Here is a 57,671-nt window from a genome sequence, read left to right on the forward strand (position 1 = left end):
CTCGCTCGATGGAGCCATGCAGCGCGAATACGAGGCCGGCGGAGAAATCCACCAGGCGCTTGGCGTCGGTCTCACCCATGTCGGTAACGTTCATAATCACCGGGATACCGTCACGGAAGTTCTCTCCAATAATCTTCGCATCATTGTAAGAGCGCGGGTGGACGGTTGTAATCTGACGCAATTCGGAATCCTCATCCCGTACTGAAGGGGCACGCTTGATCGGGGTAACCGGTGCCCGATACTCGGTGTCCGGTTCATTGACTTCTGGACGCGGAACAGCGGCCTTGGCCGGAGCTGGCGCCGGGGTGCGGGGAGTTTCCGCAGGTTTGCTGTATTCGGGTTCTTCCACCACTCGAACCTGGCTCTTGGCCTCAGGCTTCTCGACCGGAGTCTCGTCCTGCTCGACGGCGTCGGCCAGACCGAGATAGACCATTGCTTTACGCAGTCCGTCAGCTGCCATGATTCTTCTCCTCGTTATCCCTTGCATGCCACCGCAAGTTGCATGATTCCGCTACTTCGACGCTACAGCACCGTGCGCCGTTTGCCATCGTTCATCCGCTGACTTTCGCGGGCGTGTCGCCCGGGAATTCGCTGACTTTATCTTCGCCACACAACTCCGGCCAGCCGTCCGCACGCCGAGTCTCGACGGTAGGAATAGAAACGTTCATCTTCAAGCGTGCATGGCTGGTGCGATCGTACGCTCACATCCAAGGATTCAAGGTACCGCCGAGCCGTTCCAGGTAAATCCAGGCCGGCGCTGCCCCAACGGGTCTGACTTGAGATTCCTGGCATGAGCGATTCGGACTCGAGCTGCATGTGCTCGGGCACTTCATAGCAGGAGCCGCAGATAGCCGGTCCGATCACAGCCTCGATTTCTTCGGCACCCCATTGATGCAAGCGTTCAACGGTGACACCAAGAATTCCGTCCAACAGACCGCGGCGTCCAGCGTGCACCGCCGCAGTTGCCAACTGCCCTTCGGCATGTCGAGCCACGAAGAGCACCGGCAGGCAATCTGCCACCATGACGGCCAGCGGTGTGGCAGCACCGAAGGAGAGGAGACCGTCACAGGTTGGGGCCGCCGGGTCGCTCCAACTAGTGCGCTGCCCCGGCTCCACCTGAACAACATCGGCGGAGTGGACCTGATTCATGAAGGCCAAGGAAAAACGAGAGACCCCGATCCGTTCCTCCAACATGGTCCGATTGGCCTCGACAAGCGAGGGATCGTCATTCACGTGCAGTGCGAGGTTACCCTCTGCCTGCGTGGTGAATGCCAGTTGGATGGACGGATCGAGGTCCGACGTGAAACGTAGCACGGGATATAACGCCCTTAGTTACTTCAAGAACTCCGGGACGTCCAGGTCGTCGCTCGAACCCTTGAGGTCAGAGTCAACCACGTCGGGCAGGTCCTGGAAGGAGGAGTTCTGCTCGGCGGCAACCGGCTTCGACTCCACCGGAGCGCTGGAGACCGGCGTAGCGGTCGGTTCCGGCTTGCTCTCAGCAACCGGCGCCTGCTCGGTTTCGGCCGGGCGTGCGGCGACCGGGCGCGCAGCTGGCTGAACGGCTGGCTTGCTGGTCACATCCGGCTCGTCGAAGCCGGCGGCGATGACGGTCACGCGAGCCTCATCACCCAGTGCATCGTCGATCACGGCGCCGAAGATGATGTTGGCTTCGGGGTGGGCGACTTCCTGCACCAGACGTGCCGCTTCGTTGATTTCGAACAGGCCCAAGTCCGAGCCACCCTGAATCGAGAGCAGCACACCGTGGGCGCCGTCGATCGAGGCCTCCAGCAGCGGAGAAGCTATTGCCAATTCGGCGGCCTTGACGGCGCGATCTTCACCCCGTGCCGAACCGATACCCATGAGGGCGGAGCCAGCACCCTGCATCACAGACTTGACGTCGGCGAAGTCGAGGTTGATCAGACCCGAGGTGGTGATCAGGTCGGTGATGCCCTGCACACCGGAAAGCAGGACCTGGTCGGCCTGACGGAAGGCATCCAGTACCGAGACGTTGCGGTCCGAGATGGAGAGCAGACGGTCGTTCGGGATCACGATCAGCGTGTCGACTTCGTCGCGCAGGGCTTCAATGCCCGACTCGGCGGAGTTCGCACGGCGGCGACCTTCGAAGGTAAATGGACGAGTGACCACACCAATGGTCAGCGCGCCGAGCGAGCGTGCCACGCGGGCGACAACTGGCGCACCACCGGTACCGGTGCCACCACCTTCACCGGCGGTGACGAAGACCATGTCGGCGCCGCGCAGGACGTCTTCAATCTCCTCCACGTGGTCTTCGGCTGCCTGGCGTCCCACATCGGGGTTGGCGCCGGCGCCGAGGCCGCGAGTAAGTTCGCGTCCCACGTCGAGCTTCACGTCTGCGTCGCTCATCAGCAGCGCCTGGGCATCCGTATTAATGGCGATGAATTCAACGCCCTTGAGGCCGACTTCGATCATGCGGTTTACGGCGTTGACACCGCCACCGCCGATGCCTACGACTTTAATGACCGCGAGGTAATTCTGTGGAGCTGCCACGTCCCGCTTCCCTTGTTAGTTGTGCTACGTATTCACGACTTGCGTTTCGAACCTTCACCCTGAGCCATAAGGTGTTAGTTCCTCATGCTTCCGCTAGTTGAACGCTATGAGCCATGGTGTCTTTCTGCAACGACCGCCTTGGCGTGTCGTCTATCCCCTACTATCTTTCCAGATGTTCGATGCGCCTTGGTTCACCACACACCACGAGTTGAGAAACTTTCGTTCAAGCTAGTACGTGACTGGGCTTTCAGGGTTGGAAATATCAATTGACTTCGGCGCGTCGTTGTTTTCCTTCAGGTCCTTCAGGAAGATCGCCGCAACCTTATTCTTCAAAGCGGCATCACTTCCATCACCCCAGACGAGGACGCGCTTCTTCGGTAGTTGGAGCTCGACGAAACCTGCCTTGGTCACGGTCGCGGCACTCGACTGGGCAAGCACCTTCTCATCTACCGTAGCCAATACCTCGGTCAGCAGAGCGAAAGACTCCGGGCTCTTGGCCTCGTCGCTCAATTTCACCGTGGGTAGTTTGGTCTTGTCTTTCTTCCCGAGTTTCTTGAGTTTATCGCCCTCGGAGGAGACCAGATACCGGGTCTTGCCCTCCACCAGGATGGCTACGGGTACCTGTTCGACGACCTCAACCACGAGCGTGTCGGGCATCTGGGCGCGCACCACAAGTTCCTTAATCGCCGGCTGGTCACCGATCAGGTCGCTGACCCTGCCTTCGGAGATGCGCGGTAGCGGCACGCCTTGGAGGGTTTGGAGCTTCTCGGTGAGTTGCTTTTCGCTCACCAGCTTCGTGCCCGTCACAGAAATATTTCGCGCCGCCAGCAATGGCGAAAAGCTCAACACGAGCACTGCTGCAACACTCAGCGCCACGATCGCGCCGATAATGATGAACAGTAGCTTGCGGCGCCGCGCCTGGTCGGTGACCGGTAGCGGTAGAACTTTCGAATTTTCTGACATCAGCGCACCGCTCCCCTAGCGTGCTTCGAGGGCTCGAACGATTTGGTCTCCAAGCGCCGTGACGTCCCCGGCACCCACGGTCATGATGAGATCTCCGGCGACCGCATCGGCGACCACGGCCTGAACCGCCTGTTCGGGTGTCAGCACGCGTGCCGGTACCTGAACTCGCTCGGCCACCAGTTCGCTGGTAATGCCGGCGATCGGTTCTTCACGCGCCGGATAGATCTCGAGCAGATTGACGGAGTCCGCCAGCGATAACGCCTCGGCAAACTCCGCATAGAACTCGGCGGTGCGGGAGAACAGGTGCGGCTGGAACACCACGTGTAGCCGTCCATCTTCGGCCACGGCACGACCGGCGCGCAGTGCGGCGGTGACCTCCGTGGGATGGTGTGCGTAGTCGTCATACACGCGCACGCCTGCCGCTTCGCCCTTGAATTCAAAGCGTCGAGCCGCCCCGGAGAAGCTCGCTAGTGCGCGCAACGCCTCGTCGGCTTCCAGACCGGCGTCCAGTCCCACGGCTAATGCGGCGGCCGCATTGAGCAGATTGTGCTGCCCTGGCACGTTCAGAACCAGCTCGTGGCTCTGTCCGCTGCCCCATTCGATCGTCGCGGCGAACCGGCCATCGGCCAGCGGGCGCGCATCGCTCAGTCGGCGATCGGCGTTCGGGGCAAAACCATAGGTCTGCACCCGCAGTCCCGGTCGCCGTACTCGCATGGTGTTCGCCAGCGCATGAGCACCGGGGTCATCGGCGCAGCAGATCAGCAATCCACCATCGGGCAGCAGTCCGGCGAACTCTTCGAAGGCGCGGTGCACGGCGTCGGCGCTGCCGTAGTGATCCAGATGGTCGGCCTCGACGTTGGTCACCACCACCACGTCGGGACGGTAGTTCAAGAAGGAGGCGTCGGACTCGTCGGCTTCGGCCACGAAGATCTTGCCGTCACCCAGTTCGGCATTAGTGCCCAAGGACGGGATATTCGCCCCCACCGCGTAGCTCGGCGCCAAGCCAGCGGCCTTCAACATGTGGGCCGTCAACGAGGTCGTCGTCGTTTTACCGTGGGTACCGGCGATAGTCACCACGCACTGGTGTCCACGCATGGTGGCGGCCAAACCTTCGGAGCGGTGCAAAATGCGCAGTCCCTTATCGAGGGCCAGATCGTATTCGGCATTGCCCGGTTTGATGATGGAGGAGGCAATCACCGTGTCGGCGTCCTGCAGGTTTGCCGGATCGTAGCCCACATGGATGCGCGCGCCGCGGTTACGCAAGTCGTGCATCACCGGCAGGTCCTTCGCGTCGCTGCCGGAAACCGGCACTCCGGCATCCAATAGCAATCGCGCAACGGCGGAGACTCCGACCCCGCCCACACCCATGAGGTGGACCCGGCCCAATTCCGTCAGGTGTGCTGGTGCACCCATAGTTCTAGCCTTCCTTGAGCGCGGCGCGGCGCCCGGCAACTTCGTCAATGATCAGCCGCGCCATTTGCTCGGCGGCGTCACGGTGTCCTTGGCTGGCCGCGGCGACGGCCATTTGCTTCAGTGTAGAGGCATCGTTGAGCAACGGTATGACCGTCTGCGCAATGTAGCCGGCAGTGAACTTCGCATCGTCGACCAGCAGTGCTCCGCCGGCGGCCACAAGGTCGCGCGCGTTGAGTCGCTGCTCGCCGTTGCCGATCGGCAGCGGCACCAAAATCGAGGGACGCCCGGCGACCGCCAATTCGCACACGGTGCCCGCACCGGAGCGACAGATCATCAAGTCGGCCGCGGCATAGCCGTAGTCCATGCGGTCTAGGTACTCCAGTTGGGTGTACCCGGGTGCGGAAAGGAGTTCACCGCGTTCGTCACGCACGGCCTTGTCTCGCCCGGTCACGTGCACCACCTGAATTCCGGCCTCGAGCAGTGCCGGCAGGGCCCGAGCAACGGCCGTATTCACACTGGCCGCCCCCGAGGAGCCGCCGCTAATGACGAGCACCGGTGCGCCGCTTCGTGGCACGTTGAAGAAGTCGCGGGCCTCATCGCGCAATGCGTCGGCATCCATCTGAGCCACATTCGAGCGCATGGGCATGCCCACAACCTGTTCGCCGGGTAGCCCGGTGTTGGAGAAGGTCGTTCGTACCACCGCGGCGTTTTTGGCGCCCACCTTGTTCGCCATGCCGGCAATCGAGTTGGCTTCATGCACGATGATCGGAACCCCCAGGCTTCGGGCGGCCAGATAGGCCGGGGTGCACACATACCCCCCGACGCCCAGCAGGGCCTCCGCCCGGGTTTCGCGCAGAACCGCCTTCGCCCGTCGCACGGCTTTGACGAAGCGCACGGGGAACTTGAGCAGGTCCGCGTTGAGGCTTCGCGGCAAGGGTGCCTTGGGAATCAGTTCCAAGCGGTACCCGGCCTCCGGGACCAACCGGGTTTCCAGCCCCTCTGGCGAACCGAGTGCGGTGATTTGCGCCTCGGGGTTTTCCGCCTTCACGGCGTCCGCAATGGCCAACATGGGAGAAATATGTCCGGCGGTTCCGCCACCGGCAACCACCAGTCGGATCGGTTCGCTCATGCTTCGTCTATTCCTTGCTTTTTCGTCTGCGCTGAGCTGGCCGTCACGGCCTGAGCCAGCAGTTCTCGTTTTTGATCGCGCGCGCTGGAGAGCGCAAAACCCATGGCCATCATCACGGCGAGCATCGCCGAGCCACCCGAGGAGATAAAGGGCAGCGGCACACCAATCACCGGTAGCAGACCACTGACGGTGCCGAGGTTCACGAAGGTTTGCCCAATGATCCAAGAGATCAGGCAACCCATTAGAACCCGCGTGTAAAGATCCGTTGCGCGCATGGCGATGCGGTACATCGCCAGGGCGATCAATGCGAAGAGCACCAGCACCGCCAGCACACCCAAAAACCCGAACTCTTCACCCAGAATGGAGAAGATGAAGTCGTTTTGCGCCTCGGGCACATAGGACCATTTCATACGCGACTGGCCAGGCCCTACCCCGAACCAGCCGCCGGAGGCGAAGGCGTGCAGACCCATAGACGACTGAAGACAGGCATCACCATTCGAACCGCAGTCAATACCAAGCCACGCCTTGATACGGGTCCGGCGGTTGCCAGACATCAGCACCGCTCCGGCGAAGCCGATGAAACCGATGGCAACGGAGATCAACAACCACTTGAAGCGCATGCCCGCAAGAAACAACGCCGTGGCCAACACCATCACGAGGATCAGCACGGTACCCACGTCGTGGCCAAGCAGCACGAGCACCACAATCGCGCCACCGACCGGTGCCAGCACGGGTACCAGCAGATGCTTCACGTCCCCGAGCAGATTCTGCTTCTTTTCAAACATGAAGGCGGCGAAAACTGCTAGGGATAATTTCGCGAATTCGCTGGGCTGCAGACGAACGCTACCTATGGAGATCCAGTTCTTATTACCCAGCACCTCGTGACCCAGCGGCGTGAAGGCCACCAGGAAAAGCAGGAGGATGGCCAGTAAGGCAGCAGCCCACGCAAACTTTTTCAGTGTCTGTGGGGAGATGAACTGCATGATGAGCATCAGCACGATGCCCACCCCGGCGAAGATCGCCTGCGACAGTGCGACGGTAAAGCCGTCCTGTCCCTTGGCGATGGCTTCCACCGAGGCTGAGGACTGCACCATCAGCACACCGAAACAGGCGAGAAGAATCGAGCACACCAAAATCAGCGTGTAATCCAACGCCACCGTTCGGGCACTGCCCGCTTCGATGGTATCGATCAGACGGCCCGGCCATGAGCGGCGGTGGGTAGTCTCACCCTTGGGCTTAGGCCGACGTGCCACCGGTGCCTCCCGTCCTCGTTCGTTGTGCTTAGTTGCCGTTTCCAGCGCTTTCATCCATCAGATCACTGACCGCGCTGATGAAGGCGTTGCCACGCTGTGCATAGGAGCTGAATTGATCCATGGAGGCGGCTGCGGGTGCCATGAGTACCGTGTCGCCGGCTTCGGCGATACCCGCCGCGGCGCGCACCGCACGCGTCATCACCTGTGGCCCGCTGACCGTTGAACCCGAGTCGCTTACCTGGGCGGTGACATCGTGCACCGGAACATCGGCGGCGTGCCGGGCCAAGGCCTCACGCAGCGAGTCGTTGTCGGTGCCGATGAGCAAGACGCTGCGCAGTCGGTGGGCGTGCTCGGCCACCAGCTCGTCATAGTCCACGCCCTTGGACAGGCCACCGGCGATCCAGACCACCTTGCTGAACGCGGCCAAAGAGGCGTTCGCTGCATGCGGGTTGGTGGCCTTCGAGTCGTTGACCCAGAGGATATCGTCGCGTCGGGCCACGGCCTGGATTCGGTGATCGCCTGCGTCGAAACCGCGCAACCCGTCGGCCACCGCTTCCGCAGAGACCCCGTAGGCGCGGGTCAAGGCCGCGGCGGCCGCAGCATTCGCCGCGGTATGCCGTGGAACGATCTCGCCGATTTCCTTCAGTGCCACGAGCTCCAGCGCCTGGCTGCGTCGCTCGGCGATGAACGCGCGGTCCACCAGCAGGTTCTCGACCACCCCGACCATGGACACGGCCGGCGAGTCGGTGGTGAACCCAATGGCGCGGCACCCCTCGACCACGTCGGCGTTTTCAACCATGGTGATGGTCTCGGGGGCCTGGGCGTTGAAGATCGCAGCCTTCTGCGTGCGCTCGTAGATCTTGGCCTTATCGGCGCGGTACCCCGCGAAGTCACCGTGCCAGTCCACGTGGTCCTCGGCCAAGTTCAACACCACGGAGGCCAAGGGGGAAATGCTGTGCGTGTAGTGCAGCTGGAAGCTCGAGAGCTCCACGGCGAACACCTCATAGTCCACCGGGTCGCGGACCGCATCGAGAATTGGGGTTCCGACGTTGCCAACGGCAATGGCCTTCAGACCGGCCGCCTGCAGGATCGACTCGGTCATTCCCACCGTGGTGGTTTTTCCGTTGGTGCCGGTGATGGCCAGCCACTGCGGTGCGGTACGCCCTTCACGGTGCTGCACTCGCCAGGCCAATTCGACATCGGACCACAGCTCAATGCCGGCCGCTTGCGCCTCGACGAGCACCGGTTGACGCGGGTTCCACCCCGGGGACACCAGCAAGAGTTCGGGCTGTTGGCCATCGACCAGGGGCAGACGTTCGACGTGCTGCTCGCCCAGTAGCACCTCGTGGGCACCGACGATCTTCAGGGTGCTGGCACGCTGCTGGTTCAATTCGTCGTCCCGGCCGTCAATGACGGTGACGACCGCACCCAGCTCGATGAGGGTATCGGCGGCCGAGAATCCGCTGAGGCCCAGACCGGCCACGACGACGCGTAGCCCAGCCCAGTCAGAGTCCCAGCTCGTTAGCTCCGACAACTTTTCACTCACAGTGCGACAACCCATTCAGAATAGAAAATACCGAGACCGGCGGCGACAAAGAGGCCGGCCAATATCCAGAAGCGAACCACGACGTTCTCTTCGCTCCACCCGGCGAGTTCGAAGTGGTGCTGCAACGGCGCCATACGGAAGACGCGCTTGCCGCCGGAGAGTTTGAAGTAACCAACCTGGATGATCACCGAGGCCGAAATGATGACGAACAGACCCGCGATCACCACGAGCAGCAGTTCGGTGCGCGACAGAATCGCCATGGCTGCCACGGCACCGCCGATGGCCAGTGACCCGGTGTCGCCCATGAAAATCTTGGCGGGCTTAGCGTTCCACCAGAGGAAGGCCACGAGGGCGCCGGAGATCGTGGCGCTGAGCAGGGCCAGATCCTGCGGGTCACGCACGGTGTAGCACACCTCGAGAGCGTTGGCCGTGCCGCAGGCTTGGTTCTGCTGCCAAATGCCGATTAGCGTGTACGCGCCAAAGACCATAATTGAGGCGCCGGCGGCCAACCCGTCCAGCCCGTCGGTGAGGTTCACACCGTTGGTGGCCGCGGTGACAATGAAATTCGACCAGATCACAAAGAGCAGCAACCCGATCAGCGGTCCGGCGAAGGCCAGATCAATGTTGGTATCGCGGAGCACCGAGATGGCCGTGGAGGCCGGGGTCAACCCGTCCTGATTGGGAAATTGCAGGGCCAGGACACCGAAGCTGATGCCCACCACGGCCTGCAGCACGATCTTCTGCCAGGCCCGCAAACCCAGGGAACGCTTCATGGCGATCTTGATGAAGTCATCGAGGAAGCCGACCAGACCCATGCCGGCGAAGAGCAGCAAGACCAATAGACCACTGGCGGTAATGCCGGTGCTGGTGCGCCCCATGAGGGTCAGGATCCCGTGCGTGGCGAAGTAGCTAACGATCACCGAAAGCACGATGACCACACCGCCCATGGTGGGCGTTCCGGACTTCACGGAGTGTGAATTCGGGCCGTCATCGCGTACCACCTGACCGTACTGCTTCTTGGTCAGCAGCCGAATATAAAACGGCATCGTCAGCATGGTCAGCACGAGGGCGATCCCCGCCCCCAGTATCAATGCGATCATGTCTAACCTTCCCTCACAGCTGCCGCGACCTCGTCGCCTAGAAATCGAAGTCCCGCCCCGTTGGAGGACTTGAACAAAACTATGTCGCCGGCGCGTAGCTGCTCGTCGAGCAGCGTCCGCGCTTCCTCGAGCGTCTCCACATAATGCGCTTCGTCGCCCCAGCTGCCCTCGAGCACGGCCGAGTTATATGCGGCCTTCGCTCCGGAACCGATGATAACGAGCTTAGCGATATTCAGCCGTACCGCCATACGCCCGAGTAGATCGTGTTCGTGCACGGAGTCTTCGCCGAGTTCGCGCATCTCCCCGAGCACCGCCCAGGTCCGTCGGGCCGGTTGCGTGCCGTCCCCACGGCCCAGTTCGGCCAGCGTGACCAGGGCCGCGCGCATCGAATCCGGGTTGGCGTTATACGCATCGTTAATGATGCTCACGCCATCGGAACGCTCAATGCGTTCCATGCGCCAGCGGCTACCGGCGCCCCGCCCATGCAGGGCCGCGGCGATCCGGGCCGGCTCGACCCCGACGGCTTGGGCGGCCGAGGCGGCGGCCAGAATGTTGCTTACGTGGTGCCGACCCAGTAGGCCGCTGGTAATCCTGTGCGTGCTGCCGTCGGCAAAAACCAGTGTCAGTTCCGGTTGGCCGGCGCTGTTGACCTGAACCTCGCGGGCCCAGACGGCTCCGGGCTGCGCCTCCGGATCGGCCGGTTCCTGCCCGAAGTACCGTACCTGGGCCGTGGCGCGCGAGGCCATCCGGGCCACGCGTGGATCATCGGCATTCAGCAGGGCGGTGCCCGTAGCCTCGAGGGACTCCACCAGCTCCCCCTTGGCGCGCTCGATATTGTCGACGCCCCCGAATTCGCCGGCGTGAGCCGTACCCACGCAGAGCACCACGCCGATCTGCGGATGGACCATATCGCATAGGTAGTTCAGGTGCCCGATACCGGTGGCGCCCATTTCAATCACCAGGTACTTGGTGTCCGCGGTGGCCTGGAAGACCGTCAGCGGCACTCCGACCTCGCCGTTATAGGAGCCGATCGGCGAGACGGTCGGCGCCTCGGCGCTGAGGATGCCCGCGAGCAAGTCCTTGGTCGTGGTTTTGCCAGCCGAACCAGTAATGCCAATGACCGTCGCGTCATTGGTGGCCTTGAGGTGCCGCACGATATGCGCGGCGATCTGACCCATGGCTTCCACCGCGTCGGGGACGATGATCGCCGGGTGAACGGCCCGCGAGTCGTCGTAGGTTTCGCGCTCCGCAAGGGCTAGCACGGCTCCGGCGTTCAACGCCTGATCGATGAAGGCGTGCCCGTCGGAGAACTCACCGGGCTTGGCCACAAAAAGGCCGCCGGGTACTACTTCGCGCGAATCGGTGGTGACGGCGGAAACAGCGATGTCACCGTCGGCGGAACGGGTGGCCCGGCCTCCGGTGATCGCGATCAGCTCGTTTAAAGACAGTTCAATCATGGCACTTAGGACTTTACACTCGACGGGCACGGAACCCGGGGTTAGGCATGGGTCGCGACGGTCACAAAACCGCGGCGTGTCAATGCCGCGGACAGCTCGGTGCGATCATCAAGTTCCAGATCGACGCCGGCGACTTCCTGACTAACTTCATGTCCGCGCCCGGCAATCAAAATCGCGTCGGACACACCGGCCAATTCCACGGCCTTATCGATGGCCGCCGCGCGAGGTGCGACGTTGAGCAGCTGGACGGCACGACCGGAGACGGCAATGGCCTGCCGGGCACCGGCGGCCACTTGCTCACGAATCGGCGCGGGGTCTTCCCCGTGCGGATCGTCGTCGGTGACAATCACAATGTCGGCATGCTCGGCCGCCACCCGCCCCATATCGGGTCGTTTGGTCTTATCGCGCTCACCGGTCGCCCCAAAGACCACGATTCGACGCCCACCGGGGCCCGGCCGCATGGACTCCAGGGCCTTCACCAAGGCATCGGAGTTGTGCGCAAAGTCCACGACGGCCACCGGTTCATGACCGATGACCTGCATCCGTCCCGGCACGGCCACGGAGAGCGGGTCGTGGGCGTCCAAGGCTGCCTGCAGGTCCTCGAGCGCGACGCCCGAGGCATGCACCATCAGCACCGCGAGGGCCGCGTTGGCCACATTAAACATAGCAGGCAATGCCGTGTGGGCGCGCAGTTCGGCGCCCTGCCGGTTGCGCAGCACGAAGCGGTGCCCGAGCTTCTCGACGGTGACATCCTGCACGCGCCACTGGGCCGTCGGGTGGTGCGCATCCAGGCTCAACGACAACGTCGGAATTTCGGCGTTCTCGGCAAGACGTTGCCCATACTCATCGTCCACCATCACCACGGCGCGCTGGGCGCGCTGGGCGGTAAACAGGGCCGCCTTCGTGGCGAAGTACTCCTCCATCGAGCCGTGGAGATCCAAATGATCCTGCGTCAGGTTCGTGTAGCCGGCCACGGCGAAGCGCAGCCCGTCGACACGACCATAGGACAGCGAGTGGCTCGAAACCTCCATGGCGATATGCCCGACGCCCTGTTGCTCCATATTGGCGACGATCGCATGCAGTTGCGTAGCCTCAGGAGTAGTCAGCACCGACGGGATGATCTGCCCGCGCGCCGAGATTTCGATGGTCCCCACGATGCCACAGGGCCGCGAGAGCGCCTCCAGCAAGGACTGGATCATGAAGGTGGTGGTGGTTTTGCCGTTCGTTCCGGTGACGCCGAAAAGCTCTGGCGCCCCATCCGTGGTGCCGTAGATCATCCGGGCCGCGGGGCCGGCCAGCGCCCGTACATTCTCGGTGATGGCCACCGGTACCTCGACGGCGGGCCCGAGGATGTCATAGCCTGCCTGGTCGGTAAGGATCGCGACGGCACCGTGCTCCAGAGCGGTAGCGGCGAACTCTGCGCCGTGTCGGTTCGCCCCGGCGATGGCCAGAAACAGATCGCCGGGCAGAACCAGTTGCGGATTCATGCTCACACCGCTTAGTTGCACCGATGCGTTCTGGTTCTCGGAGCGTGAGCCGACCTCCAGTCTGCTGCAAAGCTCGGCAAAGGTAATACCGGGCGTCGCCGCCGGTCGCATGAGCTGTTCGAGCTCGCGGGGCGAGCGCAGGTCCTTTTCTACCAAGGCTTCTTCTGATCCTTACCGACGAAGACCTTGTAGGCCTCCGACTTCGTTGAGCTCGGCGGCACATCGAATGTGTTCAATGTGTGCTCCATAACTTCGGTGAACGTGTCGGCCACCGAGAATTCTTTCCAGCTACCCTGTGGGCGGTACATCGTGGCCACCACAACAAACTGCGGGTCTTCCAATGGGGCGACGCCAGCAAAGGAGTAGGTGTAACCGTCGTATCCACCGCTGGGACCGGCCGCCTGTCCGGTACCGGTTTTGCCGCCGACGCGGTAACCCGGAATCCTCATTTTACCGCCAGTGCCGGAGTCCACGACGGACTCCATGAGCTTGAGCATCTCGTCGGCGGTCTTCTTCTTAACCACCCGGCGCTGCTCTGGCTTCTCACGTTCGATGGCGTTGCCATCGGCATCCACATAGTGATCGATCAGGCTCGGGGCGATCCGCACCCCACCATTGGCCAGCGCTTGGAAGATCGAAGCGGTATGCAGCACGGTCTGCGAATAGCCCTGACCGAACATGGTGGTGTACTGCTGACGACGGTCCCAGGTATCCGGCGCGGCAAGCTGCCCCGCGCTAGCACCGTTCAGACCCATTTGGATCGATTCGCCCAACCCGAATGCACGCATGTAGTCGTAGCGCTGCTGTTTGCTGAGCTTATTACCCACCATCACGGTGCCGGTGTTGTAGGAACGGGCGAAGATGCCGGCCACGGTCATATCGTAGGTCGAGTGCGGCAAGGAGTCGTGGATCGTTTCCTTGGTGAAGGTTTTTTGGTGCGGTACACGCATCTCGTCCAGCGGTGACACTACGCCGGCATCGATGGCCGCGGCAAAAATCGGCGCCTTACCGGTCGAGCCTGGTTCAAAGGCTCGCGTAATCGAGGTCGAGCGGCGGAACTCGGGCTTGGTAGCCCCCGGGTCATTCGGGTCCAGCTGCGCGGAGTCACCGATGGCCAAGACCTTGCCGGTCTTGACCTCCATAACCACCACCGAAACCCACTCGGCACTAAACTGCTTCTGTTTCTTCTCCGCTTCGCGCTGGGCGATGTAGTTGATGTCGGAGTCAATCGTCAGCTGAACATCCTGCCCGTTGACCGCAGGAGTCTCCTCAATATCGGTAATTGGGATGCGCACACCATCGGCGCCGACCTCATACTTGCGGCGACCGTCGGTACCGCGCAGGTGCTCTTCCTGGCTGAGTTCCAGACCTTCGGCGCCGACCAGCGAGGTCTGATCCTCCGAATTGCGCACAAAACCGAGCAATGGTCCGGCAATGACGCCCTGCGGGTATTGGCGTTCGCTACGCAGAAGGGCATTCAACCGGGGAATGCCGACCTCCATGACCTCATTTTTGACCTCCGGGGTCACACCCTTGGCCAGAATGACATACCCCTTAGGTTTGGCATCGCCCTGCGGACGCACCAGCTTCTTCAGGTCTTCTGGATCCTGGTTCAACAGTTCGGCGAGTTCTTTGATCGCCTGATCCCAGCTAACCTTCTCGCGCCCATTCGAACCGTCGCGCTTCTTACGGGTGACCGCATCTTCCTGTGCGCGCTGGTCAATGACCAGATCGTAGCGGTCAACGCTCACCGCCAGGGTGGTGCCATTTCGATCCAGAATAGACCCACGGGTGGGGGTTATGACCTCTTCACGTTGGCGCACCTGCTGTGCTTTTTCAGCGACAGTCGCGGCATTAATGCCTTGAATCCAGAAGAGACGGCCGGCAATAGCCAAAAGTGCCGCCAGCGAGAGGATGAGGACAACCCTCATACGTTTCTTGGCGGTGGTCGATGCGGTAGAAATCACTGGTGCCCATTCCCGTCAGCATTGGTCTGATGAAGCTCGATCAAGCGCTGTCACTGAATGATACGCGCCAATTCTAGGAGGTCGGTGTGCTCAAGCTCGGGGCCGGAATCGTGCCGCCGTTGAGCTCGCCCTCGGTAAATACCGGACGGCCATCTTTCTGCGCTCGCTCGGTAGCGGCCTTTGAGGCCTTAGCCTTCTCTTCGCTCCCCTTGGCGGCGGCCTTCGCGTCGGCTTCGGCTTTGGCCTCGGCCTCCTTCTTAGCGGCCAGTTCCTTTTCCTTGGCTTCGGCCTTGGCCTTCAGCGCCTCACCGGGGAGCGGAAGATTGACGTACTTGGTACCGTCTTCGGGCTTCGTCGCAGCCTTGGCCTCCTGTGAGATCTTGTTCTCATCAAGATTCACTAGGCCCGGCGCACCAGGAGCCACCAGCCCCAGGTCCTTAGCCTCTTTGGCAAGCGCCTGTGGCGCGGACAGCGACTGTGCTTCTTTCAGCAGCGCCTGGTTCTCTTGCGAGAGGGCCCGCTCCTGACCGCGGAGCGAGACAATTTCGTACTGTCGCTGCGCCACCGTTGTGTTGAGCAGCACCAGAGTCACCACCACGGCAACGGCCAAGGCCACCAGTATGGAGAACATGACGATCAACGAGCGCCGGTTATTCTGGTCGAGTTTCGGCACCAAAGACAGCGTGACGCGTCTTTTGGTCTCAGCGAACTGCAAGTCGGCAGCCGGAACGGGTTCGGGGCGCGCGGCACGAGCAGTGCTGCCCTCCACAACCGGTGCGGTGCCCGGGAAGGCAGACTTCTGAATACGGCGTGGTGCTCGTTGAGTCATGCTAGCTCCTCTTCAGTACGCGTTCCACCGCTCGCAAGCGGGCCGATGCTGCACGTGAATTCTCAGCGATTTCTGCATCGCTGGGCTTTTCGGTTCCCTTGGTCAAGACCTTGAATTCGGCCTTATGTTCTTCGAGCTCCACCGGGAAACCCGGAGGCGCCGATGAGGTCGATCCCTGCACGAAGTGACGTTTGGTGATCTTGTCCTCCAGCGAGTGATAGCTCATGACCACCACACGCCCGCCGACATTTAGCGCCCCCATGGCCGCCGGAATCGCTTCTTCCAGCACATCGAGCTCTTCATTGACGGCGATTCGAAGTGCTTGAAAGGTGCGTTTAGCCGGGTGCCCGGAGTTACGGGCTGCGGCGGCCGGAACGACGGCGCGAATGACCTCTACCAGTTGCGCGGTGGTAACGATCCGTTCGCTGGCGCGCGCTTCGACTATCGCTCGTGCGATCCGACCTGCGAATTTTTCTTCGCCCCACTGTCGGATGATGCGCTGTAGCTCGGCCTGATCGAGGTCATTGACTAGGTCTTCCGCGGTGGGCCCAACCGAGGTGTCCATCCGCATATCCAGCGGGGCATCGTAGGAGTAGGCAAAGCCACGCTCCCGTTCGTCGAGTTGCAGGCTCGAAACGCCTAGGTCGAAGAGCACGCCGTCAACACCGGCGAATCCAAGGTCCTCCACCACGTCTGCGATCTCGTTATAGACGGCGTGCACCAGATCGGTGCGATCGGCAAATTTAGCCAGACGAGCCCCGGCGAGCGCATGGGCCTGCTCGTCTCGGTCCAGTCCAATGAGATGCAGGTCGGGGAAACGGGTCAGCAGAGCCTCGGAATGACCGCCCATACCCAAGGTGCAGTCAACGACCACGGCCTGACGCCCCTGAGCCTGTGCGTTGTGAATTCCAGGCGCAAGCAGATTCACGCAACGATCCAGAAGTACCGGAACATGCCGTTCCGCCGCTGGTCGCTCATTCTGCGATGCTGCCACTAGTATCCCTTTCTCCAGCCCCGCCGCTGATGTCAGGTCCCCCTCCAACCCCCGGCAACGATTCGTTCTGGCTCCGGGGAAGTGAAGCCAGAGCTTATCGCTCCGCGAGATGGCTGGAGATCTCACACCAGCGTCATGATTCTCAAATTCGTAGATTGTCAGTCTTCGTCGTCGGTTTCGGAGAAGGCATCTTCCTGCTCTTGCAGGTAGGTTTGCCAGGAATCCGTGTCCCAGATTTCTACGCGGTTGCCAGCGCCGATCACGGTGACCTCGCGCTCCAACCCTGCATAGCTACGCAGAATCTGAGGAATCGTGACGCGCCCCTGCTTATCCGGCAGCTCATCCGATGCGCCCGAGAGAAACACTCGGGCATAATCACGAGCCTTACGCGAGGTCAACGAAGCCTGAGCCATCTGCTCATGTTGCTTCTCGAACTCGGCCTGACTGAAGACATAGATGCAGCGCTCTTGTCCTCGAGTGAGCACCAAACCGCGTGAGAGTTCGTCACGATATTTCGCAGGGAGGATCAGTCGCCCCTTCTCGTCCAAGCGCGGCGTGTACGTCCCGAGGAACATTCACGCCACCTCCTGAAAATGGTCCGAAACGACCCCAACCCCTCTACTACGCTCCACTTTACTCCACGACCCTCCACTGTCAACGCACATCTCCCCTTTCCACTAGGCCTTGGAATAAAAAATCCGCGTCCTATCGCGGGAGATCGACGCGTATAGCGAGTGTGCAGAGTAGCGGAGCATGTGAGCTTCGCGAGGCTCATCCGGGCGTATTTCCGCGAGTTAACGTGCGCTTTGGGAGGAACTTGAACCTTCGGTGGCGCAAAGTGGAGGGCCGTGGAAACCGGGCAGATGAACGCCGGGTGGGAAAAATCGCGAAAACCTAGGAATCTCCAGAGAATCACTTTCCGCCCCTAATTCAATGCAGAGCATTTCGCCCCTGCAGCGCGAGGCGATCGTCCGTAAATGCCGAGGGTTGGCGCTTCGAGGGAGTGAAGTGGAGGATCAGGAGATGGTTCGCTGTAGCTGCACGTCTGGGCCCTACCTCTTAGAGGCAGTGATGCGGGGGCTGCACCTTCGGGCACGAAAAAGGGCGTAGCCGCCATAGCTACGCCCTTTTTAGAAAACCGTTGATGAGTGTTAGTCGTCTTGATCTCGCTTGCGCTGATCCCAGCGCTCCTCAAGTCCCGACATGAAGGAGGACCCCTGCTTACGTCCCTGCCCCTTGGCGCCGGGAGCCCCAGTTCCGCCCAGCTTGCCCGAAGCAGACTTACGCATGGCCAGCAATACGCCACCGAACATGAGTGCAAAACCCAGCACACCCAACGGGATCCACTGCTGTGAAATACCGAAAATCAGTACCGCGACACCGGCAATTGCCAGCAGAATACCCAGTGCGATGTTGCGCGTCGAGAACCGGCCGTTCACGGGAGCCTTCATACTTGAGGCAAAACGGCGATCTTCATGCAGCTGTTTTTCAAGCTGCTCCAACAGACGTTGCTCATGTTCTGATAGTGGCATCGTCCTCTCCTTCCACACGCAATTGATGCTTCTCACCCATCAATTCGTATAACGCACCATGCGCCGCTTTTGTTCCCCATTCTTAAGGGACCGTGCCTACATATCTAGGATAGTCTCATTTTGGCTTCTCGTGGCCCTCGCGCCGTAATTCTGAAGTTTCCATCAGACTCTGCTCGGCACGTGAACGTTCGGCAGGCGCCCCGAGCAAACTCGCTGGCTTGACCACCGATCCGGGAAACCGCTCGTTAATACGATCAATCGCGAGTTCCGACTCACGCTCCCGCTCACCGCTCTCGTCCAGGGTGAATTGCAATCCCTCGCTCGGGCTACCCAGCTTCTCCACGCGCAAGCCAATAAGGCGGACCGGTTGTGCCAATGGCAAGAGCTTTTGCAATAGCGGTTTAGCTTCCCGGGCCAAAGCAGCCGTCGAATCGGTAGCCGCCGGCAAGGTACGTGAGCGGTTGGCGACGCTAAAGTCGGCATACTTGAGCTTGAGCCCGAGCCCGGCTGCGGTATGCCCTTGCCTTCGCAAACGGCGCCCCAGCCGATAGGCCAGGTCCACCAGTTCGCGCTCGACCGCTTGCGGATCACGAAGATCCGTGGCCAATGTATGCTCCACGGAGATGCTCTTCTCCTGGTGCTCCGGTTGTACCGGCCGATTGTCAATTCCCAGCGCCAGCTGATGGAGCGACCGCCCGGATTCGCCGAATCGTGCCACAAGACGCGAAACCGGCTGCGCGGCGAGGTCCGCAATACTGGCAATTCCCATGGTGAGCAGTTGCTCACGGGTCTTCGCTCCGACTCCCCACATATGCGCGATAGGTAGTTCGTGGAGAAACTCCAACGTCCGTTCGGGAGGAACGACAATGAGACCGTTGGGTTTGGCCCGAGTGGACGCCAGCTTGGCTACGAACTTATTTCTGGCAATGCCAACACTGGAAGGCAGCCCGAGGTTGTGTGCAATGTACTGGCGAATCTTGTGAGCAATATTCACCGGCCCACCAAGCAGGCGCATGGAACCGGTAACGTCGAGGAAGGCCTCGTCGATACTGACCTGTTCTAGTAGCGGTGTGATCGTGGCGAAATACTCCATCACGGCCCTCGAAGCCGCCTCGTAGCGTTCCCGATGTGGCGGGATAATGACAGCGTGTGGCGCCAGAGCCATGGCCTTACTCATGGGCATGGCCGAGCGTACGCCCAGTGCGCGGCAATCATAGGACGCCGACAACACGACGCTACGCCCTTGCGGGCTACCGACGATCACCGGGCGGGAGGCCAGCTCTGGGTCGTAAAGCCGTTCCACCGACACGAAAAACGCATCCATATCCACATGCAAGATTGCGCGCTCGGGGCCGGTTTCCATGCCAATAGTCTAATTCCCGACCCCGACAGTGAGCACCGAGCCCCCTAGCTGTCTCGACACCGGCCACCACCGTGCAAGGTAAGCTGAAGATGTCCGATATTGCCTTGTGTAGAAAAGATGTCGAATGTCGCTCCCCGATTCATCCACCGCTCTCGAAAAAGAAGCAGGGCGCTTAAGCATCGCCTATGCATCCTCGGTGGCCGAGTCACTGACCGAGTTCTTGGATCTCAAGGAACAGGAAGTCGCGCAAATCACGAACTCCGCCACTGAGATTGTTCGCGCGATTAAGGACCTCTCGGCCGGCGGAAAACGTCTTCGCCCACTCTTTGCCTACTGGGGATTCCGTGGTGCTGGAGGTCCCGAACAGTCGCAGGACATCGTCAAGGTCGGCGTTGCCCTAGAACTCTTCCAGGCAGCGGCCCTGATCCACGATGACCTCATTGACAATTCGGACACGCGACGCGGACAGCCAAGCGTGCATAAGCGCTTCGAGGCACAGCATGCCCTCTTGGGCCTCAGCGGGGACGCCGTCCGTTACGGAGCGGCAAGCGCTATTCTCACCGGGGATCTGTGCCTTTCGCTCAGCGAAGAAGTTTTCTCTTCCATCGACCGAGACGGCCATGCGGCGCGACGCATCTTCAATTCCATGCGCACGCAGGTTATGGCCGGTCAGTACCTGGATGTACTCGAGGAGTTCGCCGGGTCGGTCTACAACCCCGCCGAAGCGGTCAAGCGCGCCCGAACTATCGTGCGCTACAAGTCTGCGAAGTATTCCACTGAAAATCCCCTGTTGCTCGGCGGAGCCTTGGGAGGTGCCGACGAGCACCTGCTAACCGCCTATGGCAATTTCGCATTACCGCTCGGCGAAGCTTTTCAGCTTCGAGACGACGTGCTCGGAGTCTTTGGAGACCCCTCGATTACTGGGAAGCCAGCAGGCGATGACCTGCGCGAAGGAAAGCGAACCGAGATCATCGCCCACGCCCTTTCGTTGGCCAGCGATGACGAGGTGGAATTTATTCAGACGCGCCTCGGTGCCCGTGACCTATCGGAGCACGAAGTGTCGCGGCTCAGCGGCATTTTGCGCGACAGCGGCGCCCTGGCGGCTACCGAGGAAAGCATCGACGCGCTCACCGCACAGGCCCTGCAGGCCTTGGATGAGCTCGGGATCGACCGTTTAGCTCACACCGGTCTGCGCTGGCTCAGTGACGCGGTCACCAAACGAGCTAAGTAACGTCAAAAGCCTCAGGGTCAGAACCTTCCGGTTCTGACCCTGAGGCTTTAACACTGTTGGTCGCTCAGGGGTTACCAGCCCAGAGCCTGCGCACGGCGACGAATCTCCGTTTTACGCCCCGTGCGAAGGCAGTGCATGGGTGTTCCGGGCAGACTGTCGTCTTCGGTAAACAACCACTGCACGGCTTCTTCATCGGAGAATCCAGAGTCCCGCAGCACCGAAAGAGTGCCCTTTAGACTTTCGACGATTGCCCCGTCCTGGACGAACTGTGCAGGCACGCTCTTGATGCCGCGTTCGCCCACGCGCAACACGACGATGGCGCGCTCGTCAACGAGTCGATGGACACGACGAATATCAATATCCAGTAGCTCCGCCAGATCCGGCAAGGTCAGCCATTCACCGACCAATTTTTCGATATCACTCACTCCACTAGGTTCCCACATGGGTCGTGGACAAAAAAACTTTCGCCAATCCAGTCACACTGGTTTCCTTGCGACTCATTAGTAGTGTAAATTCACAAGTATCACTTTGATAACAATTGCATCACGAACTAATTGCCAGTGGCTGGTCGTTTGTTATGCGCGGATCGTTGCCCACAACTTTTGATATGAGGAACCCCCAAATGTCCCCAGAGTCGAAACATGTTGCTATGCATGCCTTAGGTGTCGTGGCTACCGCATCCATTCCGGCAGCCGTCATTGGTAGCCTCGCGGCCGCGCCCGCCATGGCACTACCCGTGGAGACCTCTAAGACCCAGGCATTCGCGCCCAAGTCGGTAAATCCGCAAACCGTCAAAAAGGCCGAGCAGCACATCAAGGCCCATCTACTCTCTTCGAGCGTGACAACGCTCGGGTTGCCGGCACATCGCTCCGTCAGCGAAATCACGGTTCCCGAGGGCGCCTCGCTCTGGAGCATCGCCCGGGAGTACGACACCACCGTTGATAAGCTGCGTAAGCTCAACGACATCAAGGGCGATCACATTGTCGCTGGTCAGAAGCTCAAGATTTCGGGCGACTCGTCGGGCTCGTCAAGCCCCAAGAAGACCTCGTCGTCGAACACCAAGGCCACGTACTACACGGTCAAGTCCGGCGATACCCTCAGCGGCATTGCTTACAAGCACAAGCTGTCTCTCGATAGCCTGCTGAAGAAGAACGACCTTTCGCGTTCCTCCAAGATCTTCCCTGGCGACAAGCTGCTCGTGGGTGGCCAGAAGAGCGCCCCACAACAGCACAAGAGCGGCTCGGCCCCCAAGTCCAGTGGCGGCTCCAGCTACACCGTGACCTCAGGCGATACCTTGGGCGGCATCGCCTACAAGCACAAGCTATCGCTGGCGGAGCTGCTCAAGCTCAACCCGAAGCTCAGCAAGAACTCGGTGATCCACCCGGGCGACAAGATTCGCGTGGGCGCAGGATCCAGCTCGGAGACCAAGTCAACCGGCAAGAGCACCCCCACGAAGAGTGGCAACGGAACGTACACCATTCAGTCCGGTGACACCCTCTCGGGCATTGCTCACAAGTTCGGCATGAGCACCAAGGACTTGGCCGCCAAGAACAACATGCGAGTCAGCGACACCATTTACGTCGGGAAGACTCTGGTCGTCTCAGGTCAAAAAACTGGTGGCTCGAACAACTCCAAGCCACAGGCCCCGTCGAAGACCAAGACCTCGACCTACACCGTCAAGGCTGGCGATACCTTGGGCCAGATTGCCAACTCCCACGGGATGCGGCTTGCACAGCTGCTGGATCTGAATCCGCACGTAAGTGTCGACGCTCCGTTGAAGATCGGCACCAAGCTGAAGCTGTCCGGTTCCTCCGTCGCACCGAGCGGTGAGGTCAAGAAGGAGACGCGCAAGATCGGCAACTCCTTCAACGGACGCACCTACCCCGAGACCACCGTCGACAACGCCAACGAGAACAAGAACAAGCTCGACGCCATGGATGTGCCCAGCCGAGGCCAGATGGAAGCGATGGTGCGTTCAACCGCCCAGTCCATGGGTGTTGACCCTGCGCTGGCGTTGGCCCACGCCTACCAGGAATCCGGCTTTAACATGCGGGCGGTGTCCCCAGCCAACGCACTGGGCGTCATGCAGGTCATCCCCTCCACCGGCGAATGGATTTCCGGACGCATCGGGCGCCAGTTGAACCTGCTCAACCCGCAGGACAACGTGGCCGCCGGCGTGGCCACCATCGCGTACAACCTGGACAACACCGACAACTTGGATCACGCCATTGCTGCCTACTACCAGGGGCTCGGCGGTGTGCGTAAGTACGGCATGTACGAGGACACGAAGCACTACGTCGCCAGCGTCAAGGCACATATGAAGCGCTTCCGCTAAAAGCACGACGGCGCCAAAACGTAGGGGGTAGATCCACATTTGAGTGGATCCACCCTCTACGTCGTTAACTCCTTAGCGACGCTCGATATCCAGCGGCAAGTTGATCTCAACTTGAGTCCCGCCATCGGGCGCAGGCAGCCACTGGATGTCTCCGGAGAGCTCACCGGAGACGAGAGTCTGCACAATTTGTAGCCCTAAGCCCTGGCGCCGCGGTTCGGGGGGCAATCCATGCCCGTCATCGCTGATGACGACCTTCAACCAGTTGCGGGCGTCGGCGCCACGGTAGCGTGCAGCATGCAGGATCACGGTGCCATCACGCCCCGCAAGACCGTGCTCCACCGCATTGGTCACCAACTCGTTAATCACCAGCGACAGCGGAGTCGCAAGGTCCGCCGGAAGCATCCCGAACTCCCCCTCACGGCGCGTGGTGACACGCTGTTCCGGGGAGGCGATCTCGACGATGAGCCGGAACTGGCGATCCATCAGATCGTCGAACTTGACGCTCTCGTTCAGGCCCTTGGACAAGAAGTCATGCACGGATGCAATCGTGGAGACTCGGCGCATGGCCTGTTCGAGCCCCTGTTTACCTTCGGGAGAATCCATACGCCGCGACTGCATGCGCAGCAGGGCCGCCACCGTTTGTAGGTTGTTCTTCACTCGGTGGTGGATCTCGCGAATGGTGGCGTCCTTGGAGACGAGCTCCTTCTCCCGCCGACGCAACTCGGTGACATCGCGGCACAGCACGAGCGCCGCGAAACGGCGCTTGGCGTCGCGCAAGGGAATGGCCCGAAGCGACAGCGTGACCCCGTGAAATTCCACTTCGGTACGCCAGGGCATCTTGCCCTGAAGCACCAGCGGCAACGTCTCATCGACTACGCGTCGATTGCGCACCAAAGCCATGGTCAGTTCTGCCAGCGGTTGGCCTTGCAATACTTCCGCGGCACCCAGTCGGCGGAAGGCGGAGACCGCATTGGGACTGGCGTATTCGACGACCCCTTCGGTGTTCAGCCGGATAAAGCCATCGCCGACACGCGGCGCGCCGCGCCGTGACCCGGTGGGGCTAGCAAAATCGGGCCACAAACCGCGCGTGCCCATCACCAGCAGATCTTCGGCGCTTTGCCGATACACCAGCTCCAAATTAGACGGGGTGCGGCTTGGCGACTGATCGTAGTGCGTGGTGATCACCGCGATGGGGCGTCCCTCGCGGGCCATCGGTACTGCCTGCACGCTGGGCTGGCCCAGAATAATCTCGGTGCTGGGGATGGCTGTGGAGCGCTGAATCTCTAGCGTCTGCCAGGCTTCGTCCACCATGATCCGCAAATCTTTACGGATGCGCTCCCCCACGAAGTCCGTGTGGAATGACGTGTGCGAGGTGGAGGGACGCACATGAGCCAGCGCAACATAGGATCCATCGCCGGTGGGGAACCAGAGCACCAGGTCTGCGAACGCGAGGTCCGCGACCAGCTGCCAGTCCCCCACCAACAGGTGGAGCCAGTCCTCATCACCGGGCTTCAAGTCGGCATGTTGGCGCAATTGCTCGGTGATGAGGGCCATAGATACTTACCTTCGAACGACGGAACGCAGCAGGCGTAGAGCCACTGACAGCGACGCCATATCGTCGCGGGCCAGCGAGTTCACCTCGGCGAACATGCTCTCCGCACGTTCAAGGTTAGTCGCGTTCGCTTCCTCCCACTGTGCAACACGCTCGTCAATATCGGCCACGTCGGCACCGATCTCCAACACGTTGGCCGTGATGTCGATGATGGTCGTGTATAGATCGTCGCGCATCGCGCCACGAGCCAGGGCTTGCCAGCGGTCAGCACGTGGCAGCGAGGTGATGCGGTTCAGCAGGTTGTCGACGTCGAATCGTGCGAACAGTGCGTAGTAGGTCTCGGCGACCAAACGCGCCTCGAGTTCCGAACGTGTCACGTAACCGGCGATGTCCAACAAGGCGTAGGACTCGAACTGGGTAGCCCAGGTTTCGGCCAGCTGCTCGCTGACACCCTTCTCGAGGGCCTCGGCCCGCCACTGCTGGAAACGCTCCTGGTCGACGCCGCGCAACAGGGTCGGCAGTTGACCACGCAGGCTCGCCACCGTTGGCCCGAAGCGGTTGACGGCTTCCTCGACCAGCAGCTGCTCGTCGACGTGGTTAATGAACCAGCGCGTTGCACGGTCCAGCAGACGGCGCAGGTCGTGATGCTGCTGACCCCAGTGATCCAGGTCGGTGCCGGCCGGCTGTTCGTTAATCATGGCGAACTGCTTGTCGAATCCGTAGATCTCGCGCAGGGCGCAGAACACCTTGGCAATCTGAACTTCGCTGGCGCCGGTCTCTTCCATTGCACGGAAAATGTAGGTGATGCCGCCGATGTTCACGACTTCGTTGGCGACGACGGTGGCAATGATCTCCCGGCGCAACGGATGCGACTGGATATCGTCGCCAAAACGCTCGACCAGTTCCTGCGGGAAGTAGCGGCGCAAGGTGGCGGCGAAGTACGGGTCGTCGGCCATATCCGAATCGGCGAGGGCCCCTGCCAACTGGATCTTGGCGTAGGCGGCCAGCACCGACAGTTCCGGTGCCGTCATCGGCTCACCGTTGGTGCGACGTTCTTCCAACTGCTCCGCGGTAGGCAGGAATTCCAACTCGCGGTTCAGATCAGCATGCTCCTCAAGCCACTGCATCAAGCGCTCATAGGCCGGGGCCCACGTGAGTGCCGCGTGCTTCTCGTTGACGAGCAATACGTTCTGATCGGCGTTGGTGCGCAACACCAAATCGCCAACGGTGTCGGTCATCTTCAAGAGGAATTCGGCGCGATGCTCGGGGGCGATGGCACCGGCCTTGACCTGACGGTCCACGAAGATCTTGATGTTCACTTCGCGGTCCGAGGTGTCCACACCGGCGGAGTTATCGATCGCGTCGGTGTTGAGCAACACGCCGTGGCGGGCGGCCTCGATACGGCCAAGCTGGGTCATACCCAAGTTGCCGCCTTCGCCGATGACCTTGGCCCGGACCTGCTTGCCATCCACACGGATGGCGTCGTTGGCGCGGTCGCCGACTTGCGAGTGGGTCTCGACGCTGGACTTGATGTAGGTACCGATACCGCCGTTGTAGAGCAGGTCAACATCGGCCGCGAGAATTGCCTTGAGCAACTCATTCGGGCTGAGTTTCACGACATTGGCGTCCAGGCCCAGAGCTTCGCGCACCTCGGCGCTAATCGGCACGGACTTCAGGCTGCGCGAGTAGACACCGCCACCGGCCGAGATGAGTTCCTTGTTGTAGTCAGCCCAGGAAGAGCGCGGCAGATCATACAACCGCTGACGTTCGGCAAAGGAAACCTCGGGATCCGGATTCGGATCCAAGAAGATATCGCGGTGGTCGAATGCCGCGACCAGCTTCACGGTCTTGGTGCGCAGCAGGCCATTGCCGAAGACGTCGCCGGACATGTCACCGATACCCACGGCGGTGAATTCTTCACGCTGGGTGTCGAGGCCAAGTTCGAAGAAGTGACGCTTCACGGACTCCCAGGCGCCGCGGGCGGTAATACCCATGGCCTTGTGGTCGTAACCTACCGAGCCGCCCGAGGCGAATGCGTCGCCCAACCAGTGATGCTTCTCCTCCGAAATGGAGTTGGCGATATCGGAGAAGCTCGCCGTACCCTTATCGGCTGCGACCACCAAGTAGGAGTCGTCGCCGTCACGGCGCACCACATCCACCGGCGGAACGGTGCGTTCGCCGGACTCATCGGTGATGACATTGTCGGTCAGATCCAGCAGGGTGCGGATGAAGACGCGGTATGCGCCCTTGCCTTCTTCCATCCAAGCACCACGGTCAACGGCCGGGTTGGGCAGCTGCTTGGCAAAGAATCCGCCCTTGGCGCCGGTAGGAACAATCACCGAGTTCTTGACCATCTGAGCCTTGACCAGACCCAGAACTTCGGTGCGGAAATCCTCTCGACGGTCCGACCAGCGCAAGCCACCACGGGCGACCGCGCCGAAACGGAAGTGCACGCCTTCGACGCGTGGCGAGTACACCCACAGTTCATGCATGGGGCGTGGGAACGGCGCGAAGTCAATCTCGCGCGGAGCCAGCTTGAAGCCCAGGGCCTGCTTGGCGGCGTAGTAGTTGGTTCGCTTCGTTGCTTCGATAACCTTCACGATGCGACGCAGCAAGGTATCGGCGTCGAGGGTCGGCACGGACTCGAGGGCCTCACGAATCTGCTCGTGCGCGAGATCGCGTGCGGTCGCGGACTCCTCCGGGCTCAGGGCCGGGTCGAAGGTCGCGTGGAAGAGGTTCACAATGCCGTGGGTGACCGCGGCGTTGGCGACCAGCGTGTCGGCGATGAACACCGTGGAGTTCGGCACGCCAAGCTGAAGCAGGTAGTGGGTGTAGGCGCGCAACATGGCAACTTCCTGCCATGACAAGCCTTCACGCAGGACCAGTGCGTTGAGCTTATCCGACTCGGCGTCCTGGTTGACGACCGCGGTGTAGGCGGCAGCAACCTTTTCCTGCACCGAGGCGAAGTCCATGCGCTCATCGAGCTTCAGGCCCATGTCGTAGATGTAACGCTGTCCGACGCCGGCCGGATTCAGTTCGTAGGGGCGCTCGTCGACAACGTCGAGCCCCAGATCCTGCAATACCGGCAGGATGCGTGAAAGCAGCAGCGGCTCGTCGACAAAGATCTTCATGCGCACCGAGACGAGCGAGTCTTCATCGGCGGACGGCGTGTAGAAGGAGACGACCGGGCCCTTGCGTTCAGGCTGTTCGAGCTCGCTGAGCAGGTCGATATCTTCCAGCGCGTCCTGGATATCGAACTGCACCTTGTAGGAGGCGGGGAAAGCCTCAGACCACGTGCTGGAAACTCGACGTGCCGTCGTGGTTTCCATGCTTTCGCGTGCGGTGTCGGTGATCGCTTCGCCCCAAGAGCGAACGGCCTTGGCGATCTTGTCTTCGAGGCTCAGCCGGTCAACCACCGGGGCCTGACCGTGCTTTTGCAGGCGCAGGCGGTAGAACAGGCGTACCAGTGAGCCGGTGCCCAGCTGAAGCTCGTACTCCTTGAACTCAGGATTGAAGCTCTCTTCAAGGACCTCTTCGACACGGTAGCGGATCTCCGTGGAGAAACGATCACGCGGAATGAAGATCATTGCGGTGACGAATCGGCCATAGTCCTCGGTACGCAGGAAGACCGAGGTGCGACGACGCTCCTGCAGACGCAAGATACCCAGCGCGATGTTGGTCAGATCCTCTACGGAAATCTGGAACAGCTCGTCACGCGGGTAGGACTCGAGAATGGTGACAATGTCTTTACCCGAGTGGGAATCCGAGGCGAAACCTGTATTGCGCAGTACCGCTTCAACCTTTTCGCGCACGACCGGGATGCTCTTGACACTGGAGGTGTACACCGTCGAAGAGAACAGGCCGATGAAGCGACGCTCGCCGTTGACTTCGCCATTGGCGTCGAAGCTCTTGATACCTACGTAGTCCAGGTACACGCCACGGTGCACGGTCGAACGCGTATTGGCCTTGGTCAGCACCAGTGCGCGCTTTTCTCGAGCGGTGGCTCGGCCGCGCTTGGTCAGGTGCAGCACACCGGGGTCTCCGGATTCGCGCATCAATCCCAGCCCGCTGTCCTCGCGGGCGCGCAGGACGTCCTCGCCGTGCTCGGTGACCAGATCGTATTCGCGGTAGCCGAGGAACGTGAATCGTCCGTCGGTCATCCAGTTCAGCAGCTCAACGGCTTGGTCAAGATCCGGGATTTCTTTGCTACCAACGGTCTGCTCGAGGGTCGCGGCAACCTCGTGGGCGCGATCGAGCATGGCCGGCCAGTCTTCGACCGAGACGCGTACGTCTGCAAGAACCTTCTGCAGTCCCTCAACGATGGTCTTGGCCATCTCATCGCTGATCTCCGTGGCCAGTTCCACCGAAATCCAGGACTCCACCTTGGTGTTCGAGTTGGGATTCAGTAGTCCGCTGAGATCAGAGTGCGCGGCGGTGTCGCCGCTAGCGATCAGTTGGGTACCGGTGCTTTTCAGGGACTTGATATCGCCCTGTTCCAAATCACGTGAGACCACGAAAGTTGGGTGTACCACGAGCTGGATTGGCGCTTCGAGACGCACCAGTTCGCTGGTAACCGAATCAACCAGGAAGGGCATATCGTCGGTGACAATATGCACCACCGACAACCCGTCGTTCCGGGTAACCGCGACATTCGCGGTTTCTGGCTCACGGCTAAATCCAACCTCTAGGTGAGCCGCCACCCGAGATTCGAGTTCGTCGGGCGAATAGGCCGCAACGTCCTCTCGCGCGATTTGGCCATAGTACTCGCTCACCAGTTGTGGGGTGAGAGTCGCATCCATGAATGATTCAGACATGCTGGATTCCGACGAGTTCAACTGAACGCCTCCAAGAATGAAGTTCAACGTATCCGCATCTTTGCGGATGTCCGGTAGCACAACCCTATCGCGTTTGACCGTCGATAGTTCACTTACGTGCGCCGAGCAACAATCGACCTCGGCCATGCCTGGATTTTCCCCCAGAATGGCCAAGAATCGCTCGAATTTCGCGGCGCAACGAACACCGTGGAGAGATCTCCAACAGCGGGCTCCCAGCCAACACTGCCGCATCGCAAACGGTAGCGTCATTGGGCAAATAGCCAATCACCGGGTGCATCGGACCAAAGCGCTGCCAAGCCTCCGCAAGCCTTCGTTGCGGACTCGCACCCACCCCGGCGGCACTGACCTTATTGAACAAGATCTTCACCGGTGCCCCGGGGACTTGCTCGTCGAGTTCATCGAGTGCGCGGATGGCCCGAGGCACGCCAATACTGTCGGCCGCGACAACCATAACGACCTCGTCGGCGATACGCATGAGCTCCAGCGAGACGCCATTTCGTTGCGGAGCGTGCGTGTCGAAACTCAATTGCTCATCGGTCTCAATACAGGATGAGAGATCGACCACGACACGGTCGAATCGTTGCCGCAACAAGGTCACCGCCTTGCGCAAGGCGCTTGGGCGAACCTCGGGCCAGCGACTTGCCCGGGGAATGCCGGTTGCGACGCTCAAATTGGCATCACCCACACGAACATTGAGGCACTGCGCTTCCATGCGCAGAGCGTCGGCGCCCACACCGTCTACGGCTCGGCACAGTTGCACCACGGCAGCGGATTCCTCCATGAGCCCCAGCAGAGACGCAATTGAAGCAGCATAGGTATCGGCGTCAATGAGCACAACCGACTCCCCCGCGTTGGCCGCCTCCGCCGCATAGTTCAACGAAACGGTGCTGCGCCCGGGTGCGCCGGGCGCTCCCCAGAAGCAAACTACGCGACCGTTCTGTCCGGTCTGCCCTGCTCCCACATCTGGCACATCAGGGAAGTCCAACTTCTCCAGGGCATCGGTAATTCCCGCTTCCAACACTTCGGCGGCGGCATCGGGTGAAAATCGGACGATGTCCTCGGCGAGCGCACGCTCGTCATCGTCCTCGACGAGGACTGCCAAGATGACACGCTGGGCGACGACCAAATCGATTTGCTCAGGCGATGGCATCAGGCTTGTCTGGGCTACGAGAAGGACACTGGCACCGCCCGCCGCGCACAGGGCAACGGCTTCGCTCATCTCTTCGCAGACGCGTGTGACAACCAGCTCTCCGCGGTGACCCTCGATGCGCCGGATTAGCAGCTCGTCCCCACCAAGCACGACTACCGGGATACTCATGAACGTTCCCCTAGCGGGTTATAAACCACGATAATTCGTGATTCGTTAGCCAGCGCCTGCAGTAGCGCGTCGAGATAATCCGGTTCCACGAGTAGCTCGAGATTCGTGCCGCCCTGTCCAACGAGCCCGCCGTCGCGGGCAGTCCGTCGGGACACCTCGATCATTTCAGCTAGGCGGGTGGGTGAGTTAAACCCTTGACCACGCTCGGCCTTCTCCGCGATCCACACATCAACGAAGCTTCCCGCGGTAATGGCCGGACTCAGGTCGAGGGGCTGGTCTACATTGATCGGACGCCGCGAGCCCAGTTCGCTGCGTGCCACCGCATTGCGTGGGATCAGTTGCCCTGCGGCGATAAATCCATTGGACCGTACGCCTTCGAGCAGTTTCGGATCGGCGGGCAAGTAGTTCTGCGTCAGCTCTCCTAGGCGGACTTCTTCCGTTCGAAGATTGTCGGTGCTGAGCTCCTCGCCCAAGGTGATATTTCGCGTACTGACGTAGACGCCGGTAGTGCTGTTGAGCTCCTCGATCAAAACCACGGTGCCGGCGGTTGACGCCACGACAAGGACGATGCCGAGGGCCAAGCGGGGGTCTTTCCAGGTGGGCCGTTTATGCCGCACCGCGGTACGTGACGAAAGTCCATCACCGGGTTGCTCGCTGCCCATGGTGGCCTCCTGAAGCGTGAACGTCAGTTTCAGTTATAGTTCGTGAGCCTACGACACCAAGCGTGAGCTGTGAAGATCCACTTTCGGGTTGTTGATTAATCCCAGTCTGTGGCCACGACCCAACCGAGATTCGCCGTCGGCAGCAAATACTGATGGTCGGGACGATCCGAACGGGGAAATTCTCCGAGCGGGTGCGCATGAAGTTCCACAAAGTCTGCGCCAACTTGTATCAGGCGCCCGCTTCCAAGGTGTGTGCCATCGCAGGCGTGCAGTTGCACGTGCGAGCGGTCGCGAAGTGCGGCCCGCAAGACGGCGTTGAGCGAAACTCGCGAGGCCTCACCCCGGCGAAGCATCCGCGAGCTGGTGCGGATAAAGCGCAACGCCGCAAAGGTTACGACGTAGAGCTTTCCCACGCAGTCGAGACTCAAGTAGCCATCACCGACCGTAAGGAGTCGGCCGCGGCAATCCCCGACCGTTGGCAACTCGAGGACTACTTGCTGCCCTACCGCCCAGAGAAGCCGCTCGGTCAACGTCTGACGTGCCTTCTCCACACGTAGCCCCTCGGCGACCTCTTGGCGGGCATCCTCGGCTAGTTGAGCTTCGAACTGAGTCTCGAGGTCTTCGAACAATTTCTCCCAACGCATGTGCTCACTGTACGAGTTCAACAAATAATCCCCAAGAGGTTCACACCAACGAACTTAAGTGACACAATGATGCTCAACTTTCATCAACTAGCATCAAATGGAAGTAGATGAGTAGTAATGACAGTCAAGCTAGCAAAAGCGGCGCTCGGTGTCGGCATCGCTTTCATAGCCGCGCTCACCCTGCGGCAGTGCCTACGTCACCGAGACCTGCTCCTGGTGGACCTGTCCCCGCTCGCCAATGATGCACAACGCCTGGCGATTGCGGCCATGCTCATGCTGGCAGGGCTGTATGGGGCCGCGATTCTTACTGTGCGTCTGGCCCTGCTGGCGGCGCGTCGCGGACACGCTCTCGGACTACGGCTTTGCTACAGCATCGCGCCTCGCACCGTGCGCACCCTACTCGGTTCGGCCCTTACTGGATCACTCTTGCTCACCGCCCTACCCGCTAGCCAACCCGGCGCGTGGGGGCTGTCCCCGCAGAGCGAAGTGACCCTAGTTTCGGGAGAGACCACAACCAGTCGTGGAATCGACAGACTCGCGGCGCCGAACGAAACGCTTGAGGCTCCGAGTCCGCAATGGCTTCCTCACCGAGTGTCGGTGCCCATTAGCCGGCTGATTTCGGAGGCTCCACAAGCGAAGAAGCGGTCAGCGGAACCCCCAGAAACGGTCGTTGTTGCCGGCGACTCGCTGTGGAGCATTGCCGCTAAGCACCTTGGCGCGCAGGCCACGGTCGCAGATATTGCCGCGTACTGGCCACAGATTTATCGCACCAATCGAGACCGCATTGGCACCGACCCCGATGTACTGCGCATCGGCACCACGCTCCAACTCCCCACCCCAACTACGATCAAGGAGTCAGGCCATGACCATCACTAGCGAAGCGCCTACCGTGCCAGCGGCATCCTCGACACTGATAGCCGATGAACATTCTGCGCCCGTCGCCGGCGAATCGCCGACACATCTGGTCCGCTCACTCAACCACATTTTTCGACGTCCCGATACGCTCGAATCCGACCACATCCGCGTGGTCAAACTGGTCCACGCCATTTCACGTGCCGTCTTCGAAATCCTCGCTGGCTATCGATCTCTGCAACAGTTGGCCTTCGCCGTGGAACCCACCTGCGTGGAAAAACTACGCCACCAACGAATTCTGCAATGTGCAGATCATGCGGGCGCGGCGGACTTTTGCCACTGCGCAATACGCTCGGTACACCTCTCGCGCAACTCGGCCGACGCTTTTGAATGCACGAGCATTCTGGCCTTTAAAGACCGCGTCCGTGCCGTAGCGCTCCGGGTGGAGCGCTGGCACGGACGCTGGCAAGTAACTAGCCTTGAAGTTCTCTAGCGCTTCTTGCTCTTCTTCTTACCCTTGGTCTTTGCAGGCTTTTCCGAGGCAGCCTGCTGGCGGGTGACACTTGCCTGTCCGTCTTCGTCGGGACCGGTAAACTGCAGGTTCTGCGGCTTCGCCGGAGCCTGCACCGGGGCGCTCTGTGCCTCCGCATCCGGAATCTCCAGATTGAACAGGGTGCCAATGCTCTCCTCGCGGATGGACTCCATCATCGCCTGGAACATGTTGTAACCCTCGCGCTGGTACTCCACCAGCGGATCACGCTGCGCCATGGCTCGAAGGCCGATACCTTCCTTGAGGTAGTCCATTTCGTACAGGTGTTCCTGCCACTTACGACCAATGGTTGAGAGCACCACACGACGCTCTAGATCGCGCATGGTTCCAGCGCCAACGGCTGCCTCGCGGGCGCGGTATTGGTGTTGTGCGTCGGAATGAATTTCGCGTTCAAGGAACTCGGCGGTCAAGTGTGCCTTACCACCGGCTTCCTCGATGACCTCGTCAATGGACAAGGAGATCGGGTAGAGCTGCTTGAAATTCGTCCACAGCTGCTTCAGATCCCACTCATCCGGGTTACCGATCGCGGTAGCCTCGACCACCATGGCCTTGACCACGTCTTCAAGGAAGTGCTCGACCTTCTCGTGGATGTCATCGCCCTCAAGAATGGAACGACGATCATCGTAAATAGCCTGACGCTGACGGTTCATCACGTCGTCGTACTTGAGCACATTCTTACGCTGTTCGGCGTTGACGCCTTCAACCTGTGCCTGCGCCGACTCGATGGCCTTTGAAACCATCTTCGATTCCAGGGCCACGTCGTCGGGCATCGTCGGGTTGTTCATGATGCGTTCGGCCAGTGCCGAGTTGAAACGGCGCATCAGGTCATCGGTCATCGAAAGGTAGAAGCGCGATTCACCCGGGTCACCCTGACGGCCGGCACGACCACGGAGCTGGTTATCGATACGCCGCGACTCGTGACGCTCGGTACCCAGTACATACAGGCCGCCAAGCTCGGCGACTTCCTTGGCTTCGGCTGCGACGGTGTTCTTCGCATTAGCAAAGACCTCGTCCCACTGCTTTTCGTACTCTTCTGTGTTGTTCTCGGGATCCAGGCCGCGGCGTTCCATTTCGGCGACGGCCAAGAACTCGGCGTTACCACCGAGCATAATATCGGTACCACGACCGGCCATATTGGTAGCCACGGTGACCGCACCCTTACGACCGGCCATCGCGACCACGGCGGCCTCTCGAGCGTGCTGCTTTGCGTTGAGCACCTCATGTCGGATGCCCTTTTTCGCGAGCAGTCGGGAGAGGTATTCGCTCTTCTCCACGCTGGTGGTACCCACCAGAATTGGCTGTCCGGTCTTGTGGCGCTCGGCAATATCCTCAACGACCGCGTCAAACTTCGCAATTTCGTTCTTGTAGATCAAGTCCGACTGATCTTGGCGGATCGCCGGCTTATTCGTAGGAATCTCGACAACGCCAAGCTGGTAGGTCCCCATGAACTCGGCGGCCTCGGTCTGCGCGGTACCGGTCATGCCCGAGATCTTGTCGTACATGCGGAAGTAGTTCTGCAGGGTAATGGTGGCCAGCGTCTGGTTTTCGGCCTTAATCTCGACGCCTTCCTTGGCTTCGATGGCCTGGTGCATACCCTCCGAGTAGCGACGTCCCTGCAACGCACGGCCGGTGTGCTCATCGACGATCATGACCTCGCCGTTCACAACGACGTAGTCCTTATCCTTCTTGAACAGTTCCTTGGCCTTGATGGCGTTGTTCAAGAAACCAATCAGCGGGGTGTTGTTGGACTCGTAGAGGTTATCGATCCCGAGGTGGTCCTCGACCTTTTCGATACCTTCCTCGAGGACACCGACGGTGCGCTTCTTCTCGTCGACCTCGTAGTCTTCATCTCGCTTCAGCCGATTCACGATCTTGGAGAATTCGGTGTACCAGCGGTTCACATCCCCCGAGGCCTGTCCGGAGATGATCAGAGGCGTACGTGCTTCATCGATCAGGATCGAGTCGACCTCATCGACGATGACAAAGTTGTGCCCGCGCTGAACCAACTCATCTCGGCTCCACGCCATGTTGTCGCGCAGGTAGTCGAAGCCAAATTCGTTGTTCGTACCGTAGGTGATGTCCGCGGCGTACTGCTTGCGACGCGCGGCCGGGTCCATGTTGGCCAAGATACAACCGGTGGTCAGACCCAGAAAGCGGAACACACGACCCATAAGGTCCGACTGGTACTCGGCCAAGAAGTCGTTAACGGTCACCACGTGAACGCCCTTGCCGGTGAGCGCGTTTAGATAAGCCGGCGCGGTGGCGACCAGAGTTTTACCTTCACCAGTTCGCATTTCGGCGATGTTGCCCATGTGGAGTGCCGCTCCACCCATGAGCTGGACGTCGAAGTGACGCATGCCCAGCACACGATCGGCCGCCTCACGGACAGTGGCGAATGCCTCGGGCAAGAGCGAATCTAGCGACTCACCATTGGCCAGGCGTTCCTTGAACTTCTGGGTTTCATTCTTCAGCTCGGCATCGGAGAGCTGCCGGAATTCCTCGTCCAGCGTATTGATGGTGTCGGCATAGGCCCGCAGCTTCTTGAGGGTCTTTTTGTCGCCGGTCCGAAGAATTCGTTCAAGCAGTGATGCCACGTGGTTGCTCCCATTATCTAAAGCGCAGGAAATCTGGCCAAATACAGTCTACGTGAGGATTACTCGCCCTTCGGCGATTTAGTTCGTGCGTCAGCCATTCGCGGAATAATATCGACTGACCATCAGCTGTTTCACAGCCGATGTTCGACGCGGTCCAAGCTCAGCCAACGCGCCATCTCGTTCAATTCATCAAGCAACAGACTCCGATGCGTGCCGTCATCCTCCCCTTCCGGATGATAGGACTGCACCCGAAGACAACCTGCCGCTCGGTCGGCTTTTAGGTCGACGCGACCAATGAATCGATCGCCGCGCAGGATCGGAAAAACATAATATCCGTATCGACGTTGCGCCTGTGGCACGTAAATTTCGACGCGGTAATCAAAGCCGAAGAATTTCGCTAACCTGCGTCGATTGATAATCATCGGGTCGAAGGGCGAGAGTAGCCGGAGCTGATCATCGATTTTTCTGGGGATACGCGTTTCCGGCAACAGATACACCGCCTCCGCAATATCCGCCACGCTCGCTAGCACAACGGATCCCTCATCCACCATGCTGCGAAGCACCTGGCGCACAGGTTGCACCGGAAGCCGAAAATAGTCGGCGACGCAGTGCGCTGTCCCGAGCCCTTGGGCTTGCAGCGACGCGATCACGAGCCGACGTAACGCAATCTCCGACTCCTCGGCTTCCAGTGGCCGTCCGATCACGTGCTCGGCTAAGGCGAAGCGACGTTCAAAGTGCTGGTTTCGCCCGAGCGACAAGATCTTTCCCCGCGCGAACAGCGACTCGGTAATAACCTTGGTCTCGTTCCAGTTCCATCCCCAGTGTTCGCGGTCCGTCGTGGCCGGAACCTCCAAGGCCTTACTGATCTCCCGTGCCGTAACGCCCGGTCTCTGCTTCAAATAAGAGAGGATCGCGTCGCTGAGCTGGTGCTGCGAATCGGTGAAGTGTTCCGAACGGTCCACCCAACGTCGGCGCTGCCAAGGGATCAAACTCGGCACAAGCTCGGCGCAAAGGTAGCTGGCCTCATGCCCCCAGTATTCGGTGACCGTCGAGCGAGGCGAAGAAACCAGACGATCCAGTAGCGCAGTGTCGTAATGGCCAAGACGCGCAAAGTACGCAAGGTAGTGTGCCCGCTGCACGACGTTTATTGAGTCGATCTGCACCTGCGCTAAAGACGCGTGTAGCCGACTCAGTGCACGTTGAGTTACCGGTTTCCCGGGTTTGCCACGGGCCAATGATTGAGCGGCCAACGCCACCCGACGAGCCTGCATAAGGCTCAGGTGGCGTTGGCCGCTCACGGTCGTACTGCTAATGACTAACCTTCCGTTGATGCGACGGTGTCTCGGTAACCGCGCGTCTCAATTGGCAGTTCATCTCCGTCACCCAGCGATGGGTCCAGGGTGATGACGCCGTAGTTGTAAGTTTGGCGATGGTAAACCACCGAGTGCGCACCCGTGGCTTCATCGATGAACAGGTAGAAGGGATGTCCCACCAGTTCCATGCGGTCCACGGCGTCGTCGATGCTCATCACCTCGGCAGGGAAGACCTTGCGACGAATGACCACCGGCGAATACTCCGGTTCCTGCGCATTTTCAGCGGCTTCGGCTTCGGCCTGTGCCTTCAGGGTCTGTTCGGCAAGGGTTTCGCCGGTAGCGGCTGGCGGCAGCAAGCTCGTGGCTTCGTGTACGGCAATCGGCGCGTGGTTGCCGCGGTGGACCTTGCGCTTGTCGCGTGCCTTACGCAGGCGTTCGAGGAGCTTTGCGAACGCCGTGTCGAAGGCTGCAAACTTATCGGCCCCGCGTGCTTCGGCGCGTATCGCCGGCCCGCGTCCAACAACGGTCAATTCAACGGCCAGAGCGTCGCTCTGGTTGCGTGCGTGGCTTTCCTTGACGACCTTCACGTCGATGCGCTGGATCTTAGTGGCCAGTTGTTCGACTTTGGCGATCTTCTCGTCCACGTACTCGCGGAATCGATCCGAAACGGTGATGTTTCGTCCGCTGTAGTTCAGCTCCATGGTGTCCTCCAAAATAGAGTCGGGTGACACAACAATCTGAAGTTTCTGCTGTCTTCAGGTTGAAGATGGGCCTTCGCTGCATCTGTGATGCAACCCATACTTCACCATATGCCAGTTCTGTAAAGATGCAACTGAAAACGCCGTAGATTTCTTATCGCGTATAGCGAACTGTACTAGTGCACCTCGTGATCCGGGGCCGGCGTCAACGCCAAGACAACCGCACCTACCACGCGGTAGCCAGCGACTTGGCAAGCGGAGACCGCCTGCTTCATGGTGTGGCCGGTGGTCAGTACGTCATCGACGAGGATCACCGCCGGTGCGGGGCATGCCGGAGGTTCGGCACGAAACTTCCCGTAGCCCTGTCTACGTCCTTGAGCCGTGCGTCCCTTCTGGGCTCCGCCGAATTGCCCATGGACGGTATAACGCAAGATTGGTCGCACCCGAGTATGCGCAGGCATCCATCCCTGCTGGACAACGAAACGCAAAATATCGTGCACCGGGCAAAAACCGCGGCGTGAACGTGCCCTGACCGAAGTGGGCATCGGCACCACGAGCAGATCACCGCCAGGCCCATATCTCGTGGACATCATCTCGAGGGCTACCCCCATGGCGGGACCGAACGCAGAGCGCAAAAAGTAACGTTGGCGATTCTTGTAGGCCAGGATCGCCCGGGCCAGCGCATGGGTGTAGACACCGCAACCCAGTACCGGAATGTCCTCGGGTAGATCGGGCAGGGTGAGGCTACTGTACACAGGCTCCCCGGTGCGCAGCCCTGAAAATTCTTCACGAAGTTCTTGGGCGCACTGGGCGCATAGTCGGTCCCCCGCTCGACTGCACAGCGCGCAACTGGCCGGAACCCAGAGGTCGGCAACTTCCTGTCCGGCCCGTACCAGGGTGCGGGTGAGCCGGGCATGCCACAAGTTGTCGAGAAACACTAGCCAACGATGCGCCATGCCATCAGCATGACGCGACTCGACGGCACCCTGCGCGGCATCCTGCTTACTGTGAATAGCAAGCTGCACACCGACTAGCCCGGGTAGGAAATATCTTTCGCGTAGTCATCGAGCTCATGCCAAGAATTGCCCACGCGTGTCAGCAATTTATCGGCGGTCTCCGCATACACCGGACGACGATCGCCTGGACCCGCGGAAATCCCCTTCATTCCCAGCAGATACGAGAAGAGTTCCGAACCGTTCTGAAGTGTGATTTCCTCGGCCTGAACCGACTGATCGCCACTCACTTCGGCCACGATAATCGACGTGTCCGAAGACCACACCGCGGTGTTCACTGGCACCTGAGCGAAGACCTCCATGGGGTTCTCGCTCAGCCCTCGCGGAACACCGTCGGCGTCGCGAATGACGCCTGCGATATACACATGGGTGCTACGCCCCTTGGACAGAACAATCAAAGCACGTGCGCCATCGCGGGAGATTCGTAACGACTCAATCTTCGAGTCATCTAGCCACGGCACGCTCAGCGGGCGGTACTCCCCCATGGTTTCGATATCCTCGGGAACCACCACCAGTGGCTGCTTTTCCGTGTTATCTGCGGTCCACGTCCACCCGAACGCGTCCATACTCGGACGGACTAGGGACCCACCCGTGGCAGCCAGTCGCAGCTCTCCGACATCACTGACAGACCACAGCTGGGTGCGTTTGCCGTTGAGGAAGGTATAACGGTTACCCACCGGTGACATGGCCGGGTCGCGCGGCGCGTAGGGCGAAAGATCTGGCATTCCGCCCACGGGTATCACCGAACGCCCCTTGACGAAGGCTAGGCTCTGATCGGCCACTGCAATTTGCGTGTCGGGAACACTCGGGTTGATTTGGGCGGCCTCGAAATTTGGTGCAGGGTCCCCCAGATTAACCTCGGTATCGTTCTCCTTCATCGTGACCTGGTTGACCGCGGCCACCGAGTCCAAGGTGACTTCGAGCTGCTGCTGCATCAGCTGACGTGAGAGGTCGGTAGCCTCGGCGAAGGTCTCTTTGTTCAAGTCCACGGTGGCGACCCCGTCGCTGACCGGCACGGCCGAGCGCACCAACTGGCTGGCCTGTGAGAACGCAGAAGTTACCGCGTTTTCCAAATACGGTGCTGGTCCATCGAGCATGGCCTCGACCATTGAGGTTGCCGTTCCAGTGCCGGCAGCAAACCAACGAACGTCGGGTACGAGGTACTTGTAACTGCTGTCGTAAAAGTAGATCGAGCGCGGCGAAAAAATACGGGGGAACGTGGAGGCCTCGAGCATAATCCCATCGGGGGCCCGGGAAATACGCCACTGACCTTCGACCTTGGTCAGTTCCACATCGACGGCGCGCGTCGAATGCGGCGGATAAAGGGTTCGCACTCCCTTGGCGTCGACTTCGCCGGTCACCTCGAGCTGGATCGTGTAGGAGTCGGTCACGGCGCCGGCGAGTACCTCGCTCGCCTCATAGATCAAGACCCGCGAATTGCCCTTCCACTTATCCGAGAGTTCTTTGGTCATGAACTCGCGGGCAATCCGGTAGTCTTCCTTGATCGAGGCTCCGGCCTCGATGAATCCCTCGACAATCTGCCGCGGTTCGGCATTCTCCACCGGCCCCACCCCGTCGAAGCGATAGGGCTCTTGCAATTCGGAATCGGTGTTCGACTCAATCTGTCGGATCGCCGAGGATTTCGGGATACTGGCACATCCGCTGAGCATAAGGACGACCATGAGCAGTCCCACGGTCAATCGAACTAAGAACGGCCGTTGCTTCATGCCTGTCCCTCCCCACGGTGTCGGCTCGCTTCGGGGTCGGTCACATCATCGGGCAGATCATCGTCTTCCAATACCAGCGGCGTGTACCCAATCCGGGGCACCTCTCCGGTAAGCGGGAAGGTGTCGGACAGGACCCTTTCAACGCGTTCGGGCACCGCGGGTTCCAGCGGCAACGGTGAGTTCTCGATGGTCTGCTCCCCGGTGAGCGGCAGGGTCAGACGGAACACCGATCCGACGCCGAGCTTCCCCCAAGCTTCCAGTCGACCGTTGTGCAACCTAGTATCTTCCATGGCGATCGAAAGGCCCAGTCCGGAGCCACCGGTGGTCCGTGCCCGAGCAGGATCGGCACGCCAGAAACGGTCAAAGACGTGCGCCGCGGCTTCCTCGCTCATGCCGATACCGTAATCTCGCACGCTAATGGCTACGGCGTCCGCATTTTGCGCGACCGTAATATCAATCGGCTTTCCTTCGCCGTGTTCGACGGCGTTGAGCACGAGGTTTCGAATAATGCGCTCCACGCGGCGAGGGTCGAACTCTGCAACGCAACCATCCGGTGGCGCGTTTAGCCGAAGGAGGGAACCGTACTCGTCGGCGACAGGCGTGGCCGTATCCATCACCTTGCGGGCGATCACGACCAAGTCGGTGGATTCACGATCCAGCACCGCTACTCCGGCATCAAAGCGCGAAACTTCCAGCAGATCGTTGAGCAAGTGTTCAAAGCGTTCAATCTGGTCATACATCAGCTCCGCGGAACGCGCCGTCAACGGGTCGAAGTTCTCGCGGGATTCAAAAATCATCTCGGAAGCCATCCGCACCGTGGTCAACGGGGTCCGCAATTCGTGGGAGACGTCCGAAACGAAACGTTGTTGCATGGCCGAGAGGTTATTGAGCTGAATGATCTGGTCCTGTAGCGACTGGGCCATGTGGTTAAAAGCCGTCCCGAGACGGGCCACTTCATCCTTGCCGGCAACCTTCATACGGCGGTCCAGGTCACCGGCCGCGATGCGCTCGGAAACATAGGCCGCATCGGCGACCGGACGCACCACCGTGCGCGAAACCGACCAAGAAATAAATCCGACGACGAGCAGGAGCACCAGGCCGGTGAACACCATGGCCCGGTTAATAAACGACAGGGTGTCTTGGACGCTACTGAGGTCGTAAACAAGGTAGAGACCGTAGTCCCGGCCCGGCGGAATTAGCACCTTCGTGCCCACAATGATGCCCGGAGTTCGCTCCGCGGCAACACCCAATTCGACCGAACGCCAAAAAATGCCTTGCTGGGCTTGGACGGCTTCGGCGAGGTCTGCGGGCACAACCCGCGAGGTGAGCTGGCCGGAAGCGGTCGGACCGACATAAAGATTCTCGGCTCCCGGCATGGGGACCAGCACGAAGTCGCGCACCACCGTGGCACCGTCGCCTTCCAGGGTTGCCAAGGTGGAGTTGACCAACGACTGCGTGGCAACACGATCCGTGGTTGCCGCTGATTCGAAAATCGAACGCGCCTGAGTGAGGCCGCGCTCCGATTCCTTGGAAATCTGGCTAAAACGCTCGTTGAACAGCGCGGAAGCGATCTGGTTGGACAGAAACGCACCGGCGGCCAGCAGCGCCAAGGTGGTAAAGAGCAGCGTGGAGACCACCGTGCGGTACATCAAGTACCGGTGCCAGCGGTCCTTGGCCATCGCCCACAGGCGCTTGAACCGCAAACGAATGCGACGAATGCGGCTCACGGCCGGTGGAGTTGGGCCACCCGAGCCCACCGCCACGAGCTCGCTGCCAGCGCTACCAGGTCCAGTCAAATTAGGAACCGGCCTTGTACCCTACACCGCGGATAGTCTGAATAACCTGAGGCTTTTCCGGGTCCATTTCGATTTTGGAACGAAGCCGCTGCACGTGCACGTTCACGAGGCGGGTATCGGCGGCGTGACGGTAGCCCCAGACCGCTTCGAGTAGCTGTTCACGGCTGAAGACCTGCCAAGGCTTGCGAGCCATGGTCACCAACAACTCGAATTCCAGTGGCGTCAGGCCGATTTGCTCATCGCCCCGGGTCACTCGGTGACCGGCTACATCGATAGTGATATCGCCTAGGTGCAGGGTTTCGGCGGCGTGCGTCTCGCCCGGACGCAGACGTGCGCGCACGCGGGCGACCAGTTCGGCTGGCTTGAATGGCTTGGGCACATAATCATCGGCCCCCGATTCAAGACCGCGCACCACATCTGCGGTATCCGACTTCGCGGTGAGCATCACAATTGGCACATCCGATTCGGCGCGGATCTGCTTGCACACCTCGATGCCATCAATCCCCGGAAGCATCAGGTCTAGTAGCACAAGGTCAGGGTTGTGCTCGCGAAAGGCTTCAATGGCGCCCGTGCCTTCATAACAGAACTCAGGAGCGAATCCGTCGTTTTGCAGCACGATGCCGATCATTTCCGACAGCGCTTCATCATCATCGACGACGAGAATTCGTGCTTTCACTCTTCCCCCTGAATACCAATGCACATTGGTGATCGTGCCGTTTTACACCCCACGAGCGGCGATGTCTTTATCTCCTAAGATACATCACGTCACCAACGGTTTTCGATGATCCTTAAGAGGTATTCGGCGCGGCGCTCAGGCATCGACTCGTGTTTGCTCCAGCGCGACAGCCCACTCATTGAGCCGTTCAAGACAGCGCTGCGCGTCGGTCGCCGAGCTCCCTGCAAAGTCACCGATCGGCATTAGTGTCAGAGCGCCCAGGTCCCGGTCGGATAGCCCCAACTGATGCCATGGCCGCAGTAGCTGCTTGACGCCTTCGACCACCCCTGGGTGACGGCCGGTGGGGGCCAGAGCTTGCAGAAAAATCCCGCTGCCCTTTTCGACGAGGGCCGCGACCTTTTCCCATTGCGAGTAATTCATGGTCCGCGAATTCATCACGAACCCATGGGCTCCGGCCTGTTCGAGCAATTCAATGCGCTCGGTCAACTGCGGATCTTCGGCGCGAAGGTTAGCAATCACCCGCACGTCATAACGCTCGGTAATCACCTCGAGGAACTGCGTGTAGCCTTCACGGACCTCGGAACGCGGTATGGACCGAATCGTTCGATAGCCACTGGCGGTAGGCACGCGACCGTCGAGCACCTGATCGAGTACGGGCTCATCGAGTTGCACCGTGAATTTGGTGATTCCGGTGGCCCGCGCCAGACGACCTAAATGCTCTTGAACGCCGTGAGCATACGCTTGGCGGATATCGCGCCGCGCCCCATGGTCGCTAATGGTCTTTTCTCCATTGCCCAAGCTGAGTTCGGCACACAAGGACCAAGTGCCTAGCATGCTGACTTTGAGTTCATCGGTGACTTTAGTTTCAGCGCCCAGGATGTCTGCGAGCAGGTTCTCGTCGCTGCGTAAGGTCGCACGGGCACGCCGGGCATCAATTCCGTCGGACACGCCGACGCGCCACCCATGTGGTTGGAGATCGAAGCCCATATCGGCGAGCATGCTCGCACTTCGGCCAATAGGCTGTGACCAGACACCACGGTCGGGCAGCTGCACCAGCACCCCGAGATTGGGAGCACCAAGTTCACCGCGCACCAGCGGGTAAACCTGTTCCGCGTCCTTAGTTGGATACTGGCAGAAGGAGGTGACGCGCACCTGAGAGGGTGTTGCTTCGCTGTTAGTCATTCTGATGAGTGTCGGAAATGTGTCGATGATGCCGGATAACCTCGGAAATAATGAAGTTCAGCACTTTCTCTGCGAACTCCGGATCAAGGTTGGCACTCTGCGCCAGCTCGCGCAAACGTTCAATTTGGGCCTTTTCGCGATTCGGATCGCTCGGCGGCAACTTGTGGTGCGCCTTCAGATGGCCCACGCGTTGCGTCGCTTTGAACCTTTCGGCAAGCAGATACACCAACTGCGCATCGAAGTTATCGATACTGCCACGGATGGCATACAACTCATCCAATACGCCCTGATCCACCTGGCCTTCGAGAGAGCTGGCGTGCGGGTCGAAGGTCGGAGAATCATCGGTGAAGTTCGGCTCGCTCATAATCGGTAGTCTACGGCCTCTCTCGGCCACAAACGAAGCGGGTGACGCTCCATGAGCGCCACCCGCTTGCGATTATTCAGTCCTGCTGGTTCAGCGACTGAATCAGCGCCCGACGCTGGGCCTGCTCGGCCGGATCCGGCACCGGCAAGGACGCGATCAGGCGGCGGGTGTAGGCGTGGCGCGGATTGCTCAGCACCTGCGAGCCGAGCCCCTCCTCGAGTAGCGAGCCGCGGTAGAGCACACCCACCCAGGTAGACAGCAAGTCCACGACGGCCAGGTCGTGCGAAATGAACAGCGCCGCAAAGCCCAGTTCATCCTGTAGGTCCTTGAAGAGTTCAAGGACCTTGGCCTGCACCGAAACATCCAGCGCGCTGGTTGGTTCGTCGGCGATCAGCAATTTCGGATCCAGCGCCAAGGCACGCCCCAGCGAGGCGCGCTGGCGTTGCCCGCCCGATAATTCATGGGGGTAGCGTTGCGCGAAACCGGCCGGAAGCTGAACCGCCTCGAGAAGCGAAGCAACCTTGGCGCGCATTTCCCGCTCATTCAACGAGGTATGCACACGTAGCGGCTCGGCCACACATTCACCGACGGTCAGGTGCGGGTTGAAGCTCGCGGCCGGATCCTGGAAAACGAATCCGATCTGACGACGCAGCGGCTTGAAGCTTCGTTCCTTGAATTGGGCCATCTCATAGCCCAGCACATTAAGCGACCCGCCGGTCATGTGGTTCAGCCCGGCAATGGTGCGCCCAATGGTGGTCTTGCCGGAACCGGACTCCCCCACCAGGCCGTACACCTCGCCCGCATGGATCTTTAGGCTCACCCCGTCCACCGCGGTGAATCCGGGAGCCCCCAGCCGGCCCGGGAAGTGAATGCGCAGGTCGCGGGCCTCGACCACAACTTCGCCCTGCGCATGCGGACGCTCGCTGAGGCCTTCCGAGGCGCTATTGCGTCCCAAATGTGGGACCGCCGCTAAGAGCGAGCGGGTGTAGTCGTCGCGCGGCTGCCCAAACAATTGCTCGGCCGGGGCCTGTTCGACGATTCTTCCCTGGTTCATGACAATCACACGGTCGGCGATATCGGCCACCACACCCATATTGTGTGTGATGATCACGATCGCGGTGCCCAATTCCTCACGCAGCGTGCGCAACAACTGCAGGATCTCGGCCTGCACGGTCACATCCAGTGCCGTGGTCGGCTCGTCGGCGACAATCAACGCCGGCTTCAATGCCAGCGCGGCGGCGATCACTACGCGCTGTTTTTGCCCGCCGGAGAACTGGTGCGGGTAGTAGTCCACGCGCGATTCGGGGTCGGGGATCCCGACCTGGCGCATGGCCTCAATGGCCTGGGCGCGGGCTTCCTTCTTCGATACCTTGCCGTGGGCGCGGATGCCTTCCATGATCTGCCAACCCACCGTGAAAACCGGGTTGAGCGCGGTCGATGGTTCCTGGAACACCATCGACACGTCACGCCCGCGCGCGGCGCGCAACTCGGCCGCGTCGAGGTGCAACATGTCCTGGCCCTTGAGATATACGGCTCCCTGGGCGGCACCGTTCTCGGCCAGCATGCCAAGGGCGGTACGCGCGGTGACCGACTTACCCGAGCCGGACTCGCCGACGATCGCCAGGATTTCGCCCGGTGCCACGCTGAAATCAACACCGCGCACCGCCGGCACGGCCCCCGAATCGGTGACGAAATCGATGTTGAGGTCTTCAACGGATAGCACCGCCGCAGGCTTGGTCATTTCGGGTGCGTTCACAGCGTTCATTTACTTGCTCCTGCCTGAGAAATGCGCTTGGCCCGGCGGCGGCTGAAACGTCGCAACCGTGGGTCGTTCAGGTCATTCATCGACTCGCCGACGAGGGTCAATCCCAGCACGGTCAGCACAATGGCCAGACCCGGGAAGAGCCCGGTCCACCAAATGCCACTGGTGGCATCGGCCATGGCCCGGTTCAAGTCAAAGCCCCACTCGGAGGCGCTGGTTGGCTCAATGCCGAAGCCGAGGAAGCCCAATCCAGCCAGGGTCAGCAGGGCTTCGGTGGCGTTCAAGGTGAAGATCAGCGGCAACGTACGGGTCGCGTTGCGGAACAAGTGTACGCCCATAATCCGCCACGGGCTGGCACCGATCACCTGCGCCGATTCCACAAACGGCTCGGCCTTCAGGCGCATCACTTCGGCGCGGATGACGCGGAAATACTGTGGCACGAACACGACCGTGATCGATACGGCTGCGGCCATAATGCCTCCGAGCATCCCGGACTGGCCTTGTGAAATCACAATGGACATCACGATCGCCAGCAGCAGCGAGGGGAATGCGTAGATTGCGTCGGCTAATACGACGGCAATCCGGTCGAACCAGCCACCCAAGTACCCTGAGATCAGTCCGAGGAACACGCCGAGGAACAGCGACATGATGACGGCGGCAATAATCACAAGGATCGCGGTGCGGGCGCCGAAGATCGTACGTGAGAAGACGTCAAAACCCGAGACCGTGGTCCCCCAAATGAACTTGCCATCCGGTGCGGCCTGACGCGGGAAGTCCCCGCTGGCGTCGGCCGACTGGGCGAAGTCAAAGGGTGCAATCACCGGTGCGAACAGTGCGACCAGCACGAACAAGCCGGCGAGGATGAGCCCGGCGATGAGCATGCCACGTTGCAGACCGGAGGAGATTTTCAGGTGGGAAACGACCGGCAACTTGCCGATCCAGGCGGTGTTGGAGCGCGGTTTCAATTCTGTGATGGTCATGATTAGTACCTGATTCTCGGATCGATCAGCGCGGCCAGGATGTCGACGATGAAGTTGGTAAAGGCCACGATGATGGCCAGCAACACCACGATGCCCTGCACGGCAACGAAGTCACGGGCGGTGAGGTATTCGGCGAGCTTGAAGCCCAACCCCTTCCACTCGAACGTCGTTTCGGTCAGCACCGCACCACCCAGCAGCATCGCAATCTGCATTCCCATCACGGTGATGATGGGAATCAATGCCGGGCGGTAGGCGTGCTTGGTGACCAGCCGGAATTCGGAGACACCGCGCGAGCGTCCGGCCTGGACATATTCTCGCCCAAGGGTGCCGATCGCATTGGTGCGGACCAAGCGAAGGAAGACGCCACCGGTCAATAGGCCCAGGGCAATCGCCGGCAGTGCAGCATGGCGCACCACATCGCTCAAGGCGCTCATATTGCCGCTGCGCAGCGCATCGAGCCAATAGATACCGCTGGGGTTCTGCAACCCGGTCAGCGCCAGTTCGGTCTGCCAGTCGGCGCGCCCGGAGATCGGGAACCAGCCAAGCCACACACCGAAGATCAGCTTGAGCAGGAGTCCTGCGAAGAATACCGGCGTGGCATAGGCCAGGATCGCGAAGACGCGCAACACGGCATCCGGGTAACGGTCACGGAACTTGGCGGCCACCAGACCCAACGGGATACCGATAAGCAGCGCGACAAAAACCGAGTTAATCGCCAGTTCCAAGGTGGCCGCACCGTAGGTGGTCAGCACCTCGGTGACCGCCAAGTTATCGGTCATGGTCCGGCCGAGGTCGCCGCGCACCACCTGGCCGAGGTACTCAAAGTACTGGATGAGGATCGGCCGATCGTAGCCGGCGGCGTGAATGCGTTCGGCGAGCTGATCGGGTGTCAGCCGCCCGCCAAGGGCCGCGGTGATCGGGTCGCCGGTGATCCGCATGAGGAAGAAGACCACCGTGATGAGGATGAAGACGGTGGGAAAAATGAGGAGGAACCTGGTGATCAGGTACCGGGAGAAGCCTCCGCCTTTGGTTTTGGCGGGTTTGGCCGCGGTCGACGGGGCGGGTACGCCGCCGATTTCCGTGGGGGTGCTCATGAATTGGTCCTTCGTTATGTGCTAACTGCGTTGTGTGCTGGAACGGCGCGCATGACAAGGGGACCTGAAACGGCATGATCCCTAGGATCGCCCTCCCGGTCCCCTTGTCGATATGCGTGCGTTTAGCTCATTACTTGCTCAGGACACCCAGGCGGAACTTGAACGATGCATCCAGCGTCGTGTCGACGTTCTGCACGTCCTTACCGGCGATCGCAACCTGCGAACCCTGCAACAACGGCAGGGTCGAGAGGTCCTCGGCAACCATGCGCTGCAGTTCTTCAATGCTGGCGGTGCGCTCGGCGGCATCGCTCTGGCCACGCTGCTCGGAGATGAGCTTGTCTACCTCGGCGTTGTCATAGCCGTTGGAGAGGAAGTTCTCCTTGGCGAAGAACGGGGACAGGTAGTTATCGGCATCCGAGTAGTCCGGGAACCAGCCCAGCTGGTAGGCCGGGTAGTCGGTGACGCGCTGCTTCTGGTAGGTCACCCATTCGGTCGACTTCAGATCGATCTGGAAGAGCTTGTCGGCCTCGAGCTGCTTCTTCACGGCCGCGTATTCATCACCCGAGTTCGGGCCGTAGTGGTCCGGGTTGTACTGCAGCGCCAGTTTGACCGGGGTCTCGACGCCGGCGTCCTCGAGCACCTTCTTCGCCTTGTCGGCGTCCGGCTTGCCGTCGGTGCCGTACATTTCCTTCAGCGGCTCGATCGCTCCGGTGAATCCCTGGGGAACGAAGGAGTAGGCCGGCGTGTAGGTGTCCTTGTAGACGTTGGTGGCGATCGCCTGACGGTCGATCAGGTGCGCGGCGGCCTGGCGTACGGCCTTGGCCTTGGCGGCGTCGGCCTCGTCGGTCTTTGCGCCGTACGGCATCGAATCGAAGTTGAAGACGATGTAGCGAAGTTCGCCACCTGGGCCCTTGTGGACGGTGAGCTTATCGTCCTTCTCCAGGTCCTCGATGTCGGTCGGCGTCAAGGAGCGCCAGGCAACGTCGATCTTGCCCTGCTGGATTTCCAGCTTCAGGTTGTTCGCATCGGCGTAGTACTTGATCGCGGCGGCGTTGTTGGCCGGAGCCCCCAACACGCCGTTGTAGGCCTCGTTGGCTTTGAACGAGACCAGCGAGTTCTTGCTGTAGGAGTCGATCACGTACTGTCCGCCAAAGGCCTTGGCATCGACGATGGCCTGATCGTCGACGAGCTTGTCGGCCGGGAAGACCTCGTCGTCCACGATCGGACCCACCGGCGAGGTCAGCACCTGCGGGAAGGTCTGGTCGTTAGCGACCTTGAGCTTGAACACGACGGTGGTGGCATCCGGCGCTTCAATGGATTCGACGTTGCCCAGCAAGGAGGACGGGCCATTTGGATCGGCGATCTTCAGCTGGCGGTCGAAGCTGTGCTTCACATCCTTCGAGTCCAGATCATGGCCATTGGCCCACTTCAGGCCGGGCTTCAGCTTGACAGTGAAATCGGTCGGCGAGGTGAACTCCGCGGACTCGGCCAGATCGTTTGACGGGTCCGGGCTACCGGGCTCGGAGTTCAGCAAGAACGGGAAGACCTGGTTCATCACCATAAATGACCCGTTGTCATAGGAACCGGCGGGATCGAGTGAGGTGACCTTGTCGGTGGTGCCGACGGTGATCGGGGCCCCGGTGCCACCTGGCTCCCCCGATTCTCCTTCGGGGCTTGCAGCAGGGCCGGTGCAGGCGGAAAGCGCTAGGGCGCTGGCGGCCAGCACCACGGCGGCGCGGGAGAGACGCGAGTAACGTGCAGACATGTGAATCCTTTGTCTAGTGATCTGGATGACCGCGGTGTGTGATGCGGATCATGCCGAACTAAACTATACGATACATCTTTCACATATTCGAAGTGGGTGTTGAACGAACCAACAGCTGCGCGAATTTGCTCCGGTCCGTGGATTCTCGCGCCATTCCCCGGAGAACTAAGGGCGGACTCGTGGCACGAAAAAGACGGCTCACCACTCCAAAGCGGAGCGGTGAGCCGTCCTCAAAATGGCTACCAGCGCAACCTAGCCAACCTTGGCCGGGTCCCAAGCAGTTGAACGAGCCGAATCGATAGTCGCCTGGCCGAGCACGCGCGTGCCCTGATAGATCACCATGGTCTGCCCCGGGGCGACACCACGCATGCCTTCGGGAAGCCGAGCCACCAGGGTGCTGGGTTCGCCCGGCACCGCTTCGAGATGAGCGCGGGCGTTCACCGGGTCACCATGGGCACGCACCTGTACCATGCAGTCGAACTCGGCGCCGGATTCAACTTCGTCGATGGGCAGGCCGGCCCAGGAGATGCGGATGCCACGTAGTTCGTCGACGGTCAGCAGGTCCTCGGGACCAACAATGACCTTGTTGTCCTTCGGGCGAATTTCCAGCACGAAGCGAGGCTTGCCATCGGCCGCCGGACGTCCCAGCTTCAGCCCGCGGCGCTGGCCCACAGTGAACGCGTGGGCTCCGGAATGTTCACCGAGTTCGTTGCCCTCATGATCAAGGATCTGCCCCGGGGTCATGTCGATACGCTCGGCCAACCAGCCACGGGTGTCGCCGTCGGGGATAAAGCAGATGTCGTGGCTATCCGGCTTGTTAGCCACGGTCAAACCGCGGGCCTCGGCCTCGGCGCGCACCTCGGCCTTCGAGGGAGTTTCGGCCAGCGGGAACATGCAGTGTTCAAGCTGCTGGTGCGTCAGCACGCCCAGCACATAGGACTGGTCCTTGGCCCAATCGGCTGCGCGGTGTAGTTCCGGATTCCCGTCCGTGTCTCGGATCACCTTGGCGTAGTGCCCGGTGCAAACCGCATCGAATCCGAGAGCAAGTGCCTTTTCCAACAACGCGGCGAACTTGATCTTCTCATTGCAGCGCATGCACGGGTTAGGGGTACGCCCCGCGGCATACTCGCTGATGAAGTCGTCGACGACGTCTTCCTTGAAACGGTCCGAGAAATCCCACACGTAGAACGGGATCCCCAGTTTGTCGCAGGCGCGCCAGGCGTCGTTGGAGTCCTCAATCGTGCAACAACCACGGCTACCGGTACGCAAGGTACCGGGCATCCGCGAGAGCGCGAGATGGACTCCGACCACGTCGTGGCCGGAGTCCACGGCGCGCGCCGCGGCTACCGCCGAGTCGACTCCGCCGGACATTGCCGCTAGTACCTTCATCGGTTAAATCCTGTTCCTGCTGTGTGTATGCTGCTTTGGTCTGCGGCCATGCCGGCCTTTTTCGCGCGCTGGTAGGCCTCTGGCAGGGCTTTGACCAACGCCTCAATATCTGCGGCGCTCGTCGAATGCCCGAGCGTGAACCGCTGCACGCTTCGTGCTTGGCGGGCATCGCGCCCCATGGCCAACAGGACATGCGAGGGCTGTGGCACGCCGGCGGTGCACGCAGAACCGGTCGACGAGGCAATTCCGAGCATGTCCAGCACGAAGAGCAAGGAGTCACCCTCGCACCCGGGGAAACTAAAATGCAAATTCCCGGGCAACCGCTGGGCGCACCCACCGGTGTCGGCCGGACCGTTGAGTGTCGCCTCGGGGATCTGCTCGGTGATGCGTTCGACCGCCATATCTCGCAACGTCACCAGTGTCCGGGAATATTCCTCGAGTCCTTGCCAGGCATCGTGTGCCGCCGCCGCGAAGCCGGCTGCGGCCACGGCGTTCATGGTGCCCGAACGCATTTTGCGTTCGTGTCCCCCACCATGCTGAACCGGTGTAAGCGTGACATCGCGCCGCACCAGTAAAGCGCCAATACCAACCGGTCCCCCGATCTTGTGGGCGCTGACCGCCAAGGTTGCGGCGCCGCTGGCGGCGAAATCCACCGGGATGGCTCCGTACGCCTGCACCGCATCGGTGTGCACGGGTACTCGGTGCGCCGCGGCCAATGCCGCGAATTCGGCGACCGGTTGAATCGTGCCGACTTCGTTATTAGCCCACATGAGGGTGGCCACGGCCAGCTCGTCGGCATGCTGCTCGAGTAGCTGAGCGGCGGCAGATACATCCAGTCGACCCTCCCGGTCCACCGGCATCCACACTAATTCCGCGCCCTCGTGGCTCTCGAGCCACTCGGCGGTATCGAGAATTGCATGATGCTCGATGCCGGAAATCAGGATCTTTCGTCGGGACGGGTCGGCATCGCGGCGAGACCAGTACAGTCCCTTGAGCGCCAAATTATCGGATTCGGTGCCTCCGGAGGTGAAGATGACCTCGGAAGGGTGGGCCGAGAGCGTTTGCGCAATGGTCGTGCGGGCTTCATCCACGACACGGTGGGCGCGACGACCTGCACCGTGCAACGACGAAGGGTTGCCGGTGTGCGCATATTCCTCGAGCATGGCGGCCTGAGCCACGGGGTTCAGCGTGGTGGTCGCGGCATGGTCGAGATAGACCGCTGAATTATTCATCTATTCCATGGTACGAGCTGGCCGCGCTTAGGCTGAATGGCCAATGCGTGTGAGTTCGCCGACCTCAAGGGTCTCGAGCCGGTTATCTTCGCAGAGCGCGTCGATCAACGCGGCGCTGCCTCCCACGATCGTCGAGTCATCATAGGGTTCGGTGCTCAGCAACCACGAGTGATCGGTCGGAAACACGATCGAGGGGTGTTGTTTCTGCGCCCCTGCCGCGGTAGTGGCCCACTGTGGAGCCGCTAGGAACTCATGATCGGCGTCAAAAAGCAGATAGTTTCGGTATCCGCCGGGAAGTTCCAGGCGTGGGGCGCGGAGCACCTCGTCGGAGAAGCCCGGACGACGGGCCTCGGCGAGCGCCGCCGCGTGAGCCTCTGTGTCCGCCTCGCTCTCGGCCGCGGATTCGATGTCGATCCGTTCCCCGCCTTCGATAAAGGCGAATCCGGCCCACAGCCCAAGGATCAAACGCTGCTGCGCGGTGGCCGCAATGAGGTGGTCGGTGAGCGCCTGCCACTGATCCGTGGGAAGTTCTTCCCCGGGCAGGTCGCTGTCTACCCAGGAATTCTCATCGAGCGGAAGCCCTCGTTCGTCGAGCCGCGCTACGTCCTCGAACAGGCTCGTGGCGTGCAATGTTTCCCCGGTCGCCCGCGCGACCTCAGCCCACCGGTGGCTTCGGCCCTCCTCGTCGAGCGCCGGGTGCAAAATGCGCACGTATCGTTCATAGCCTGCCGGTACCTGAGCGGCCACAGTCGCTGGTTGCGCCCGCTGGCTGGCGGTGGCGATCCATTGGCCGTGTTGTGCCGCTATATGTGTGAAGTCCATGCGGTTAAGCCTAACGAGTGTGACTGGCAGACACGCCCTGGGCGTCGGCCGGGTGATATGAATGAATTAGGCGGTCCGTAGTGGGCAGGCCGATCAACTAATCGAGGAGTACGCTGCGTGTACCTGCCCCAGCTGAAGGTCAACGAACACCATTTTGGGCATCGAAGCATCGATTTCTCGCGCCGCATCGCCGTGATGGCAGTGGTCAACCGCACACCGGACTCCTTCTACGACGCCGGCTCCACCTTTGGGCTAGAACCTGCGGTGCAAGCCGCCATGCGGGCTGTCGCGGCCGGCGCCGACTGGGTGGACATCGGGGGCGTGCCTTTCTCCCCCGGCCCAGAACTGCCATGGCAGGAGGAAGCCGAACGCATCGTCCCGGTGATCGCGGCCGTAAGGGAACGTAGCGACGTGATTATCTCGGCGGACACCTTCCACCCGAAGGTCGCCGAAGCTGCGATCGAGGCCGGAGCCGACGTCATCAACGACACCACCGGTCTGGCGTACCCGGAGCTGGCCGACGTAGTCGCCGAGCACAAGGTGCACCTAGTCCTAACCCATTCGCTAGCCAGCCCGCGCACAATTTATCCGCGGCCCAAGTACACGGACGTGATCGGCGAGGTGCGTGATTTCCTCGCCGCCCGGGTGGACACCGCGCTGCGGGCCGGCATCGGCGCCGACAAGCTCATCGTCGACCCGGGGCACGATCTGAACAAGAACACCAAACACACCTTGGAGATCACCGGCCGGTTCGAGGCCATCGCCGCACTCGGCTATCCCGCGCTGGCGGCCGTGTCCAATAAGGACTTCATCGGCGAAACCCTGGATCTTCCCAAGGAGCAACGCCTGGTCGGCTCCATGGTGGCCGCCACCCTGTGCATCACCGGCGGGGCCCGAATTATTCGGATGCATAACGTCCCCGAATCGGTGCAGACCGTGCGCCTGATCGAAGCCTCCATGGGCTGGCGGGAACCGGTCTATCAGGTTCACAATATGTCCGACGTCAATCCCCCGGCTCATCCCGAACGAAGCGCCATTCAATAAGGAGTACGACCGTGCGTCAGCTGCTACCAACGCCCATCGACGACCCGACCGACGACCAACTATTGCAGGCTTACGCCGCCGCGGCGCGACCCTTCGTACGCTTTAATTTCGTTTCCAGCCTCGATGGCAGCGCGCAGCTCGAGGGGCGCTCCGCAGCCTTGGGTAGCGCCGCCGACCGTCGGGCCTTCGCGTTACAGCGCCGCCTAGCCGACGTGATTCTGGTCGGTGCCGGCACCGTACATGCCGAAGGATACAGCGGCCCGCTGGTCTCGGAGGAGGATCAGCAGTGGCGCCGGGACCACGGGCGAAGTGCCCACCCGGTCCTGGCGATCGTCTCGCGTTCCCTGTCGATCGAGCCGGATGCCGAGGTGCTACGGGAAAGTCCAGCCGAGGTGCTGCTCTTTACCACCGCCGCACCCGACGCGGCCCAGCGGGCAGCCTACCCGGAGCATGTGCAGATTTGCCGGGTGCCGGAATCCGGTGGCGGTTGCGATCCCGAGGCCATCGTCCAGCAGCTAGCGGATCGTGGCTTGGGATTTATTCATGCCGAGGGCGGGCCGCGCATTTTCGGGCAATTTTCGGCGGCAAATCAGGTCGATTCGCTCTGCCTCAGTTTCTCTCCCCGGATGGTTGCCGGCGACGGGGCACGCATCGCCAATGATCCGCGCGAGGCAGTTCACGAGATGCAACTGAACGCACTCTTCGAGGAGGATTCGATGCTCTTGGCCGACTACCGCCGAGCTGAGGTGCGCTGAGCGAGAACACCGCCACCCCCTCGGAAGCTAGTGCCCGTAAACTGGTGACACTGCCCCGGCTTGCGTGCCGCGCACATCTTCGTGCCTCCGGCGCCTAGGCTCAATAGCCCGAGAGGAACTCTGCACTCCATGAGCACGCCAAGTCCCTACGAGATCCTCGGCGTCTCGCGCACGGCAACGCTCGCCGAAATCAAGGTCGCCTACCGTAAGGCCGCGCGCACGGCGCATCCCGACCTCGGTGGCAGTGCGGAACAGTTCAAGTTGGTGCAGCACGCCTATCAGGTGCTCTCGGACGAACATGCCCGCGAAAGCTTCGATCGGTCCTACGGGGCCTCGCAACGCTACCCGGGCCATCAGCCCACTGAGTCCTACGACGACCGGTTGCGCGGCAACCCAGCCCAACCCAAGGCCAGCCTGCCCATCGACTTTGTGCCCCCGCTCAGCGAGCCCTTTAGCGAACTGTCGGTGGAGGCATCTAAACAGCGGGTCCACGGGGTACCGCGTAAACGCGGGCTCTTCACCTCACGCGCACGGTTGGAGCGCGAGGCGGCCGTTGCCAAGATCATCAGCAACAACGTGCTCTCCGTCTTGCCGGCCGCCCGCCTGGTCAACGGGCTCCATGCTCCAGGGCGGGAGTTCTACGATCACGTGGTCGTGGCCGGGTACCGGTTGGCGGTCATTAACTCGATGACGGTACCCGAAGGCTACTATCATTTCGACGGCCAGATATTGCGTCATGGCACCAAGATGACCCAACCGCCGAAGCTTGACGCAACGGGCTTACAGCACGCGTTCATGGAAATGAACGTGGCTTCCTTCACCGTGGTGCTCTCCTCGAACCGGAATGTCCACGAGCCGGTCATCGAGTATGCCCGCAACGCCGAACCCGCCGTGGCCGCGACGAGCGTCGTAAATGCCGCGTCGCTGGTGCGGGAGCTGAAGCTATTCCTCGGCTCGGGGCCGATGCCAAATGTGGTGGATCGCTCGAGCCTGGCTCGCCTGCTCGGCGGCATGTACTGACCCGTAGGCGGCGTTCGAAGTAATAAACTGTCAACGTGTTTCGAATTCTGTTTAATGCTCCCGAGATCCCAGGCAATACCGGCAACGCCATCCGTCTGGCGGCCATAACCGGCGCCGAACTGCATTTGGCCAAACCCCTGGGCTTCGACTTCGAGGATTCGAAGCTTCGCCGTGCAGGCCTCGACTACCACGATCTGGCGAACGTGACGATCCATGAGAACCTCGATGCGGCTTTGGAAGCCCTAGGCGAGGGACGTGTGTTTGCCTACACTTCAGAGGGCTCGACGCTGTACACCGATATCAGTTACGAGCCCAGCGATATCCTGCTCTTCGGTAAGGAATCGGAGGGGCTCACCGCCGAGGAAAAGCTGCATCCGCGTATCACCGAGCTGGTGAAGCTACCGATGTTACCGGCACGCCGTTCACTGAACCTGGCCAACTGCGCTTCAATCGTGAACTTTGAAGCTTGGCGACAGCATGGCTTCGAAGGCGCGCCCATCTGATCGGCACCTCCGTCACAGCTTTACCCAATCTTTATAAAGTAGGCTCTACAGTAATCCGACCCCGCGTTGGCGTCGGAGAGAGCCTGACTCACCTTAACACTCGGGAGAACCCAAGAACATGAACGGTAGCTACAACCAGCACCGCGATGAGACTCCGGACGACGATCTGGGTCTGGACCTTGTTGACGAGGTCGCCCAAACCTCACGGGCCGCCAAGCCACGCAAGGCCAAGCGTCTTGTGATCGGCGTTGTCGTCGCAATCCTGGTCGTCGTGGTTGCACTAGTTGGATACTCCCTCTTAAACAAGGGACCCAACCCCAACTCGGTGGCCGACGCTAAGGACGCCGTCACCGTGAGCGAAAACCTTGCCAATGGCGGTGCCGTGAGCGTATCGACCTCGGAGA

At 60.9% G+C, this 57,671-nt stretch carries 48 protein-coding genes (2 of these 48 only partly in view); 9 read left to right on the forward strand and 39 right to left on the reverse strand.

Annotation, left to right across the window (positions count from 1 at the left end):
* From ACJD00_RS10390 to dinB, 17 genes are all read right to left on the reverse strand, one after another.
* Positions 1 to 460 carry the 5' portion of a cell division protein SepF gene (locus ACJD00_RS10390; RefSeq protein WP_309406561.1) on the reverse strand. 101 nt of this gene lie to the left of the window's left edge, so 460 of the gene's 561 nt are visible here — the first part of the coding sequence; the start codon lies at positions 458 to 460; its stop codon lies off the left edge, out of view.
* 137 nt (positions 461 to 597) lie between these two features.
* Entirely contained in the window at positions 598 to 1,314 is a 717-nt protein-coding gene (locus tag ACJD00_RS10395) for a polyphenol oxidase family protein (RefSeq protein WP_418906945.1), read from the reverse strand.
* Between the two features lie 18 nt (positions 1,315 to 1,332).
* The gene (gene ftsZ, locus ACJD00_RS10400; protein ID WP_309406557.1) at positions 1,333 to 2,526 is read right to left on the reverse strand and encodes a cell division protein FtsZ; all 1,194 of its coding nucleotides are present in this window, start codon (positions 2,524 to 2,526) and stop codon (positions 1,333 to 1,335) included.
* A 228-nt stretch (positions 2,527 to 2,754) separates the two neighbouring features.
* Positions 2,755 to 3,489 carry a cell division protein FtsQ/DivIB gene (locus ACJD00_RS10405; RefSeq protein ID WP_418906946.1) on the reverse strand — a complete coding sequence of 245 codons (735 nt, stop codon included), beginning with the start codon at positions 3,487 to 3,489 and terminating at the stop codon, positions 2,755 to 2,757.
* Positions 3,490 to 3,504: 15 nt separating this feature from the next.
* The gene (gene murC / locus ACJD00_RS10410) at positions 3,505 to 4,902 is read right to left on the reverse strand and encodes a UDP-N-acetylmuramate--L-alanine ligase (RefSeq protein WP_418906947.1); all 1,398 of its coding nucleotides are present in this window, start codon (positions 4,900 to 4,902) and stop codon (positions 3,505 to 3,507) included.
* 4 nt (positions 4,903 to 4,906) lie between these two features.
* Positions 4,907 to 6,031, reverse strand: coding sequence for an undecaprenyldiphospho-muramoylpentapeptide beta-N-acetylglucosaminyltransferase (gene murG / locus ACJD00_RS10415; RefSeq protein WP_418906948.1), 1,125 nt, complete (start codon positions 6,029 to 6,031; stop codon positions 4,907 to 4,909).
* Positions 6,028 to 7,338 carry a putative lipid II flippase FtsW gene (gene ftsW / locus ACJD00_RS10420; protein WP_418906949.1) on the reverse strand — a complete coding sequence of 437 codons (1,311 nt, stop codon included), beginning with the start codon at positions 7,336 to 7,338 and terminating at the stop codon, positions 6,028 to 6,030. The genes murG and ftsW overlap by 4 nt, the downstream gene beginning before the upstream one ends.
* Positions 7,313 to 8,845, reverse strand: coding sequence for a UDP-N-acetylmuramoyl-L-alanine--D-glutamate ligase (gene murD, locus ACJD00_RS10425; protein ID WP_418906950.1), 1,533 nt, complete (start codon positions 8,843 to 8,845; stop codon positions 7,313 to 7,315). Before murD ends, ftsW begins: the two co-directional genes overlap by 26 nt.
* A complete protein-coding gene (gene mraY, locus ACJD00_RS10430) occupies positions 8,827 to 9,930 on the reverse strand; it encodes a phospho-N-acetylmuramoyl-pentapeptide-transferase (protein ID WP_418906951.1) in 1,104 nt (367 codons plus the stop codon). The genes murD and mraY overlap by 19 nt, the downstream gene beginning before the upstream one ends.
* Positions 9,931 to 9,932: 2 nt before the next feature.
* Complete coding sequence (locus ACJD00_RS10435; RefSeq protein WP_418906952.1) at positions 9,933 to 11,387, reverse strand: UDP-N-acetylmuramoyl-tripeptide--D-alanyl-D-alanine ligase; 1,455 nt, start codon at positions 11,385 to 11,387, stop codon at positions 9,933 to 9,935.
* Positions 11,388 to 11,428: 41 nt separating this feature from the next.
* Entirely contained in the window at positions 11,429 to 13,030 is a 1,602-nt protein-coding gene (locus ACJD00_RS10440) for a UDP-N-acetylmuramoyl-L-alanyl-D-glutamate--2,6-diaminopimelate ligase (RefSeq protein ID WP_418906953.1), read from the reverse strand.
* The gene (locus ACJD00_RS10445) at positions 13,024 to 14,805 is read right to left on the reverse strand and encodes a peptidoglycan D,D-transpeptidase FtsI family protein (RefSeq protein WP_418906954.1); all 1,782 of its coding nucleotides are present in this window, start codon (positions 14,803 to 14,805) and stop codon (positions 13,024 to 13,026) included. Before ACJD00_RS10445 ends, ACJD00_RS10440 begins: the two co-directional genes overlap by 7 nt.
* A 109-nt stretch (positions 14,806 to 14,914) precedes the next feature.
* Entirely contained in the window at positions 14,915 to 15,670 is a 756-nt protein-coding gene (locus ACJD00_RS10450; protein WP_418906955.1) for a hypothetical protein, read from the reverse strand.
* A 1-nt stretch (position 15,671) separates the two neighbouring features.
* Entirely contained in the window at positions 15,672 to 16,664 is a 993-nt protein-coding gene (rsmH, locus tag ACJD00_RS10455) for a 16S rRNA (cytosine(1402)-N(4))-methyltransferase RsmH (RefSeq protein ID WP_418906956.1), read from the reverse strand.
* A 158-nt stretch (positions 16,665 to 16,822) separates the two neighbouring features.
* A complete protein-coding gene (mraZ, locus tag ACJD00_RS10460) occupies positions 16,823 to 17,239 on the reverse strand; it encodes a division/cell wall cluster transcriptional repressor MraZ (RefSeq protein WP_309406537.1) in 417 nt (138 codons plus the stop codon).
* Between the two features lie 576 nt (positions 17,240 to 17,815).
* A complete protein-coding gene (locus ACJD00_RS10465) occupies positions 17,816 to 18,196 on the reverse strand; it encodes a DUF3040 domain-containing protein (protein ID WP_418906957.1) in 381 nt (126 codons plus the stop codon).
* A 115-nt stretch (positions 18,197 to 18,311) separates the two neighbouring features.
* Complete coding sequence (gene dinB, locus ACJD00_RS10470; RefSeq protein ID WP_418906958.1) at positions 18,312 to 19,559, reverse strand: DNA polymerase IV; 1,248 nt, start codon at positions 19,557 to 19,559, stop codon at positions 18,312 to 18,314.
* Positions 19,560 to 19,683: 124 nt separating this feature from the next.
* On the opposite strand from dinB, the gene ACJD00_RS10475 reads away from it, so the two are divergent.
* Positions 19,684 to 20,790 carry a polyprenyl synthetase family protein gene (locus ACJD00_RS10475; RefSeq protein ID WP_418906959.1) on the forward strand — a complete coding sequence of 369 codons (1,107 nt, stop codon included), beginning with the start codon at positions 19,684 to 19,686 and terminating at the stop codon, positions 20,788 to 20,790.
* A 71-nt stretch (positions 20,791 to 20,861) separates the two neighbouring features.
* On the opposite strand, the gene ACJD00_RS10480 is transcribed toward ACJD00_RS10475, so the two are convergent.
* The gene (locus ACJD00_RS10480) at positions 20,862 to 21,215 is read right to left on the reverse strand and encodes an Rv2175c family DNA-binding protein (RefSeq protein ID WP_309406532.1); all 354 of its coding nucleotides are present in this window, start codon (positions 21,213 to 21,215) and stop codon (positions 20,862 to 20,864) included.
* 242 nt (positions 21,216 to 21,457) lie between these two features.
* Here ACJD00_RS10480 and ACJD00_RS10485 point away from each other — a divergent pair, with 242 nt between their 5' ends.
* Positions 21,458 to 23,125, forward strand: a complete 1,668-nt coding sequence (locus ACJD00_RS10485; protein ID WP_418906960.1) for a LysM peptidoglycan-binding domain-containing protein — start codon at positions 21,458 to 21,460, stop codon at positions 23,123 to 23,125.
* 72 nt (positions 23,126 to 23,197) lie between these two features.
* Here ACJD00_RS10485 and ACJD00_RS10490 read toward each other — a convergent pair whose 3' ends face one another.
* The 5 genes from ACJD00_RS10490 to ACJD00_RS10510 form a co-directional block, all read right to left on the reverse strand.
* Positions 23,198 to 24,679, reverse strand: coding sequence for a sensor histidine kinase (locus ACJD00_RS10490; RefSeq protein ID WP_309406528.1), 1,482 nt, complete (start codon positions 24,677 to 24,679; stop codon positions 23,198 to 23,200).
* 6 nt (positions 24,680 to 24,685) lie between these two features.
* Complete coding sequence (locus ACJD00_RS10495) at positions 24,686 to 29,491, reverse strand: NAD-glutamate dehydrogenase (protein ID WP_418906961.1); 4,806 nt, start codon at positions 29,489 to 29,491, stop codon at positions 24,686 to 24,688.
* A gap of 109 nt (positions 29,492 to 29,600) precedes the next feature.
* Positions 29,601 to 30,830: an AAA family ATPase gene (locus tag ACJD00_RS10500; RefSeq protein WP_418906962.1), complete on the reverse strand. Its 1,230-nt coding sequence runs from the start codon at positions 30,828 to 30,830 to the stop codon at positions 29,601 to 29,603.
* Complete coding sequence (locus tag ACJD00_RS10505; protein WP_418906963.1) at positions 30,827 to 31,492, reverse strand: SAF domain-containing protein; 666 nt, start codon at positions 31,490 to 31,492, stop codon at positions 30,827 to 30,829. Before ACJD00_RS10505 ends, ACJD00_RS10500 begins: the two co-directional genes overlap by 4 nt.
* Before the next feature lie 95 nt (positions 31,493 to 31,587).
* On the reverse strand, positions 31,588 to 32,136 hold the full coding sequence (locus ACJD00_RS10510; protein ID WP_418906964.1) for a hypothetical protein: 549 nt from the start codon (positions 32,134 to 32,136) through the stop codon (positions 31,588 to 31,590).
* A gap of 117 nt (positions 32,137 to 32,253) precedes the next feature.
* Here ACJD00_RS10510 and ACJD00_RS10515 point away from each other — a divergent pair, with 117 nt between their 5' ends.
* Together ACJD00_RS10515 and ACJD00_RS10520 are read left to right on the forward strand one after the other, a co-directional pair.
* On the forward strand, positions 32,254 to 33,012 hold the full coding sequence (locus ACJD00_RS10515) for a LysM peptidoglycan-binding domain-containing protein (protein WP_418906965.1): 759 nt from the start codon (positions 32,254 to 32,256) through the stop codon (positions 33,010 to 33,012).
* A complete protein-coding gene (locus tag ACJD00_RS10520) occupies positions 32,999 to 33,481 on the forward strand; it encodes an Rv3235 family protein (RefSeq protein WP_418906966.1) in 483 nt (160 codons plus the stop codon). Before ACJD00_RS10515 ends, ACJD00_RS10520 begins: the two co-directional genes overlap by 14 nt.
* Here ACJD00_RS10520 and secA read toward each other — a convergent pair.
* From secA to ACJD00_RS10600, 16 genes are all read right to left on the reverse strand, one after another.
* Positions 33,478 to 36,132: a preprotein translocase subunit SecA gene (gene secA / locus ACJD00_RS10525; RefSeq protein WP_418906967.1), complete on the reverse strand. Its 2,655-nt coding sequence runs from the start codon at positions 36,130 to 36,132 to the stop codon at positions 33,478 to 33,480. The two genes, ACJD00_RS10520 and secA, sit on opposite strands and share 4 nt — an antisense overlap.
* Before the next feature lie 131 nt (positions 36,133 to 36,263).
* Positions 36,264 to 37,430, reverse strand: a complete 1,167-nt coding sequence (locus tag ACJD00_RS10530; protein ID WP_418906968.1) for a winged helix-turn-helix domain-containing protein — start codon at positions 37,428 to 37,430, stop codon at positions 36,264 to 36,266.
* 17 nt (positions 37,431 to 37,447) lie between these two features.
* On the reverse strand, positions 37,448 to 38,146 hold the full coding sequence (gene hpf, locus ACJD00_RS10535) for a ribosome hibernation-promoting factor, HPF/YfiA family (RefSeq protein WP_309406513.1): 699 nt from the start codon (positions 38,144 to 38,146) through the stop codon (positions 37,448 to 37,450).
* A gap of 173 nt (positions 38,147 to 38,319) precedes the next feature.
* Positions 38,320 to 39,099 (reverse strand): ComF family protein, encoded by a 780-nt coding sequence (locus ACJD00_RS10540; protein WP_418906969.1) that lies wholly within the window; start codon positions 39,097 to 39,099, stop codon positions 38,320 to 38,322.
* A 74-nt stretch (positions 39,100 to 39,173) separates the two neighbouring features.
* Positions 39,174 to 40,883 (reverse strand): LpqB family beta-propeller domain-containing protein, encoded by a 1,710-nt coding sequence (locus ACJD00_RS10545; protein ID WP_418906970.1) that lies wholly within the window; start codon positions 40,881 to 40,883, stop codon positions 39,174 to 39,176.
* A complete protein-coding gene (mtrB, locus tag ACJD00_RS10550; RefSeq protein WP_418906971.1) occupies positions 40,880 to 42,610 on the reverse strand; it encodes an MtrAB system histidine kinase MtrB in 1,731 nt (576 codons plus the stop codon). The genes ACJD00_RS10545 and mtrB overlap by 4 nt, the downstream gene beginning before the upstream one ends.
* A 70-nt stretch (positions 42,611 to 42,680) precedes the next feature.
* A complete protein-coding gene (gene mtrA, locus ACJD00_RS10555) occupies positions 42,681 to 43,355 on the reverse strand; it encodes an MtrAB system response regulator MtrA (protein WP_309406507.1) in 675 nt (224 codons plus the stop codon).
* A gap of 135 nt (positions 43,356 to 43,490) precedes the next feature.
* Positions 43,491 to 44,537, reverse strand: a complete 1,047-nt coding sequence (locus ACJD00_RS10560) for a hypothetical protein (protein WP_418906972.1) — start codon at positions 44,535 to 44,537, stop codon at positions 43,491 to 43,493.
* Positions 44,530 to 44,901 carry a chorismate mutase gene (locus ACJD00_RS10565; RefSeq protein WP_309406504.1) on the reverse strand — a complete coding sequence of 124 codons (372 nt, stop codon included), beginning with the start codon at positions 44,899 to 44,901 and terminating at the stop codon, positions 44,530 to 44,532. The genes ACJD00_RS10560 and ACJD00_RS10565 overlap by 8 nt, the downstream gene beginning before the upstream one ends.
* Before the next feature lie 76 nt (positions 44,902 to 44,977).
* A complete protein-coding gene (locus tag ACJD00_RS10570) occupies positions 44,978 to 46,666 on the reverse strand; it encodes a dipeptide ABC transporter ATP-binding protein (protein WP_418906973.1) in 1,689 nt (562 codons plus the stop codon).
* Positions 46,663 to 47,643, reverse strand: a complete 981-nt coding sequence (locus ACJD00_RS10575; protein ID WP_418906974.1) for an ABC transporter permease — start codon at positions 47,641 to 47,643, stop codon at positions 46,663 to 46,665. Before ACJD00_RS10575 ends, ACJD00_RS10570 begins: the two co-directional genes overlap by 4 nt.
* A gap of 2 nt (positions 47,644 to 47,645) precedes the next feature.
* Entirely contained in the window at positions 47,646 to 48,737 is a 1,092-nt protein-coding gene (locus tag ACJD00_RS10580; RefSeq protein WP_418906975.1) for an ABC transporter permease, read from the reverse strand.
* Between the two features lie 130 nt (positions 48,738 to 48,867).
* Positions 48,868 to 50,502 (reverse strand): ABC transporter substrate-binding protein, encoded by a 1,635-nt coding sequence (locus tag ACJD00_RS10585; protein ID WP_418906976.1) that lies wholly within the window; start codon positions 50,500 to 50,502, stop codon positions 48,868 to 48,870.
* 252 nt (positions 50,503 to 50,754) lie between these two features.
* On the reverse strand, positions 50,755 to 51,891 hold the full coding sequence (gene mnmA / locus ACJD00_RS10590; protein WP_418906977.1) for a tRNA 2-thiouridine(34) synthase MnmA: 1,137 nt from the start codon (positions 51,889 to 51,891) through the stop codon (positions 50,755 to 50,757).
* Complete coding sequence (locus tag ACJD00_RS10595) at positions 51,888 to 53,123, reverse strand: cysteine desulfurase family protein (protein ID WP_418906978.1); 1,236 nt, start codon at positions 53,121 to 53,123, stop codon at positions 51,888 to 51,890. Before ACJD00_RS10595 ends, mnmA begins: the two co-directional genes overlap by 4 nt.
* Before the next feature lie 27 nt (positions 53,124 to 53,150).
* The gene (locus ACJD00_RS10600; protein WP_418906979.1) at positions 53,151 to 53,945 is read right to left on the reverse strand and encodes a hypothetical protein; all 795 of its coding nucleotides are present in this window, start codon (positions 53,943 to 53,945) and stop codon (positions 53,151 to 53,153) included.
* A gap of 117 nt (positions 53,946 to 54,062) precedes the next feature.
* Here ACJD00_RS10600 and folP point away from each other — a divergent pair, with 117 nt between their 5' ends.
* The 5 genes from folP to ACJD00_RS10625 form a co-directional block, all read left to right on the forward strand.
* Positions 54,063 to 54,989, forward strand: a complete 927-nt coding sequence (gene folP / locus ACJD00_RS10605; RefSeq protein WP_309406488.1) for a dihydropteroate synthase — start codon at positions 54,063 to 54,065, stop codon at positions 54,987 to 54,989.
* 11 nt (positions 54,990 to 55,000) lie between these two features.
* On the forward strand, positions 55,001 to 55,744 hold the full coding sequence (locus ACJD00_RS10610; RefSeq protein WP_418906980.1) for a dihydrofolate reductase family protein: 744 nt from the start codon (positions 55,001 to 55,003) through the stop codon (positions 55,742 to 55,744).
* Between the two features lie 129 nt (positions 55,745 to 55,873).
* Positions 55,874 to 56,764 carry a J domain-containing protein gene (locus tag ACJD00_RS10615; protein ID WP_418906981.1) on the forward strand — a complete coding sequence of 297 codons (891 nt, stop codon included), beginning with the start codon at positions 55,874 to 55,876 and terminating at the stop codon, positions 56,762 to 56,764.
* Between the two features lie 35 nt (positions 56,765 to 56,799).
* Complete coding sequence (locus tag ACJD00_RS10620) at positions 56,800 to 57,267, forward strand: tRNA (cytidine(34)-2'-O)-methyltransferase (RefSeq protein ID WP_309406482.1); 468 nt, start codon at positions 56,800 to 56,802, stop codon at positions 57,265 to 57,267.
* Positions 57,268 to 57,385: 118 nt separating this feature from the next.
* A protein-coding gene (locus ACJD00_RS10625; protein WP_418906982.1) for an anti-sigma factor domain-containing protein crosses the window boundary here: on the forward strand, positions 57,386 to 57,671 show its start. 311 nt of this gene lie beyond the right edge of the window; the window shows 286 of its 597 coding nt (coding positions 1-286); its start codon is at positions 57,386 to 57,388; its stop codon lies beyond the right edge, outside the window.

The organism is Glutamicibacter endophyticus (genome assembly GCF_048457885.1).
Taxonomy (GTDB): Bacteria; Actinomycetota; Actinomycetes; order Actinomycetales; family Micrococcaceae; genus Glutamicibacter; species Glutamicibacter endophyticus.

Excerpts from the sequence above, each read along its gene's own strand:
- ACJD00_RS10405 (WP_418906946.1), bottom strand. The coding sequence starts at position 3,489 with ATGTCAGAAAATTCGAAAGTTCTACCGCTACCGGTCACCGACCAGGCG.
- murC (WP_418906947.1), bottom strand. The coding sequence starts at position 4,902 with ATGGGTGCACCAGCACACCTGACGGAATTGGGCCGGGTCCACCTCATG.
- murG (WP_418906948.1), bottom strand. The coding sequence starts at position 6,031 with ATGAGCGAACCGATCCGACTGGTGGTTGCCGGTGGCGGAACCGCCGGA.
- ftsW (WP_418906949.1), bottom strand. The coding sequence starts at position 7,338 with ATGAAAGCGCTGGAAACGGCAACTAAGCACAACGAACGAGGACGGGAG.
- murD (WP_418906950.1), bottom strand. The coding sequence starts at position 8,845 with ATGGGTTGTCGCACTGTGAGTGAAAAGTTGTCGGAGCTAACGAGCTGG.
- mraY (WP_418906951.1), bottom strand. The coding sequence starts at position 9,930 with ATGATCGCATTGATACTGGGGGCGGGGATCGCCCTCGTGCTGACCATG.
- ACJD00_RS10435 (WP_418906952.1), bottom strand. The coding sequence starts at position 11,387 with ATGATTGAACTGTCTTTAAACGAGCTGATCGCGATCACCGGAGGCCGG.
- ACJD00_RS10445 (WP_418906954.1), bottom strand. The coding sequence starts at position 14,805 with ATGAGGGTTGTCCTCATCCTCTCGCTGGCGGCACTTTTGGCTATTGCC.
- ACJD00_RS10450 (WP_418906955.1), bottom strand. The coding sequence starts at position 15,670 with ATGACTCAACGAGCACCACGCCGTATTCAGAAGTCTGCCTTCCCGGGC.
- mraZ (WP_309406537.1), bottom strand. The coding sequence starts at position 17,239 with ATGTTCCTCGGGACGTACACGCCGCGCTTGGACGAGAAGGGGCGACTG.
- ACJD00_RS10465 (WP_418906957.1), bottom strand. The coding sequence starts at position 18,196 with ATGCCACTATCAGAACATGAGCAACGTCTGTTGGAGCAGCTTGAAAAA.
- dinB (WP_418906958.1), bottom strand. The coding sequence starts at position 19,559 with ATGGAAACCGGCCCCGAGCGCGCAATCTTGCATGTGGATATGGATGCG.
- ACJD00_RS10475 (WP_418906959.1), top strand. The coding sequence starts at position 19,684 with ATGTCGCTCCCCGATTCATCCACCGCTCTCGAAAAAGAAGCAGGGCGC.
- ACJD00_RS10490 (WP_309406528.1), bottom strand. The coding sequence starts at position 24,679 with ATGGCCCTCATCACCGAGCAATTGCGCCAACATGCCGACTTGAAGCCC.
- ACJD00_RS10495 (WP_418906961.1), bottom strand. The coding sequence starts at position 29,491 with ATGTCTGAATCATTCATGGATGCGACTCTCACCCCACAACTGGTGAGC.
- ACJD00_RS10500 (WP_418906962.1), bottom strand. The coding sequence starts at position 30,830 with ATGAGTATCCCGGTAGTCGTGCTTGGTGGGGACGAGCTGCTAATCCGG.
- ACJD00_RS10505 (WP_418906963.1), bottom strand. The coding sequence starts at position 31,492 with ATGGGCAGCGAGCAACCCGGTGATGGACTTTCGTCACGTACCGCGGTG.
- ACJD00_RS10510 (WP_418906964.1), bottom strand. The coding sequence starts at position 32,136 with ATGCGTTGGGAGAAATTGTTCGAAGACCTCGAGACTCAGTTCGAAGCT.
- ACJD00_RS10515 (WP_418906965.1), top strand. The coding sequence starts at position 32,254 with ATGACAGTCAAGCTAGCAAAAGCGGCGCTCGGTGTCGGCATCGCTTTC.
- ACJD00_RS10520 (WP_418906966.1), top strand. The coding sequence starts at position 32,999 with ATGACCATCACTAGCGAAGCGCCTACCGTGCCAGCGGCATCCTCGACA.
- hpf (WP_309406513.1), bottom strand. The coding sequence starts at position 38,146 with ATGGAGCTGAACTACAGCGGACGAAACATCACCGTTTCGGATCGATTC.
- ACJD00_RS10540 (WP_418906969.1), bottom strand. The coding sequence starts at position 39,099 with ATGGCGCATCGTTGGCTAGTGTTTCTCGACAACTTGTGGCATGCCCGG.
- ACJD00_RS10545 (WP_418906970.1), bottom strand. The coding sequence starts at position 40,883 with ATGAAGCAACGGCCGTTCTTAGTTCGATTGACCGTGGGACTGCTCATG.
- ACJD00_RS10560 (WP_418906972.1), bottom strand. The coding sequence starts at position 44,537 with ATGACTAACAGCGAAGCAACACCCTCTCAGGTGCGCGTCACCTCCTTC.
- ACJD00_RS10565 (WP_309406504.1), bottom strand. The coding sequence starts at position 44,901 with ATGAGCGAGCCGAACTTCACCGATGATTCTCCGACCTTCGACCCGCAC.
- ACJD00_RS10570 (WP_418906973.1), bottom strand. The coding sequence starts at position 46,666 with ATGAACGCTGTGAACGCACCCGAAATGACCAAGCCTGCGGCGGTGCTA.
- ACJD00_RS10575 (WP_418906974.1), bottom strand. The coding sequence starts at position 47,643 with ATGACCATCACAGAATTGAAACCGCGCTCCAACACCGCCTGGATCGGC.
- ACJD00_RS10580 (WP_418906975.1), bottom strand. The coding sequence starts at position 48,737 with ATGAGCACCCCCACGGAAATCGGCGGCGTACCCGCCCCGTCGACCGCG.
- ACJD00_RS10585 (WP_418906976.1), bottom strand. The coding sequence starts at position 50,502 with ATGTCTGCACGTTACTCGCGTCTCTCCCGCGCCGCCGTGGTGCTGGCC.
- mnmA (WP_418906977.1), bottom strand. The coding sequence starts at position 51,891 with ATGAAGGTACTAGCGGCAATGTCCGGCGGAGTCGACTCGGCGGTAGCC.
- ACJD00_RS10595 (WP_418906978.1), bottom strand. The coding sequence starts at position 53,123 with ATGAATAATTCAGCGGTCTATCTCGACCATGCCGCGACCACCACGCTG.
- ACJD00_RS10600 (WP_418906979.1), bottom strand. The coding sequence starts at position 53,945 with ATGGACTTCACACATATAGCGGCACAACACGGCCAATGGATCGCCACC.
- ACJD00_RS10615 (WP_418906981.1), top strand. The coding sequence starts at position 55,874 with ATGAGCACGCCAAGTCCCTACGAGATCCTCGGCGTCTCGCGCACGGCA.